This window comes from Lysinibacillus sp. BF-4 (assembly GCF_000743635.1).
Classification (GTDB): domain Bacteria; phylum Bacillota; class Bacilli; order Bacillales_A; family Planococcaceae; genus Metalysinibacillus; species Metalysinibacillus saudimassiliensis.
In genome coordinates this window covers 1-41397 of sequence record NZ_JPUW01000023.1, presented here as the reverse complement: position 1 = coordinate 41397, position 41397 = coordinate 1, and the positions used below count along the sequence as shown (strand labels likewise).

34 protein-coding genes, 1 pseudogene and 1 riboswitch are annotated in these 41397 nt (G+C 40.4%); of the genes and pseudogenes, 7 read left to right on the top strand and 28 right to left on the bottom strand.

The annotated features are described in order from the left end of the window. The first annotated feature begins 64 nt into the window (after positions 1-64). From CH76_RS13990 to CH76_RS08635, 5 genes are all read left to right on the top strand, one after another. A complete protein-coding gene (locus CH76_RS13990) occupies positions 65-214 on the top strand; it encodes a ribbon-helix-helix domain-containing protein (RefSeq protein WP_235190379.1) in 150 nt (49 codons plus the stop codon). A 274-nt stretch (positions 215-488) separates the two neighbouring features. Beyond that, positions 489-1814, top strand: coding sequence for an efflux RND transporter periplasmic adaptor subunit (locus CH76_RS08650; RefSeq protein WP_152553317.1), 1326 nt, complete (start codon positions 489-491; stop codon positions 1812-1814). Beyond that, positions 1801-2478, top strand: coding sequence for an ABC transporter ATP-binding protein (locus CH76_RS08645; protein WP_036145118.1), 678 nt, complete (start codon positions 1801-1803; stop codon positions 2476-2478). The genes CH76_RS08650 and CH76_RS08645 overlap by 14 nt, the downstream gene beginning before the upstream one ends. Then, positions 2475-3692, top strand: a complete 1218-nt coding sequence (locus CH76_RS08640; RefSeq protein WP_036145117.1) for an ABC transporter permease — start codon at positions 2475-2477, stop codon at positions 3690-3692. The genes CH76_RS08645 and CH76_RS08640 overlap by 4 nt, the downstream gene beginning before the upstream one ends. 176 nt (positions 3693-3868) lie before the next feature. Continuing rightward, positions 3869-5551: a methyl-accepting chemotaxis protein gene (locus CH76_RS08635; RefSeq protein WP_036145116.1), complete on the top strand. Its 1683-nt coding sequence runs from the start codon at positions 3869-3871 to the stop codon at positions 5549-5551. Positions 5552-5586: 35 nt separating this feature from the next. Here the strand turns inward: CH76_RS08635 and CH76_RS13510 are convergent, their stop codons facing one another. Beyond that, positions 5587-6309: a hypothetical protein gene (locus CH76_RS13510; RefSeq protein WP_051910295.1), complete on the bottom strand. Its 723-nt coding sequence runs from the start codon at positions 6307-6309 to the stop codon at positions 5587-5589. Positions 6310-6403: 94 nt separating this feature from the next. Here CH76_RS13510 and CH76_RS08625 point away from each other — a divergent pair, with 94 nt between their 5' ends. Further along, positions 6404-7030 (top strand): hypothetical protein, encoded by a 627-nt coding sequence (locus tag CH76_RS08625; protein ID WP_036145115.1) that lies wholly within the window; start codon positions 6404-6406, stop codon positions 7028-7030. A 52-nt stretch (positions 7031-7082) separates the two neighbouring features. Here the strand turns inward: CH76_RS08625 and rlmD are convergent, their stop codons facing one another. Continuing rightward, complete coding sequence (gene rlmD, locus CH76_RS08620; protein WP_036145114.1) at positions 7083-8447, bottom strand: 23S rRNA (uracil(1939)-C(5))-methyltransferase RlmD; 1365 nt, start codon at positions 8445-8447, stop codon at positions 7083-7085. Between the two features lie 276 nt (positions 8448-8723). On the opposite strand from rlmD, the gene CH76_RS08615 reads away from it, so the two are divergent. Beyond that, positions 8724-10757 (top strand): methyl-accepting chemotaxis protein, encoded by a 2034-nt coding sequence (locus tag CH76_RS08615; RefSeq protein ID WP_036145113.1) that lies wholly within the window; start codon positions 8724-8726, stop codon positions 10755-10757. 146 nt (positions 10758-10903) lie between these two features. Here CH76_RS08615 and CH76_RS08610 read toward each other — a convergent pair whose 3' ends face one another. From CH76_RS08610 to CH76_RS08485, 26 genes and pseudogenes are all read right to left on the bottom strand, one after another. After that, positions 10904-11929, bottom strand: coding sequence for a cytochrome d ubiquinol oxidase subunit II (locus CH76_RS08610; protein ID WP_036145112.1), 1026 nt, complete (start codon positions 11927-11929; stop codon positions 10904-10906). Further along, positions 11926-13269 (bottom strand): cytochrome ubiquinol oxidase subunit I, encoded by a 1344-nt coding sequence (locus CH76_RS08605; RefSeq protein WP_036145111.1) that lies wholly within the window; start codon positions 13267-13269, stop codon positions 11926-11928. Before CH76_RS08605 ends, CH76_RS08610 begins: the two co-directional genes overlap by 4 nt. A gap of 260 nt (positions 13270-13529) precedes the next feature. Continuing rightward, positions 13530-14465 (bottom strand): diacylglycerol kinase, encoded by a 936-nt coding sequence (locus CH76_RS08600; RefSeq protein WP_036145110.1) that lies wholly within the window; start codon positions 14463-14465, stop codon positions 13530-13532. A gap of 18 nt (positions 14466-14483) precedes the next feature. Further along, positions 14484-15044: a thioredoxin family protein gene (locus CH76_RS08595; protein WP_036145109.1), complete on the bottom strand. Its 561-nt coding sequence runs from the start codon at positions 15042-15044 to the stop codon at positions 14484-14486. Positions 15045-15144: 100 nt separating this feature from the next. After that, positions 15145-16572: an Asp-tRNA(Asn)/Glu-tRNA(Gln) amidotransferase subunit GatB gene (gene gatB / locus CH76_RS08590; RefSeq protein ID WP_036145108.1), complete on the bottom strand. Its 1428-nt coding sequence runs from the start codon at positions 16570-16572 to the stop codon at positions 15145-15147. Between the two features lies 1 nt (position 16573). Next, positions 16574-18036, bottom strand: a pseudogene (gene gatA / locus CH76_RS08585) (Asp-tRNA(Asn)/Glu-tRNA(Gln) amidotransferase subunit GatA). Positions 18037-18060: 24 nt separating this feature from the next. Then, positions 18061-18351, bottom strand: a complete 291-nt coding sequence (gene gatC, locus CH76_RS08580) for an Asp-tRNA(Asn)/Glu-tRNA(Gln) amidotransferase subunit GatC (protein WP_036145107.1) — start codon at positions 18349-18351, stop codon at positions 18061-18063. Positions 18352-18493: 142 nt separating this feature from the next. Beyond that, positions 18494-19633 carry a CamS family sex pheromone protein gene (locus CH76_RS08575; RefSeq protein ID WP_036145106.1) on the bottom strand — a complete coding sequence of 380 codons (1140 nt, stop codon included), beginning with the start codon at positions 19631-19633 and terminating at the stop codon, positions 18494-18496. Between the two features lie 17 nt (positions 19634-19650). Further along, on the bottom strand, positions 19651-21645 hold the full coding sequence (gene ligA / locus CH76_RS08570) for an NAD-dependent DNA ligase LigA (protein ID WP_036145105.1): 1995 nt from the start codon (positions 21643-21645) through the stop codon (positions 19651-19653). A 12-nt stretch (positions 21646-21657) separates the two neighbouring features. Beyond that, complete coding sequence (pcrA, locus tag CH76_RS08565; protein ID WP_036145104.1) at positions 21658-23886, bottom strand: DNA helicase PcrA; 2229 nt, start codon at positions 23884-23886, stop codon at positions 21658-21660. 32 nt (positions 23887-23918) lie between these two features. Continuing rightward, positions 23919-24611, bottom strand: a complete 693-nt coding sequence (locus CH76_RS08560) for a heptaprenylglyceryl phosphate synthase (protein WP_036145103.1) — start codon at positions 24609-24611, stop codon at positions 23919-23921. 70 nt (positions 24612-24681) lie between these two features. Then, the gene (locus tag CH76_RS08555; RefSeq protein WP_036145102.1) at positions 24682-24996 is read right to left on the bottom strand and encodes a YerC/YecD family TrpR-related protein; all 315 of its coding nucleotides are present in this window, start codon (positions 24994-24996) and stop codon (positions 24682-24684) included. 19 nt (positions 24997-25015) lie between these two features. Then, the gene (locus tag CH76_RS08550) at positions 25016-26044 is read right to left on the bottom strand and encodes a DUF3048 domain-containing protein (RefSeq protein ID WP_036145101.1); all 1029 of its coding nucleotides are present in this window, start codon (positions 26042-26044) and stop codon (positions 25016-25018) included. An 18-nt stretch (positions 26045-26062) separates the two neighbouring features. Further along, a complete protein-coding gene (locus CH76_RS08545) occupies positions 26063-27787 on the bottom strand; it encodes an adenine deaminase C-terminal domain-containing protein (protein WP_036145100.1) in 1725 nt (574 codons plus the stop codon). Positions 27788-27988: 201 nt separating this feature from the next. Beyond that, positions 27989-29245: a phosphoribosylamine--glycine ligase gene (gene purD / locus CH76_RS08540; protein ID WP_036145099.1), complete on the bottom strand. Its 1257-nt coding sequence runs from the start codon at positions 29243-29245 to the stop codon at positions 27989-27991. A gap of 82 nt (positions 29246-29327) precedes the next feature. Further along, positions 29328-30863: a bifunctional phosphoribosylaminoimidazolecarboxamide formyltransferase/IMP cyclohydrolase gene (gene purH, locus CH76_RS08535; RefSeq protein ID WP_036145098.1), complete on the bottom strand. Its 1536-nt coding sequence runs from the start codon at positions 30861-30863 to the stop codon at positions 29328-29330. Positions 30864-30883: 20 nt separating this feature from the next. Continuing rightward, the gene (gene purN, locus CH76_RS08530; protein ID WP_036145097.1) at positions 30884-31447 is read right to left on the bottom strand and encodes a phosphoribosylglycinamide formyltransferase; all 564 of its coding nucleotides are present in this window, start codon (positions 31445-31447) and stop codon (positions 30884-30886) included. Beyond that, positions 31447-32502, bottom strand: a complete 1056-nt coding sequence (purM, locus tag CH76_RS08525) for a phosphoribosylformylglycinamidine cyclo-ligase (RefSeq protein WP_036145096.1) — start codon at positions 32500-32502, stop codon at positions 31447-31449. Before purM ends, purN begins: the two co-directional genes overlap by 1 nt. A gap of 13 nt (positions 32503-32515) precedes the next feature. Next, positions 32516-33943: an amidophosphoribosyltransferase gene (gene purF / locus CH76_RS08520; RefSeq protein ID WP_036145095.1), complete on the bottom strand. Its 1428-nt coding sequence runs from the start codon at positions 33941-33943 to the stop codon at positions 32516-32518. Then, positions 33928-36132, bottom strand: a complete 2205-nt coding sequence (gene purL, locus CH76_RS08515; RefSeq protein ID WP_036145094.1) for a phosphoribosylformylglycinamidine synthase subunit PurL — start codon at positions 36130-36132, stop codon at positions 33928-33930. Before purL ends, purF begins: the two co-directional genes overlap by 16 nt. Continuing rightward, positions 36132-36797, bottom strand: coding sequence for a phosphoribosylformylglycinamidine synthase subunit PurQ (gene purQ / locus CH76_RS08510; RefSeq protein ID WP_036145093.1), 666 nt, complete (start codon positions 36795-36797; stop codon positions 36132-36134). Before purQ ends, purL begins: the two co-directional genes overlap by 1 nt. A 4-nt stretch (positions 36798-36801) precedes the next feature. Continuing rightward, positions 36802-37041, bottom strand: a complete 240-nt coding sequence (gene purS / locus CH76_RS08505) for a phosphoribosylformylglycinamidine synthase subunit PurS (protein WP_036145092.1) — start codon at positions 37039-37041, stop codon at positions 36802-36804. Between the two features lie 52 nt (positions 37042-37093). Continuing rightward, entirely contained in the window at positions 37094-38218 is a 1125-nt protein-coding gene (gene purK / locus CH76_RS08500) for a 5-(carboxyamino)imidazole ribonucleotide synthase (RefSeq protein WP_036145091.1), read from the bottom strand. Next, on the bottom strand, positions 38215-38703 hold the full coding sequence (gene purE, locus CH76_RS08495) for a 5-(carboxyamino)imidazole ribonucleotide mutase (RefSeq protein WP_036145090.1): 489 nt from the start codon (positions 38701-38703) through the stop codon (positions 38215-38217). The genes purK and purE overlap by 4 nt, the downstream gene beginning before the upstream one ends. A gap of 119 nt (positions 38704-38822) precedes the next feature. Further along, a riboswitch (purine riboswitch) is annotated at positions 38823-38920 on the bottom strand. 91 nt (positions 38921-39011) lie between these two features. Beyond that, a complete protein-coding gene (locus CH76_RS08490) occupies positions 39012-39191 on the bottom strand; it encodes an NETI motif-containing protein (protein WP_036145089.1) in 180 nt (59 codons plus the stop codon). Between the two features lie 5 nt (positions 39192-39196). Continuing rightward, positions 39197-41176: an acyltransferase family protein gene (locus tag CH76_RS08485; RefSeq protein ID WP_036145088.1), complete on the bottom strand. Its 1980-nt coding sequence runs from the start codon at positions 41174-41176 to the stop codon at positions 39197-39199. Positions 41177-41397: the final 221 nt, after the last annotated feature.

The window sequence follows — 41397 nt, the reverse complement described above, 5'->3', positions numbered from 1 at the left end:
TTTGTACGGAATAATATCGTATATATTGATTGTATCGTAGAAATACCGTACAATCAAGTAAGAGGTGATAGTTTTGAAAAATAATAAAGAACGAGTAGAAGTTCGTATGCCTAAACCAATTATCGAGAAATTAGATAAATACCAAGAAGAAAACGGAATAGCTACAAGAACAGCAACTATTCTCGAATTATTGAGAAAAGGCTTAGAAAAATAACGTTGGCTAAAGCCAACCGAAATTCATCTCCCACCTACTCACAGGGCTATACCCTTTACGTTCCTTGAGGTGGGAGACTTCTTTCGGAAAGCTGTTAAAAAAACACTGATTTTGTTTGCTAACACTTGCTTCATCAATTAGTATACTATGCTTTTCCGCGTAAGACTCAACTTTTCCCAATTCTCGCTCGTCTATTAAATTATGAAACATAATCCGTACTGTTTCGTACTACAGTATAGGCATTCGTTTGCACTAAATTAATTGGAGGTAAGCAATGAGTAAAACAAAAAAGATTGTACTCGGCATAATTATTGGGCTACTTGTTATTGCTGGTATTGTATTTGCTGTGCTAAAGCTAAAAGGCAATAATGAAGGGTTTGAAGATTTTGATGAGCCTTTAATGACTGAGCCAGTAGCAAAGCAAGAGCTTGGTGAAACCATTTTAGTAACAGGTAAAATTATCCCTACTGATGAGCAAAAAGTATTTGCAGAAGGTGAAAATGGTGAAATCAAAGAATTTTTAGTAAAAGAAAATCAACAAGTTAAGGCGGGCACTCCCCTCTTCGCTTATGATGCAACAAAGGTTAACAATGAATACACGAAAGCTGTTCGCGCACGTGATTTAACAACAAGCCGTTTAAACATTACAGTAAATGAGCTTGGCGCTGCACGTAAGCAACTGACAGATATGAAGAAGAACCCTGAATTATCTAAAGCTGAACTAAATGCAGCGGCTAAAGAAATTGTATCCCTTGAAATGGAAGTTGAAAACATTAAGGGCGAAATTTCCTCTGCGCAAGAAACAATTAATGACTTAGCTGCAACAAAAGAAAAAATGGTTGTAAAGAGTAAGATTGATGGCATCATCGTGAAAATTAATAAAAACGTTGAGCCAAGCGAAAATGGTAGTAGCGAGCCTATCGTACATATTATTTCAAGCGGACCATTTAAAGTCATTGGCTCGATGAGTGAATTTGATACGGTAAAAATCAAGCAGGACCAACCTGTTATCATTCGACCTAAAGTATTTAAAGACCGCACATGGAACGGCACAATTGAATCTGTCTCACACTTCCCAGGTGGCGAAGGTGGCGGCGATGAAATGGGTGGCGGCGGTGGCGGTAACGTTACAATGTACCCGTTCAAGGTAGCCATTACTGATGATACATCTGAACTGCGTCAAGGTTTCCACGTATCACTTGAAATCAATGTGTCGGACTTAGAGCAAAGCGAACAGCTAGCAATCCCACACATGGCAATTGATATTGACGAAAACGGCGAAGAGTTTGTTTATGTCCTAACAGCAGACAATATCATGGAAAAACGCTCAATCGTTTTAGGTGACTCTAGCGACGAGTTTGCAGGTATTGCAGAAGGCTTAGAAGAAGGCGAGCTAGTTGTTATTAACCCATACATCGTGGCACAAAAAAATCTTGAGGTAGGTAAAGAGGTTAAAGCAAAAGACCTTCCTTCTGTAGATGAGCCATTAATGGATGAAGATATGCTTGAAGAAGATGCACCAGTAGAAGAAGTAATTGAAGAAGAAATGGAGCCTCAAGAAGAACCAACAGAGGAGGCGACAAAAGATGAAGCTAAGTAACATCACAAAAGTATACGGCTCAGGCGAATTACGTGTGCCTGTACTACATGGTATTGATTTAACGATTGCTGATGGCGAATTTGTCGCTATTATGGGGCCTTCTGGCTCCGGTAAATCCACATTAATGAATATTATTGGCTTTTTGGACAAGCAAACCGAGGGTACGTATTTTTTACATGGAGATGATGTGGGCAGTGCTAAAGAAAAAGATTTAGCTAAACTGCGCAATGAACATATTGGCTTTGTCTTTCAGCAGTTCTTTTTATTACCAAGGCTTAACGCACAAAAAAATGTCGAAACACCACTCATTTATGCGGGAGTTTCAAAGAAAGAACGTGCAGAGCGCGCTAAAGATTTGTTAGTTAAAGTAGGTCTTGAGGAGCGTATGGGGCATTTGCCTAGTGAGCTATCTGGTGGTCAAAAACAACGTGTAGCTATTGCCCGCGCACTTGTAAATAATCCTTCAATCATTTTAGCAGATGAACCAACAGGCGCACTTGACTCTAAAACAGGTGTGCAAATTATGGAGCTATTAACTGAGCTTAACCGCGAAGGTAAAACCGTTATTATCGTTACCCATGAAGAAGAAATTGCAGCCTATACAGACCGCATCATTCTACTACGTGACGGCTTAATCGTGGAAGATAAGAAGGTGGTCAAGTGAATATTTGGGAAAGCTTTGTCCTTGCGCTCTCTTCTATTTGGAATCATAAAGTACGTTCCATCCTTACCATGCTCGGCATCATCATTGGTGTAGGTGCGGTTATTATCGTTGTTGCAATCGGTGAAGGTGCTAAAAAGCAAATGACTGACGATATGTTTAACGCTGATGATAATGCCATTTCACTTAACTTTGAGCAAACAACTTTTGACGAAACAGGTGAAATGGAATGGATTGAACCACCTGAAGTAACATCAGAACAGTTACTACAATTAAAAGAAGTACCTGGTGTTAAAACGGTGATTGGTACTAATAGTGGCTGGGGTAACCTTATCAACAATGACAAAACAGCTGAGATGCAAATTAAAGGGATTGATAATCAATACTTTATCGCAAAAGACATCCAACTACTTGAAGGTCGTCGTCTTAATACGCGCGATAATGACAGTTACTCTCGTGTAGCTATGATTGACTCTGTCACGCGTGAAAAATTATTTAAGCCTGACGAAGATGCCGTTGGCGCTATTGTTGATATTGATGATAATCCTTATAAAATCGTAGGTGTGTATAAATCAACACTACCTGAAGAGCTTTTACAATTTGATGGCTTCTCTAGTGGTGAAATGCTAATGCCTCGTACACTTATTGCCTTAATGTTTGGCAGTCGCGAGATTGAGGAAATTGAAGTAATCGCAGATAATCCAGAAACATTAAGTGAAACAGGTAATGCCGCAGCCGAAAAACTGACTGCTATTGTAGGTAGTGAAGATGGCTACTATCAAACAAATGATATGTCCGAGTTCTTAGAGGAGTTTGATAAGTTCTACTCAACTATTACATTATTCATTAGTAGTATTGCCGGCATCTCTCTACTTGTTGGCGGTATTGGTGTTATGAATATTATGCTAGTATCTGTTACAGAGCGTACACGTGAAATTGGTCTACGCAAAGCGCTAGGTGCTACTCGCGGGCAAATTTTATTACAATTTTTAATTGAATCTGTAACGCTAACTTCATTAGGTGGCTTGATTGGCATTGGCTTCGCTACAATTGTAACAACCATTGCCTCACAATTCTTACCATTCGCAGCTTCAATGAACCCTATCGTCATCTTAATTGGCGTAGCCTTTTCTTCATTGATTGGGATTGTATTTGGTATCTTACCTGCCAACAAAGCTTCTAAGCTTAGCCCTATCGAAGCATTACGTTACGAATAATGAACAATCGCGCTCCTTTTTCGGGGCGCTTTTTTATTTAACAACCACCTTTTCCGTTCTAACCTTGTGCTTTATTGTGTTTAATGACCAAAATTTCTTCTATTGCGTATCGAACTTGTTATCATAGTATACTATTGCTAAAATTATGAGTAATAGTAAAAAAGGAGGATTTTGGAATGAAATCGATTAAAATGAAATTGTTAAGTGCCTTTGCCATCATTGTTGTTTTCGTTGCTGTCTACAGTATTTATAGCTTTTCGGCTAATACTATAGTAGCGAATGAGAGTAAAACAATTGTGGATGAGGACTTACGCCTACTAATGGCTAACGACGAACTTGCTACATCTATCAATCTTCGTACAGCAGCAGTAGCAAATTATTTACTAACAGGTGACCCTATACATATTAAAACATTTGATCATTATATTGATGTAGCGGAAGAACAAGTAAAGGTATTAAATGAATTAACAGCACCAGAAGAAGCTGCCGCACTTAACACACTGGCAGATAAAGCACGAGACTGGCGCGAGCAAATCCAAACTGGTGTCTTTGCTGTATATAAAAAGGACCGTACAAAAGCTATTGCTAATGCCGAAAAAGCAGTAACGCTTGGCACAGAGGTGAGTAATGGCTATCAACAAATGGCTGAAGTAAGTAGTCAAAATATTACGAATCGCGGACAAAAAATGACGGCTGATGCCCAAAAGGCAAAAATTATTGGCCTAATTGTTGGCGTTTCTGTCATTATTGCCTCTATTATCATTGGCATTGTAACAGCCGATTTAATGACTAAGCCAATTCGACAAGTTGTAAACTATATGCAAAACCTTGCGAATGGTGATTTGCGTCAACCTCCACTTGTTGTAAAAACTAAAGATGAAATCAGTTTACTTGTAGATGCTACAAACAGTATGAATGAGCAACTACGTGGTACATTAACCGTAATTAATGACGTAGCGCAAACTGTAGCGGCTAACAGTGAGGAAATTGCACAATCTTCTAACGAAGTACGAACAGGTGCTGAACAAGTAGCGCGTACTATGCAAGAGCTAGCTGAAGGTGCTGAGCAACAAGCAAGTAGCGCAACTGATTTAGCACAAATTATGGAAAACTTTTCTTCAACAGTTGTTGTTGCTAGTCAAGAAGGTGAGGAGCTTATGACGCACTCTGATAACGTGCTTACCTTAACCTTAACAGGTCAACGTTATATGAATGACTCCACGAAGCAAATGAATGATATTGATGCAATCGTACAAGTAGCTGTACAAAAAGTCGAAGGGCTAAATGAACAATCAAAAGAAATTTCTGAGCTTGTACTTGTAATTGACTCTATCGCCGACCAAACTAACCTACTCGCATTAAATGCAGCCATTGAAGCAGCACGCGCTGGTGAGCAGGGTAAGGGCTTTGCTGTTGTAGCAGATGAAGTACGCAAATTAGCCGAGCAAGTTTCCTTGTCGGTTACTGATATCTCATCCATCGTAACGCGTATCCAAGACGAAACAGCAGACGTTACTAAATCACTGCACGCTGGTTATGAAGAAGTTAAAAAAGGTACAGCACAAATTACCGAAACAGACGCTACCTTCACACGTATCTCTGAAGCAGTGAACGGTATGTCAACTAACATTCAAACTATTACCACTAACCTTGAAGGAATTTCGGGTACAACATCACAAATTAATCATGCAATTGATGATATTGCGGCAATTTCCCAACAGGCTGCCGCTGGTGTAGAAGAAACAAGCGCAACTGTGCAAGAAACAGCTAGCACACTTGATGAGATGGCACGCGGCACTGACCAGCTCGCAACACGCGCCGAAGAATTAAATCACCAAGTCAATTACTTTAAGCTATAACCAAATAGAGACCGCCACCATGGCGGTCTCTATTTTTATTGGTTAGCACTTGTAGCTACTGCAAGTAACGTCATAATATCATTACCCTCTAGATGATAAAGTTGATGATCCATTTGCCATGTTATCACTTGATTATCGCCACCTTCTGCATCTGCATGCAGTGAACCAACTACAGGTGGTGGCAATAAATGAGTATCTAAATAATCTACAATTTCCTTCGCTAGTGCCACGCCTTTCTCTGGATTGGCTGTTAAGGCACGTACTGTCATTGCCCAGTTGCCCTCATTCCAGCTTGTAAATACAGAGCCCGCACCTGCATCTTGGTAGGCAGTAATCGCTTTATTTAATTGTACAGGCTGACCACCTGCTTGCGTATAATCTTGATGACCAACTAACTCAGTAACCTCTGCCTCACTCGCAAATGAAGTAACCTCCAAGCGCGCAAGTAATTTTGCCTCTGCAGGAATTGCATCATCATTAACTACATAAGGCGTACCACTTTCATAATACGTAATTTGCGCAGTATGCCCATTGTCACTTACCGTTGTTGCTAAATAATTACCTTTAGTAACTGTTGGATTTGGCAAAAGTATATCCTGTTGCAATTGACTTTTAATATGCTCACGCTGATCATGTATATCTTCCTGCGGCGATGTTACAGCTTCAGCCACTGGTTCTTCCTCTACTTCAGCAGCTTCATTACAGGCACTCAACAACAGCAAAGTTGCCACCCCTATACATGCATAAACTTTTTTCATCCCACTCACCTCTCACGCTACTTTTCCCAAATGCCGAAATTTGCAAACAACTATCATAATTTTGGTATATACTAACAGTAAAGGAGGTTATATCATGAAACAATTAGCAATTGTATTAGCTGTGTTAGTACTTACAGCTTGCAATGTCAAACCTGAAGCTGAAGCTCCTGTTGAAAACATAGAGCCCATCCGCGAACAAACAACAGTAGCACCTACTGAAAAGCCTATTGAAAAACCTGTTGAAAAAGAAGAACCTAAAGCACAACCTGTAGCAGTACAAACCGAACCTGTCGTTGAGGAAGAGCCACCGCCGCCCCCTCCTACAGCGCCACCTGCAACAAGTGGTCTATCACGTCAGGAAATGAGTATGTACTTAATCCCAATCTCACAAGAAATTATGCAAGTGCTTTATGTGAATGTCATTCAAGAAGAGGATGGATACAACTTCTTACCTTTCTCACATTTTGAGCACAGCATTTTGGAATTGGCTACACCAGAAATGACACAACAAGTGAGAGCTTTTTACGAGGACCCACAGTTCTGTATTAACTGTGACAGTAACTTCTTCCCGTATATTAATGAGTTTGAAATTACACAAGATACTGACGCATTTATTACACTGAGCGGTGTAGAAAGTTATTTTGGTGAGCGATACCCACTCAGCTTAACGTATAAAAATATAAATGGGCGCTTCAAACTTCATAGCTTTGAGTACCATTAAATAAAACAACAGCCACGATGCTTAAGCATCGTGGCTGTATTTACTTACATTTTTAATTTGCTAACGTCAGCCAAGCAACTGCCTCGCAGTGCGTAGTATGCGGGAACATATCTACTGGTTGCACTTCTTGCGTTTTATAGCCGCCGTCTTCAAGTAGGCGAAGATCACGCGCAAGTGTTGCGGGATTGCATGACACATAAACTACACGTTTTGGACGCTCGCTTAAAATAGTAGCGATTAGTTTTTCATCGCAACCTTTACGTGGTGGATCTACAACAAGTACGTCTGCTTCTTTGCCTTCCTTAAACCAACGTGGAATAACATCCTCTGCTGCACCCGCTTCAAATAACGTATTGATTAAACCGTTAAGTGCGGCATTCTTTTTAGCATCTTCAATGGCTTGCGGTACGATTTCTACACCCATTACAAATTTAGCTTGTTGTGCTAAAAATAATGAGATCGAACCAATACCACAATACGCATCAATTACTGCTTCGTTACCTGTGAGTTGTGCATAATCAAGCGCTTGCTTGTAAAGCACCTCTGTTTGTACAGGGTTAACTTGGTAAAATGAACGTGCTGAAATCGCAAAGCGCACATCACCAATAGTATCTTCTATCGCATCTTTACCCCACAACGTTTGTGTGTCATTGCCAAAAATAACATTGGTTTTGGCACTATTAATATTTTGCACAATTGAAGTAGCTGTTGGGATTGCCTTGCGTACTGCTTCAATTACAGCGTCACGCTGTGGTAATTTTTTTTGTGCTGTTACTAATACAACCATAGCTTCACCCGTCGCGCGTGCCGTACGCACTACGACATGACGCAGTACACCGCGGTGTTGTTGTTCATTGTAGGCTGTAACATCTAGACGAGCCAAATCATACTTTAACTGCGCTAATACGGCATCTGCTTCCTTACTTTGAATTAAGCAACGCTCCATATCTACCACATCATGTGATTGCGGGCGATAAAATCCTGCAGCTAATCCTGTTGCACTTTGCACAAAAGGAATTTGTGATTTATTGCGGTAGTGCCATGGCTCACTCATACCTTTTACTTCATGTACAGGGACATCAATTTTACCAATGCGTTTCATAACATTTTCAACCATCGAGCGCTTCCATTTTAGTTGACCCTCGTAAGACAAATGTTGTAGCTGACAGCCACCACATTGCTCAAAATATTCGCAAGGTGCTACTACCCGGTCAGGTGATGGTGTAATGACCTCAATTGTTTTAGCAAAGCCATATTTCTTTAATGTTTTTACTACATGAATTTTCACTTCTTCTTGTGGCAATGCATCGCGCACAAATAGTGGGTAGCCATCTACCTTAGCTACGCCATTGCCATCATGCGTAAGATCCTCTATATAAACTGTTAATTGCTCATTCTTTTTTACAGGTGTAGACATGCTTCGTTCCTCCATTTCAATCCTTATATTGTAACATAACTCTACGTATGGCTAACTATTATTGCGTGCACAACTTAAGTTGTTTGTAAATTAAAATAATTCTATTTAAAGTTATTTTATGGATGATACTTTTATGATGTATTTTATAATTTTATGTGTAATGTAGGTTGTTTTGCACAATTTCATTACTTAACGACTATTAATTATTGTTAATCATTCTCAACTCATGTAGTATTATTATCGTATGAATATTATACTAAAAGGAGACATTCAACAATGACTAAACAACCACGACGTCTTTCTATACGCGTTAAATGGAGCATCTTTATTAGTTTAGCTATTGTACTTGCATTACTAGCGACTACTATAATGACGCAGTTTACAACGGGTAAATTTTTTAAAGAAGATGCAATCGCTACTAACGAAGCCTATACAGCAAACGTAGCCAAGCATATTGACCTCTCTTTGCGTAATTACGAAAGCTCGCTTGATGTATTTAGTACACTTGCTGCTTCGTACGCTTCACAAAAGAATTTTGATGCCTCAATGAACAGCGCAATTAAATCAATTGCTACTGACAACGAGCGCCTCGCTGCTGTGTACTACATGAACTTTATTACAGGAGAACTATTGCTATCCTTCTCAGGTGATATTGGTATTGATACACGCGAATCTACTACATATAAAAAATTAAAAGCCAACCCTGAGCTACAATGGATTGGTGTTAACGAAGATAAAGTAACGGGAGCCATTTTAGCATCACTTGTAGCGCCTGTAATGAAAGATGGCAAAATGATTGGCTCTGTTGGCTATGATATTGATTTATCTCGCATTAGTGAAGTACGCAAAATGCTTGAACAAGACTCACCTAACTCCTTAATGATTTTGGATGATAAGGGTGTTATTGTATCGTCCTTCCTTGAGGGGATGGACGGTAAAAACATTCGCCCTTCAATTAGTGGCGAACACCCTGCAGTAGATGACATCCCAAACTTAGAAAACTATCAATGGGTGGATGCGGTTTATAAAGGTGAAACACGCCAAACTGTAACACAGGATGGTAAGAGCTATGATATTTATAGTAACGCTATCCCTAAATTAGATTGGCAAGTGATTGCCTACCATCCACAATCTATTTTCGTAGCCAAAATGAATGAGCTACGCTTAACTGCACTAGTTGCTATTATTATCGGCTTAATCATTGGGCTTGCTTGTGCAGGCTACTTAGCACAGCGCCTTACTAAAATGGTGCGTAACTTCCAGAGTGTACTACGTCGTACAGCCGCTGGTGATTTAACACATGAGTTTAAAGTGACTTCACAAGATGAGATTGGTGACTTAGCTAAGGAATATAATCAAATGCTTGCGAGCATACGCAACCTTGTGACACATGTAAAACATAATGTGCATACGGTGGACTCTTCTACTAAGGGGCTTAGCATTATTGCAGCAGACAATAATACTGCCGTTACTGAAGTATCTAAAGCAACGGAAACCATTGCACTGGGCGCACATCAACAATCTATGCAAATTGACCAAGGTGTAGCTACCATCCAACAATTAAGTGGCGAGATTGACGAGCTGTCACAGCATGCGTCTGCTATTGAAACTGAAGTGGATAATGTAATGGTGAATGTACAACATGGCACAGAGCAAGTACATCATCTTGAGCTGTCCTACACTAATCTTGAACAATCATTCCATAATGTAACGACCATGATTAAAAAGTTAGACGAAAAATCACAATCCATTTCGTTAGTGACCAATACAATTTCGCAAATCTCTGAGCAAACTAACTTACTATCGCTTAATGCTTCGATTGAAGCGGCACGTGCGGGTGAACACGGCAAAGGCTTTGCTGTTGTAGCTAATGAAGTACGTAGTCTAGCTGAAGAGTCAAAAGCATCCTCGACTCATATCCAACAAATTATTGCGAGTGTAATTACAGATACCGCAGAGCTTGTTGATGTTATGACCGAAACAAATCAAACGAGTGCTGAGCAAAAGCAGGCAGTTATTGCAGTAAGTGAATCTATTGTTAGCATGGCCCAGTCACTGCGTAGCATTTTAGCACGTGTTCAGCAGGAAACAGCCACTATCCGTTACATTGAGCAACGTAAAGACGGTGTATTACAAATGATTGAGGATATTGCAGCTGTCTCACAAGAAACAACAGCAACATCTGAAGAGATTTCTTCGGCAATGGAAGAGCAGGCAGCAGCTGCTACAGAAATTGCGAATTATACGCAACAACTTGATCAACTTGTCATTGAACTTGAACAAGCAATGCAAAGCTTTAAAGTTGTGTAATGAAAAAGCAGCAACCACATTGTGGTCGCTGCTTTTTATTTTACACGCTTATCTTTAGGTGCTACCCAAAAGGCCACCGCAATTGCGCCTGCAATTACAATAAAGGGTGCATAAAATATAAAGAAACTTGCCATACGAGCGCCTCCTTATGCGTGATGGTCTTCTTCACCACGTACATAGTCTTTATTAAATAAAAATAGTTTCATTAATAAATAAAGTGACGGAATTAAAAGTAACAGCCCTAGCACAAAAGCAACGACTAATGCGATTGCCATCGCTTTATTAGTAAAGCTATCGTAAATAGTTAGGTGTGGATAGAGTAAGTACGGGTAATGTGCAATACCATACGCAAAAAATGCGAGTGCAAATTGCGAGATTAACGTAATTACTGCTGCTCCGTAATACTTACCTTGCCATACAAGGTAAACCGTTGCTACAAATAAAATACCGGATGCTGCAAACATCGGCCACATCATAATCATGCGAGCAAATAGCTCCTTATTAAAGAAGTTGAGCTCATAAATAATGCCGCCTGCCGCAATCATTAAGGGCGCTGCCCACACAAGTGCGTATTTACGCATCAGCTTTGTCGCCTCTTTGTCACGCGCTTTATCAGCATACCAAGTTAAAAATACAGCCGAAATATAAAGCACGGCTACAATACTTAACACTACAATACTCCAAGCAAACGGACTTGTGTAAAGCTTCCAGTAGTCTAGTGTTGGTGCGCCGTCCTTCATTTCAATAAAAGAGCCTGACGAAATCGCAAACACTACCGAAAACGAAGCTGGTATTAATAGCCCTGCAATACCATACGTTAACGCATAGCTTGTATTTTTACCTGGTGAGTACGCACTAAATGCATAATACGAACCACGAATACATAATAAAACAATGGAAATACTAACGGGTACTAATAGCACCGTGCCAAAATAATACGCTGTTTGCGGAAAGAAGCCGACGATCCCCACAAAGAAAAACACAAGGAACACATTCGTTACTTCCCATACAGGTGAGAGATAGCGGCTAATAATGTCCGTAATAATATGGTTTTTACCATTTAGTAAACTATAGGCATTAAAGAAGCCTGCGCCGAAATCAATCGACGCAATAATCACATAGCCAAATAAAAATAACCATAATACTGAAATCCCGAGTACTTCTAATGTCATAAGATGTCACCGCCCTTTTCAGCTTGGCGCTCTGCAATCTCACGCTCAATTGGATTTTTCTTAAACATACGTACCAATACAACCATACTACCTACGCCGAGCACTAAATACACGCCGCAGAATAATAAAAACATTAAATCAACTTGACCACTTGTTGTTGCACCTTCAGCTGTACGCATAACACCGCGTAAAATCCACGGTTGACGACCAACCTCTGCTAACCACCAACCTACTTCAATACCTAGTAAGGATAGTGGGCCACCTGCAACAACGATCCAGTAAAACCATTTGCGGTAAATAAACTGCCAGCCACGCCATTTCGCTACAACATAAATGAGTGACACGAGCATCATCAACATACCAATGGACACCATAATATCAAATAAGTAATGAATATAGAGCGGCGGTACGTCTTCCTCAGCAAATTGGTCAAGCCCAATTACCTCAGCACGCGGATTATTATGCGCTAAAATGCTTAAGGCAAACGGAATTTTAATCGCATATTTTACCTCTCCGTCTTCTAACTTACCAAACAACACTAACGGCACGTCTTTACCGGTTTCGAAATGCCACTCAGCTGCAGCTAATTTTTCAGGTTGGTACTCAGCTAAATACTTACCTGAGAAATCACCAATTAATGCCGTTGCAATAGAGAAGATTAGCCCTAGCTTCATTAATAAATACAGCGCTTTTTTATGGTAAATATGTGTAGAGCCTCGTAAAATACGGAACCCTGCAATCGCCGCTAATACAAAGGCTGATGTCATGTAAGCTGTTGCTAATACGTGTGCAACCTTCGTTGGCATTGCTGGGTTAAACATAGCAAGCACAGGCTGGATATTTACTAGCTCTCCGTTGACCATATCAAACCCTTGTGGCGCATTCATAAACGAGTTAACAATCGTAATAAATACGGCTGACATTGATGCACCAATAGCTACTGGGATTAATAAAAGCATGTGTTTTTTCTGACTTTCAAATCGATCCCATGTATATAAGTAAATCCCTAAGAAAATTGCCTCAAAGAAGAAAGCAAAAGTTTCCATAAATAATGGTAGTGCAATAACTTGCCCTGCCAGTTGCATAAAGTTTGGCCATAGCAATGATAACTGTAGACCAATCGCCGTCCCTGTTACTACACCAACGGCTACGGTAATAACAAAGCCACGTGCCCAGCGTCGTGCTAATAAAATATAATGCTCATCGTTATTTTTATAACCTGTCCACTGCGCTATCATAATCATTAACGGCACACCTACACCAATCGTTGCATATAAAATATGAAAAGATAGTGTAAGCTCCGTTAACATTCGGCTCCAATATACTGCAGATTCGTTCATTTATTTTTCCTCCTATCCTGCGAAAATTCGTCCTACGATGGAAAGCATCATAATACTCGCTACCACAAAACAAACAATCATTAACCACTTTTCTTGCTTTTTGTACATCACGCTCGCCTCCCGCTTTGTTATTTTGCGCTTTTTTGGGCAAAAAAACCTCTACCGTGCTCAAAAAAATCAGCCAAGGGATAGAGGTTTCAAAAGTTGTTCAATTTTATTACGCGAAATCGCCACAATATTAGGTGACACCTTACTAAAAATTACAATGATTCACTGCTTGTATAGTTACGTTCTTCTTCGAGCATAAGATGCAATGGCACAAAGAACTCCACGTGTTGCTTTAAATTTACGAGCTTAGCAGGTGCATCGCCGCCATACTCGCCGTCCAAATTAAGGTGTACCTCTTCTAGTGAAGTTACATTAATACGGCTAGCCTTTGTATAAATCACACGCTCGTCTTGTAAATGCACACCACGTAGCGCCATCGTCGCAAGCTTCATAAAGTCTGCAATGCCACATTTTTTTAGGATGATTAGCGTAAACTTACCGTCATTTAAAATCGCATCAGGCGCAAGTTTTTCAAAGCCACCAACAGAGTTAGTCAGCCCACATAAAAACATCATGGTCTCACCTTCAAATACCTCGTCGTCATATTCAATACGCATATGTGATGCTTTAACTGTTGGCATCATCTCAATACCTTTTAAATAATACGCAAGTGGACCAAATACTGTTTTCATTTTACTTGGTACTTCATACGTTAGCTCTGTAATACGCCCACCCGCCGCAATATTAATAAAATAACGGTCATCGTTCATAACACCAACGTCAATTGGCATAGTATCGCCCTTAATAATAATATCAAGTGCCTCCTCAATCGTACGAGGAATATGTGTAGCGCGCGCAAAGTCATTGGTTGTACCCATAGGAATTAGCCCGATTTTTGGGCGCTCCTCAAATACACTTACCCCAGAAATGACTTCGTTTAACGTACCATCGCCACCAACAGCGATAATAATATCAAATTTACGGTGTACGGCCTCAATCGCAGCTTGTGTTGCATCGCCCTCGCATGTAGTAGCGTGACAAGATGTTTCGTAGCCTGCGATTTCAAGGCGCTCTAATACTTCAGGCAAATGACGCTTAAAAATTTCGCGGCCTGAAGTTGGATTATAAATAATTCGTGCTCGTTTCATGTTCGTCTCTCCTCGCACTCACTTAGTGAATGCTTTTTCTACTACGCGTTTAAAATCTTGGTATACATATTGCCATTTCATTGGTGTCGTTAGGTTTTCATTACGAATTGCAGTATACATCGCCAGCTGTGCTTCTTTAAATGTTGGGTCGTCTTGTGCTGGTAGCTCGGCACGCTTGTCCATGACCTCTTGCTGAAGCTCAGGCGCACGTGGGCCCCATGTAGCAACAACCTCGCCTGCTGCATTTAAAATAATATAAATCGGAATGGCGCGACCACCATTTGTTAAATAGCGGTCAATTAAATCGGTATCCGCATCACGTAGTACAGCACGCATTGGTAAACCTGCTGCCTCTGCTAGCTTACGAATCACAGGGTTATTTAGCATGGCGTCGCCACACCAATCCTCAGTAATTGCGAGAATGTGCCAGTCTTGTTCAGCTAAGCGTTCAATAAAGCCATCATGTGGTACGTCAAATTTTTCGTAGATGGCATGGCTATCATCTTTAAGCTCTGTCATCTCTTGCATATACGTTGCGATTGGTTTTGCTTCTTCAAAATACTGTTGTTCTGTTTTCAAAGTCAACGCCTCCTCAATCATTATCCTTTTATTGTGCATCAAAAAGCCAATTCATACAAATAAAAAAGCCGACAACGTAAGTTGTTGTCGGCTTGTCATTTTATCGTTTTGCGATTTCTTCTTGTAAAATTTTATTTACTAGAGGTGGGTTCGCTTGACCTTTTGTTGCCTTCATAATTTGTCCAACTAGGAAGCCAATCGCACGGTCTTTACCATTTTTAAAGTCTTCGATTGATTGTGGGTTGTTGTCTAGCACTTCTGTTACAGCTTGTAATAATACCGCTGGGTCAGAAATTTGGACTAAGCCTTTTGCTTTTACGATGTCTTCTGCTTTGCCACCGTTTTTCACAAGCTCTGTGAAAACTTTTTTAGCAATCTTAGAAGAAATTGTACCATCAGCAATTAGTTTAATCATACCCGCAAGGTTTTGTGGAGTTAATGCTGTATCTTTAAATTCTTTTTGCTCTGCGTTTAGGTACGCTGATACATCACCCATTAACCAGTTAGCCGCTAATTTAGCGTCTGCCTTTTCTTCAATCATTGCCTCGAAGAAGTCTGAAATATCCTTAGATACAACAAGCACGCCTGCGTCATATTCTGTTAAGCCAAGCTCGCTCACATAACGAGCTTTACGAGCGTCTGGTAATTCTGGAATAGAGGCACGTACTTCTTCAAGCCACTCATCACTAATTGATAGTTGTACTAAGTCTGGCTCTGGGAAGTAGCGGTAATCATCCGCGCCTTCTTTAACACGCATTAATAATGTTTTACCTGTTTTTTCGTCATAGCGACGTGTTTCTTGCTCAATTTCGCCACCTGAAGTTAATACTTCTTCTTGGCGTTTTTCTTCAAACTCAATACCACGACGTACGAAGTTAAATGAGTTTAAGTTTTTAAGCTCTGTTTTTGTACCAAACTCTTCTTGACCATAAGGACGAATCGAGATATTGGCATCACAGCGTAATGAACCTTCCTCCATACGCACGTCAGAAACGCCTGTATATTGGATGATTGATTTTACTTTCTCTAGGTATGCGTAAGCTTCGTCAGCTGTACGGATATCTGGCTCAGAAACGATTTCTACAAGTGGTGTACCTTGACGGTTAAAGTCTACAAGTGAGTGACCATCACCATGTGTTAGTTTACCCGCGTCTTCTTCCATGTGAAGGCGTGTAATACCAATACGTTTTGTTTCGCCGTTTACTTCGATATCTACCCAACCATTTTTACCGATTGGCTTATCAAATTGTGAAATTTGGTAGGCTTTCGGATTATCAGGGTAGAAATAGTTTTTACGGTCAAATTTTGTTTCTTGTTCGATTTCCATATTTAATGCAAGTGCTGCACGCATTGCATAGTTAACTACTTCTTCGTTTAACACAGGTAATACGCCAGGGTAACCAAGGTCGATTACTGTTGTGTTTGTGTTCGGCTCAGCACCAAAGTGCGCTGGCGCTGGTGAGAAGATTTTTGAATTTGTTTTTAACTCAACGTGTACTTCTAAACCGATAACTGTTTCAAAGTTCATGTTAGTTTCCCTCCCACATTTGAGGCTTTTGTTTATGGAATGCTGTCGCTTGCTCAAACGCGTGAGCTGTGCGGTAGATAGTTGCCTCGTCAAAATGTTTACCAATGATTTGTAAGCCTAATGGTAGACCAGCTTCAAAGCCACATGGGATTGAAATAGCAGGTACACCAGCTAAGTTCATTGGGATTGTTAAAATATCGTTAGCATACATTGTTAAAGGATCGTTTACGTTTTCGCCAATTTTGAATGCTGGTGTTGGTGTTGTTGGTCCAACAATTACATCAAAGTTTTCGAATACTTTATCGTAGTCTTGTTTAATTAATGTACGCGCTTGTTGTGCTTTTTTGTAGTAAGCATCATAAGAGCCTGCTGATAATGAGTACGTACCAAGCATAATGCGTAGTTTAACTTCATCACCAAAGCCTTCAGCACGAGAACGTGTGTAAAGCTCTAATAAGTTTTTCGCGTTCTCTGCACGGTAGCCATAACGGATACCATCAAAGCGTGAAAGGTTAGAAGACGCTTCTGAAGAAGATAAAATGTAGTAAGCTGCTAATGCATATTTTGAGTGTGGTAATGACACTTCTTCTACTGTAGCACCTAATGATTTTAATACTTCAATTGCTTCTTCTACTGATTTTTTAGCCGCTTCGCCAACACCTTCACCTAAGAACTCTTTAGGTACAGCTACACGTAAGCCTTTAATATCATTTGTTAAAGCCGCTGTGTAGTTAGCTACTTCAACGTTTGCTGATGTAGAGTCTTTAGCGTCAACACCTGCAATTACTTCAAGTAATGCTGCGTTGTCTGCAACATTATTTGTAATTGGACCAATTTGGTCAAGTGATGATGCAAAGGCAACTAAACCTGAGCGTGATACACGACCGTAAGTTGGTTTCATACCAACTACGCCACAATATGCCGCTGGTTGACGGATAGAGCCGCCTGTATCAGAGCCAAGTGCAAATGGTACTTCGCCTGCTGCTACTGCTGCTGCCGAACCACCTGAAGAGCCACCTGGTACATGCTCGCTATTCCATGGGTTTGTTGTTTTTTTGAATGCAGAGTTTTCGTTTGAAGAACCCATTGCAAATTCGTCCATGTTAATTTTACCGATAACTACCATGCCTGCTGCTTTAATTTTATCCATAACAGTTGCGTCATAGATTGGCATAAAGCCTCTAACATTTTAGAGGCACATGTTGTTTCGATACCTTCTGTTACGATATTATCTTTAATACCGATTGGTAAGCCAAATAATGGACCGCGGTCTGCCATTGGCACTTTGTCCATTTCTTCCGCTTGTGTAAGCGCAGCTTCTTTATTTAAAGTTAAAAATGCTTTTACGCTGTCGTCTAATTTCTCGATGCGCGCAAAGGCTTCTTTTGTTAATTCGACAATTGTTAGCTCGCCATTATGTATAGCAGCTTGCAACTCTTGTGCTGAACGTTTGAATAACGTCATGAGCGTGTAGCCTCCCTTTTATAATTAGTCCATGATTGCAGGAACTTTAACTTGTCCATTCTCGTGTTCTTTTACGTTTAATAGCATTTTTTCGCGGTCTAAGCCTTTTTCTGCTACGTCTTTACGCATTACGTTTACAAGTGGTAAAACGTGCGTTGTTGGCTCTACGTTAGTTGTGTCTAATTCGCTAAGTTGTTCTACGTACTCTGTAATTTTACCAAGTTGCTCCGCAAACTTTTCTGCTTCTGCATCTGTAATTGCTAAGCGTGCTAATGTCGCTACGTGCTTAACTTCTTGTGTCGTTAGTTTTGTCATTTTTCACACCTCCGAATTCAATAACCATGCCTTTTATAATACCATTTTTCGATTTAAAAATCAGTTAGTTGCGTAAAAATACAAAAATCTTTCATCTATAGCAAAAGTGTTGCCCAACGGTTTAGTTAGGCAACACTCACTTTTACTCATTATACATATGCACAAATGGTACTTTTTCGTCAGGCTTACGCACAATAAGTGCCTCAGGACCGTCCATCGAGTTAATGGAAATCTCCAGTAAAATATTATTTGGGAAGTGTTTAGCAATTTCACTCGCTACAAATTGTGTAAAGCCAACCGTTTCGGTTTCACCAAAAAATTGAATAGGGATTTCTAGGCTTAGCTTTTTAATCTCTTTATTTTGATAAAAGCCACGACCAATTACACTTGTTGTATTAGAGAAGTATTTATTAACGTCGCGCTTAAAATTATCAAAGCTCGTATTAATTGCTCGATGCTCGTCATTAACATCTGTCGCAGGGAATAATACATACTCCTCCTCAATATCCGTCCACTCACCTAAACCTTTAGCGTCTGCTTTGCCAACACTATAGCTCATATATGCGCCAGGAATAATATCATTATTTGCTTTTTGTTTATACAATCCAATAACGATTGGCACATTTTTTAACTCATCACGCCCACGTAAACGCTTATAAATTTCGTCAGCAATTTTACGTCCTTCTTCACGGAGCTTACTATCATCAATTGGTTGCTCATAATACTCACCGTACTGTTCCTTTTGGTAATAGTACACGCTGTTTAGTGCTAAGCCAATCGAAATACCACCTAATGTTACTTTGTCGTCTTTAGTTTTTGTTAAATAGTTTTGCTCTACAATATGAGCTAAATACATTGGTGCTTGCATAGCACGTTGCTCAGGCGTTAGCCCATCATCAGAAGGGTTAAGCCCCTCCTCTGTTTTATTGCTACGCCCTAACCAGTTTTGCACAGTACCTTTTGCTAAATATTGCCCCTCTTGAATAAAGTAATCACTTGTTGGGTACTCACGTTGCGATAGGCGCATTAAACCTGTCTCTACCTCACGCGTATCATACTTGGTATAAAGGTTTGTTACAACAAGCCCGCGACTTGCGCTCTCCTTAACAGGGATTAGCGTTTTGTAATACTCATCGCTTAACTGAATGCTGGGGATTTTAGTTGTTTCAACCTTTTTTTCAGCACCTTGCACTACCTCCTCATCACCTGGCTTTTGTGGTGATGCGCATGCGGTCATTAACATTGTTGCCGCTACGAGCGGCAAAAAGCGTGTCCATTTCATGCTTTTTTCTCCTTTACTTAAAGTTGCTCAAGCAGCTTTTGCTCTGTCCAAACTTCGATGCCGAGTTGCTCAGCCTTCGTTAATTTAGAGCCCGCATCTTCTCCTGCTACAACGATATCTGTTTTCTTGCTGACACTACCCGTAACTGTGCCACCTAATTCTTCTATTTTCGCCTTTGCTTCGCTTCGTGTCAATTGCGTTAATTTACCTGTTAATACAATTGTTTTATTTGCAAAGATGCCGTCTTGCTCACTCTCTTTAGCAAGTGGTCTTCCTGTATACACCATATTGACGCCAACTGCGCGTAAATGTTCGATAACTTCACGTGCACCCTCGTTCGCAAAATAAGCTACGAGTGACTCTGCCATCTTGTCACCAATCTCAAAAATCGTCACAAGTTGCTCTTCAGTCGCTTGCATTAAGCTATCCATTGTTTCAAAATTTGCGGCTAAAATTTGTGCCGCTTTTTCGCCAATATGACGAATGCCTAAACCTACAAGTAGGCGCTCTAAGGAATTTGTTTTAGAAGCCTCTACAGCGGCAAGTAATTTATCTGCTGATTTTTCACCAAAACGCTCAAGTGCCATAACATCTTCTTTATTTAATTCATATAAATCAGCCACATCATGAATTAAGCCAGCCGTTAATAATTGCTCAACAGCACGCTCGCCTAAGCTATCAATATTCATTGCATTGCGTGAGACAAAATGTTTAATACTCTCTGCAATTTGGGCAAAACATTTTGGATTAACACAGCGCAGCGCTACTTCATCCTCAATACGTACAAGCTCACTCTCACATACTGGACAATTTTTCGGCATCTCATACGGTACGCTATCTGCTGGTCGTTCAGCTACAATAACATCTACCACTTGCGGGATAATATCTCCTGCTTTGCGGATAATTACACGGTCACCAATACGAATGTCTTTTTCTTTAATTAAATCCTCGTTATGCAACGAAGCACGTTGTACAGTTGTCCCCGCTACTTGCACAGGCGCTAAAATAGCAGTTGGTGTGACAACACCTGTACGCCCGACGGTTAAATCAATTGCTAATAGCGTTGTTGTGACTTCTTCAGCAGGAAACTTATACGCAATAGCCCAGCGCGGACTTTTAGCGGTATAACCTAACTCCTCCTGCTGGTCATAGCGATCCACTTTAATAACAATGCCATCAATTTCATAAGCTAGGTCATTGCGTGATGCTGTCCATTGTGTGACAAAAGCAATGACTTCCTCAATCGTTTGGCATTTACGGTACTCAGGGTTAAGCGGTAAACCTTGCTCCCCTAAATATGACAGCATTGCACTATGTGAAGCAATACCGTAGCTTTCTCCGTCGCCACCAATGGCATATATAAAGGTAGAAAGGTGGCGCTTAGCAGCAATTTTGGGATCAAGCTGACGTAGCGAGCCTGCTGCCGCATTACGCGGGTTAGCAAATAGCTCCTCCTCATTCGCTTTACGCTGTGCATTTAAGCGCTCAAACGACACTTTAGGCATATATGCCTCGCCTCTCACCTCAAGCGTTAACTCATCTTTTAAGCGTAGCGGAATCGCATGAATAGTACGTAAGTTTTCGGTAATGAGCTCACCTGTCGTACCATCACCTCGGGTTGCACCTTGCACAAATAGCCCGTCTTTATATTTTAATGAAATAGCTAATCCATCAATTTTCAATTCACATACATAACTTACTGTGCCAACTTGTTCACGAACTTTACGGTCAAACTCACGCAAATCCTGTTCATTAAACGCATTGGATAAGCTAAGCATTGGTGTATCATGCGTGACCTTCGTAAAACGTGATAGCACCTCACCACCGACACGTTGCGTTGGCGAATCAGGAAAAATTAACGACGGATTATCCGCTTCAAGCGCAATTAGCTCTTGCATTAATTGGTCATACACACCATCTGCTACCATAGGTTGGTCAAGCACATAGTACGCATGACCATAAGTTTTTAATAATTTATTTAACTGCACAATGCGTGCTTCAATTTCATTCATTGCATAGCCTCCTTAGGCTTTCGTAATTGGCGCAAATTTTGCGAGTAGACGTTTAATGCCGTCATTTGGAAAGGCAATATCTAGCTCTGTGCTTTCACCTTCACCTTTTACACTCACAACCATACCAACGCCCCATTTTTTATGCGCGGCCTTATCCCCTACACGCCACTCTTCACTTGCAGCACCTGTTGAGGATAGACTGGATTTACGTGTCGTAACACTTGGGCCTGTATAAGTTGCACGGCGTGGTTTACCTGCTGGGCTAAACGGCGGTGGTGCAGCTTGCGATTTCGAGACGCTTTCAATAATATCAGGCGAAATTTCCTGTAAAAAGCGAGACGGTGGATTATAACTCGTGCGCCCAAAAATCGAGCGGGTTTGTGCATGCGTTAAATATAAACGTTGTTCAGCTCGCGTTAGGCCTACATAAGCTAAGCGGCGTTCCTCTTCTAATTCCTCGTCATCATCTAATGTGCGAGAGTGTGGGAAGATATTTTCTTCTAGCCCAATAATAAAGACAACAGGAAACTCTAATCCTTTAGCTGCATGCATTGTCATTAAAATGATTTCGCCCTGACTTTCTTCTTCGTCAAGCTTGTCAATATCTGCAATGAGTGCAAGGTCTGTTAAAAATGCAACTAGCGATTGCTCTTCGCTTTGCTGTTCAAATGCTTGCGTTACCGTTAAAAACTCATTGATATTTTCTAAGCGGCTCTGCGCCTCAATTGATTTATCACCTGTCAACATTTCACGGTAGCCTGTGCGCTTTAATACTTCTTGTACAAGCTCAGTTAAAGGCAACTCATGCTGAAGCTGTGTAAGGTCTTGCATCATATTATAAAAGCCATCAACAGCATTCGAAGCACGTGCAGTTAAGCCCATAAATAATGACTCACCTAAAGCTTGGTAAATCGGCATATCACGCTCAAACGCATAGCCTGCGATTTTATCAAAAGTAGTAGCACCAATCGAACGCTTTGGCTCGTTAATAATACGTGCTAGTGATAGGTCATCCGCATTGTTAGCAATCAAGCGTAAATAGGCAAGTAAATCTTTAATCTCTTTACGCTCATAGAAGCGTGTACCACCAACAATTTGATAGTTGAGGTTAGCCTTTACAAGCACTTCCTCCATTGCGCGTGACTGTGCGTTAGTACGATATAAAATCGCAAAGTCGCCCATTTTATATTGCTCGCGTTTCATTAAACTTTGAATGGTTTGTACAACGTAGCGTGCTTCTTCTTGCTCATTATAAGCACGATACAACACAATACGCTCTCCTTCGGCATTGTCAGTACGCAACGCTTTTGGGTAACGTGATGTATTATTTTCAATTACTTCATTAGCTGCACGTAAAATCGTTTTTGTCGAACGATAATTTTGTTCAAGCATAATGACCTTAGCATTTGGGTAATCCTGTTCAAACGACAAAATGTTTTTAATATCAGCGCCACGCCAGCGGTAAATGGATTGATCCGAGTCGCCCACCACACATAAATTTTTAAATTTAGCCGCAAGCATTGTTACTAATTGATACTGGGTATTATTGGTATCTTGATACTCGTCAACATGTATATAATGAAAACGATTTTGGTAATAGTCGAGTACATCAGGATGTTGTGTAAACAACTCAATGGTTTTCATAATTAAATCATCAAAGTCTAGGGACTCATTGAGTCTTAGGAGCTTTGTATAACCGTCATACACATCTGCTGCTACTAACTCAAATGGGTTATTTTCATTCATGTTAGCACGGAATTTTTTAGCAGAAATGCCCTCATTTTTAGCTGAGCTAATTACATTTAATAAACTGCGTGGCTCATAACGCTTCGCATCTAAATTAAGTTGTTTTAATACATTTTTAATCGCTGTAAGCTGGTCACTTGTATCCAAAATAGTAAAGCTTTTCACAAAGCCTAGCTCGTCAATATCACGGCGTAAAATACGCACACACATCGAGTGAAACGTAGATACCCACATACTTTGGCTTGTACCTTCACCTAAAATACCATCAATACGTTCGCGCATTTCGCGTGCTGCCTTATTGGTAAATGTAATCGCCAAAATTTTAGAAGGATACACTTGCTTCTCTACCATTAAATAAGCGATACGGTGAGTTAGCACACGCGTTTTACCTGATCCTGCACCAGCCATAATTAATAATGGACCTTCTGTTGTCATTACGGCTTCCTTTTGTTCGGGGTTCATCCCTGCTACTAAGTTGGCTGAAATATGCTCCATCTTTATCATCCTCTCTCGAATGTTTGTTCTTATTATAACGTATTTTTAATTTTCACGGTTGAGAGGGCTGCTCGTAAATCATCATAAATAATATTGCCAACCACAATCGTATCAGATACTGCTTTCATCTCCTGTGCTTGTGCAAGTGATGTAATACCACCACCATAAAATAAACGAGTATCTGTTAGTACGCCCTTAGCTGCGCGCACCTTGTCCACGTCGCCATACATGCCGCTATACTCCATATAAAAAATAGGTAATTTAAAAAACTGCTCAGCCATACGAGCATAAGCACGCACATCCTCTACATCTAGGTCTGTGTTAGCTTTCGTAAGCTGCGCTACTTTGCAATTAGGGTTTAGTACACAATAACCTTCTGCAATTAATTCTTCCCAAACTAAAATATCGCCGTATTCTTTAAGCGCTTGCTGGTGCATACCTGTAATCCATTTTGCATCTGTACTATTTAATACCACAGGAATGCCATACGAATCATAACCAGGTGTTACAGACTCAAGCGTCGATGCCTCTAACATAACAGGCACTGCAAAACGACGCACACGCACTAAAATATCAAGCACATTATCTAACGTAACGCCATCTGAGCCACCTACCATAATTGCGTCTGTACCTGATTCACATAGTAATGCTAAATCCTCATCCGAAATTTCCTTCGCTGGGTCTAATTTAAAAACATGTTGCCATGCATTATAGTCAAATTCCATTATGTTACCACCTTTATAATTAGTTACAAAAAAAATAGAAACGTTGAGGTTATTCAACGTTTCCATTATATCATTTTGCTTGGAACGGCTTCTCTTCGGGATAAAGGCGTCCTAGCATTTTATCATACGTATCATTACCATAATCAAAGCAACGTCGTACACGTGAAATTGTTGCTGTTGAAGCACCTGTTTCTTTTTTAATTGTTTCATATGTTTTTTTCAAGCGTAATAAATGTGCAACCTCAAAGCGCTGTGCTAAAGATTGAATTTCGCTAATCGTGCATAGATCATCAAAAAATTCGTAGCACTCTTCCATATTTTTAAGTTCTAGTACTGCCTTAAATAATTGGTCTGTTTGATGCCCTCTAATTTTTTCGATTTGCATAGTTTGTTCCTCCAATAAATTAATAGTTCGTTACAGCTGTTGCAAGCCCCGGTGTTGTCGAAACAAAATTAATCCATGTCTTCCCTGGTACGAGCTTTACATAAGAGCCATCTTGCTCTACCGCTACTGGAATACCGTTACGTAGCTTCCAGCGTACGTCACGCACCATCCCTTGCTGGTACACTCGTGCATTTCCGCCTGTGTGTAAATCTATTGCCTGACGCCCCTCACTATCAATGGTCGTGTGTTGCATTTCATAAACTAAAACATTAGCTAGCTCAACCGCTTCACCATCTAATAAATCTGTTGTGTTATAGCCGTTAGATGAACGAATATAGCTACCGCGTGTCTCGTCATAGCTATAGCTACTATTAAATGGTATGCCCCCACCAAAATTAATTGAAACATTCATAGCTGGTGTGCCCTCGAGTGCCTTTTCTTTTGGCTTATAAAACTCATGATACGTACGCCCGTCATAGGTTAAATCAGCGCCATTTATTGCCGCTGCCTTTTTAATATTGTCTTCCGTAATATAGGAGTTATGCGGGGCTACACGGTCGTAGGAGCGGTGAAATAATGTACCATCATGGTCCATACCATTCACATTGTCCACTACATTATCGCGTAACATTTGCTTGGCCTCTGGGCTAAATCCGTGCGCTATATAAAATGCGTTATACCCTTTTGCAAGGTCTACAAAATAAGCACGTGCGCTACGTACAGGCCCTACCTGCTTTGGCATTTCACTTTCAAATAGCGCAAGCAGACGTGTAGTATTACCCTCTGCTACCATTTCATAAATGATGTCTGCTGCATTTAAGCCAGACTGCGGGCGCGCATCAGGGTGATTATTAACCGTTACAATAATTGGGCGCAGTGTAGGCTTCTCCTCTACTGCCTCTCCCGAAAATGGTGCATAAGTTGATGCTGCTGTTGTTTCGACTTTCTTAATAGGTGGCGGGATACGATTTTTTTCTTCTTGACTACCGCAACCTGCTAATAGCGCAATACTTAACCCCAGCACTGCGGCTAATGTTCTTTTCTTCACGTAATTAACGCTCCTTCATTAACGCATTACTGCTGGCAGTAATACTTTGTCCTTCATTACATCATAAATCCCCTTAGGTGTAATGCGTACATAAGGTAAATGCGTAGACATTAAAAATAATAATGTGTAAATCGCATCGCCTTTTTCGTAGCCGCGTGTTGCTAATGCTTCACGCAATTTCTTTTCTCGTTCAATAATAACCTCAACCTTGTCACTTGAAAAGCTACCATTGACTTGTAATGGTAATGACGCAATAACATCGCCATCCTCTACAACAACAAGACCGCCTTTCATCGCCTTCATTTCATTAAAGGCATGCAACATGTCCTGCGCATTTTTACCAATAACAATAATGTCGCCTGTATTAGAGTAGGATGAGGCAAAGCCTTTAACAGCTGTTGCAAACCCCTTAATGACGGTATTTACACGCCATTTCCCTTTGCGATCAATTAATAAAAGATAGCTTTCATCATGTGTTGTTGCAAGCGCGCCGTCTGTTGCGAGTGTGACACTATATGGCTTCGTAATCACATCATTCACCATCATAATGCCAACAGGTGTCGAAAATTGAAAATCATCCATTGTCAGTGAAAAGTCAAGCGCATACTCACCAAACTCAGGATACGTAATACCACCGTCATAACAAGTTTCGCCGTCACGCTTCAGCCATTGCCCCTTTGAGAGTACGCTCACGGGTGTTGGGGTAAATTCGTCTTGCAAAATATTTAATGTGGCAAAGCGTCCTGTCGCAATTATGCCATGTAAGTTTGTCATATCGTAGTAGCGCGCAATATTGTAGGAGGCCATATGATAGGCATCAATTGGTGCAACTCCCGCATCAAGCACAATTTGAATACATTTATCCATAATACCTTGCTCATAAAAACCTGGCGTTGAGCCATCTGTTGTCATCATCAAATGATCAAAGACTTGTAGCTGCTTTGCTACGATACCCTCTACTAATTGTGGTAAATCTGGTCGAATAGACGAGTAACGCAATGTAACCCCGTAGCCTTGATGCAAACGATTTTCGACTTCTTCTGCCGTCATTGCCTCATGGTCACCGTCTGCGCCCATTAATTTTAAACGAGCTAGTGTCCGCGGTGAGCTACCAGGTAAATGCGCCTCGACTTTTTTATGCATACGCTTAGCTAACTGCAAGCGTGACAACATATGATCATCACCACGAATTAAACGTGTCCAGCCTGTTAGCTCACCACCAAGTAGTACATCATCACGTGATAACCAATCAATGATACGCGTACTCGAAAAAATTTCTTCTTCATTTGGCATTTCCGTTTGTGAATCAAAACGCGCCCACCAATAAAAACTGTACGGCATTTTATTTAAGCGATCTAAAATCGCAAAGGATTGTTCATTTTTTAAGCTCAGAAAAAAATTCAAGTTATCTGAAAGAAACGTCGTCGTACCACTCTGTCCTGCAAAGCGTGCAAAATTATCAGGTCCATATAATTGAAATGGATGAACATGTGGCTCAATATAGCCAGGCACAATCGTCTTGCCTGCACAGTCTACAAGCTCTACTTGCTCGCAGTCATTTGGCATCTTATCCCCAACATAAATAATACGGTCATGATAAATCCATATATTTGCAGTTAGCCACGTTTTAAAAATGCTGTGCAAATAACGAGCATTTGTTAAGACGAGCGTTGGCGCAACCTTACCATCTACTACTGCCACATGCTGTCTAATTTCATCAATTTTCCATAAAGGTGCTACCATTTACGTCTTCCTCCTCACAACCTCACAATGTTTTACTATGCTACTACAACATAATCGTTCTAGTTAATCGTATCATAGCGCTTTCATAATGCAAAGTGTTAAAGTTTTTAAAATTCTCAGTATTGTACTACTATATTTTATACATAAGCGAGCTTTTTTGCACACAAAAAAACGAGAGTGCATTTTACACTCTCGCATTATTTATTGAAATGTACGCCAGCCAATATCTTTACGGAAGAAGAACTTATCCCATTCATATTGTGCAATGCCTGCGTATACTTTTTGCTGTGCTTCTTGCAATGTTGCAGCCTTAGCGCCGACTAAAATAACACGTCCACCGTTTCCAACAAATGTTTCGCCTTCAAGCTTTGTGCCTGCATGGTAAACAGCAAGTGTTGATGATAGTTGAGTTAAGTCTGGTAATGAATTACCTTTTTGTAAATCACCAGGGTAGCCCTCCGCGGCAATCACAACACCTAGCATCGCTTCATCCGACCACGTTAGCTCAAAAGGTTGTTCCTTCATAAGCGCCATCATAAATGCACCAAAATCAGATGTCATGCGTGGTAGTACTACTTGTGTTTCAGGGTCACCAAAACGCGCATTAAACTCAATTACTTTTGGGCCACTGTTCGTTAAAATTAAGCCGGCATATAAAATCCCTGTAAACGAAGCACCTTCTGCCTCCATTGCTTTAACCGTTGGCACTACTACCGAACGATATGCTTCATCCACAATTGCTTGTGAAATTTGAGGTACGGGTGAATAAGCGCCCATCCCACCTGTATTCGGCCCTTTGTCACCGTCATACGCACGCTTATGATCTTGCGCGATAACCATAGGATAAATTTGTCCCTTATGCACAAAGGACATAAACGAAAATTCTTCGCCATCTAAAAACTCTTCAACAACAACGCGTGAAGATGAATCACCAAAACGTTGGTTACCAATCATATCCTCAACCGCTTCAATTGCCTCTTGCTCTGTCATAGCTACAATAACACCCTTACCTGCAGCTAAACCATCCGCCTTAATAACAATTGGTGCACCCTGTTCTTTGATATAAGTGACAGCCGAAGCTGCATCTGTAAAAGTTGCGTGTGCTGCTGTTGGGATACCATATTTATTCATAATATCCTTAGCATAAGATTTACTACCTTCAATTTGTGCGGCTACTTTTGTTGGTCCAAAAATAACAAGGTCACGCGCAGTAAAATAATCAACAATACCTTCAGCCAATGGTTGCTCTGGCCCTACAAATGTTAAATCAATGGCGTTGTCCTTAGCAAAGTCCGCAAGCGCCTCAAAATCCGTTGCACCAATCGCAACAAGCTTTGCATCTTGCTTCATACCGTCATTACCTGGTGCTACAAAAACACTTTCTACTGAGGGCGACTGTGCAAATTGCTTAGCAATCGCATGCTCGCGTCCTCCACTACCAATAACAAGAACCTTCATTGATAAGCCTCCTCTATGTTAAAAAATGCGCGATGCATAATACACCGCGCTACTATACTATTTGTTTAAACGTGCTCCCCTATTAGTGCTTAAAGTGACGAACGCCTGTAAATACCATTGCGATATTATACTTGTTTGCCATATCAATTGACTCTTGGTCTTTAATTGAGCCACCTGGTTGGATAATTGCTGTAATACCTGCTTTTGCTGCTGCCTCCACTGTATCGCCCATTGGGAAGAAAGCATCTGATGCTAATGCGGCACCTTGTGCTTTTTCGCCTGCTTGTTCGAAAGCAATTTTTGCTGCACCAACGCGGTTCATTTGACCAGCGCCAACACCTAGTGTCATTTGTGCGTCTGTTACTACAATCGCATTTGATTTAACATGCTTTACAACAGCCCAGCCTAATTTTAATGCTTCCCACTCAGCCTCTGTTGGTTCGCGGTCTGTTGCTACCTTAATACTTGCATCCGCAAAACCAAAACGGTCTGGCTCTTGTACTAATAAGCCACCCTCAACAGATACTACATTAAATGGATCTTGCTTTGCTTGCTCAAACGGGATTGTTAGTAAACGAATATTTTTCTTTTTCGTTAAAATGTCGAGTGCCTCTTGTGAAAATGCAGGGGCAATAATAATTTCTAAGAAAATTTCGCTAAGTTTTGCTGCTGTTGCACCATCTACCTCTTGGTTAAGCGCAATAATACCACCAAAAATAGAAGTTGGATCAGCCGCATATGCCTTATCAAATGCTGCCTCAATCGTTGTGCCTGTACCAACACCGCAAGGATTCATATGCTTTACAGCTACTGCTGCTGGCATTTCAAATTCCTTAACGATTTGCAGTGCTGCGTTACCATCTTGAATATTGTTATATGATAATTCCTTACCATGCAGTTGTGTTGCAGATGCTAATGAGAAATCTGAACCTAAATGCTTTTGATAGAACGCTGCTTGTTGGTGTGGGTTTTCGCCGTAGCGTAAATTTTGTTTTAACTCATACGTTACAGTTAAATTTTCTGGGTACATTTCGCCCGTTGCTTGCGTTAAATAATTTGAAATATACGAGTCATACGCTGCAGTATGACGGAATACTTTTGCTGCGAGCTTACGTCGTGTTTCTAAAGTTGTGGCACCTTCTGCTTGTAGCTCTTCAAGTACTGTAGCATAGTCATTATGGTCAACAACTACGGTTACGTATTGATGGTTTTTTGCAGATGCACGTAACATAGCAGGTCCACCAATGTCGATGTTTTCGATTGCATCGTCCATTGTTACGTTTGGTTTTGAAATTGTTTCAACAAATGGGTATAAGTTCACACAAACAACCTGAATTGGCTCAATACCATGTTCATTCATTTGTGCAACGTGCTCCGCGTCATCATGCTTCGCTAATAGACCACCATGAATCATTGGATTTAATGTTTTCACACGTCCACCTAAAATTTCAGGGAAATTTGTTACTTGATCAACTGCTGTAACTGTTACACCATTGTCGCTTAATAATTTATGTGTGCCCCCTGTTGATAATACCTCAAAACCTTGCTCTACTAATGCTTTAGCAAAGTCTACAACGCCTTCTTTGTTTGATACACTAATTAACGCACGTTTCGTCACGTCGCATTTCCTCCTCATACTTACTTTAAAATTTGGTTTAACGCCTCAGTATATAATGCGTGCTCTACTTGATGGATAGCTTGTGCTGTTGCTTCTACATCACCTTCAGTTACTAGTACGGCACGTTGTGCAATAATAGGTCCTGTATCCATGCCTTCGTCAACATAATGCACAGTAACACCCGTTACCTTGACACCATGTGCTACAGCCTGCTCAATGGCATCCTTGCCTGGAAAGGATGGCAATAAGGATGGGTGAATATTAACAATGCGGTTTGGATAAGCGTGCAGTAACACATCACTTACTAAGCGCATATAGCCCGCTAACACAAGCCATTCCACGCCTCTTTGTTGCAATGCTTCTACTACGGCTTGCTCGTACATCGCCTTTGTAGCAAATGTTTTAGGCGAGAAGGTCAGTGCCTCAACGCCTGCTTTATTTGCACGCTCTACTACAAATGCCTGTGGCTGATCCGTAACCATTACTACAAGTTCAGCTTGCAAATCCCCTGCTTGTATCGCATCATACAATGCCTGAAAATTACTGCCGCTACCTGAAGCGAACACTGCAATCTTTGGTGCCATTACACTAAACTCCCGTCATGCTCGCCATTGAAGATTACGCCTTCGCCCTTCACAACACGTCCGATTGTATACGCTTTTTCTCCGTGCTTCTCTGCAATTTCAATAATTTTGTCAGCTTCTTCTGATTTAACAGCAATTACAAAGCCAATCCCCATATTAAAGACATTGTATAAATCTTTGTCAGCGAGTTGTCCCTTTTCTTTTAAAAATTCAAAGATAGGTAGCACAGGCCATGTACCAAGGTCAACTTCTGCAGCTAAACCTTCTGGCATCATACGTGGTAAGTTTTCATAAAAGCCACCGCCTGTTACGTGTGCCATACCGTCAATATCTGTTTCTTTTAGCATTTCCATTACAGGTTTTGCATAAAGTTTTGTTGGTGTTAATAAAGCTTCACCAATTTTACCTAGTGTTTCATAACCTTCTACTACAGCATCAATAGCGTAGCCGTTGTCTTCAAACACAATCTTACGTACAAGTGAGTAGCCATTTGAATGCACACCGCTTGATGCGATACCTACTAATACATCGCCCTCAGCAATTTTTTCGCCTGTTACGATATTTGCTTTCTCACAAGCACCTACCGCAAAGCCAGCAAGGTCATACTCATCTTCATCATAAAGACCTGGCATCTCAGCTGTTTCGCCACCGATTAAAGCAGCTCCTGATTGTACACAACCATCCGCTACACCTTTAACAATTTGCTCGATTTTTGCAGGCTCAGCTTTACCAAGTGCTACATAATCTAAAAAGTATAATGGCTCTGCACCTTGAGCTACGATATCGTTTACACACATCGCTACGCAGTCAACACCAATTGTGTCATGCTTATCTACCATAAATGCCAATTTTAATTTTGTACCTACACCGTCAGTACCTGAAATCAGTACTGGCTCTTTTAAGTTAAGTTCAGATAAATCGAACATACCTCCAAAGCCACCAAACGTACCCATAATACCTTTTCGTGCTGTGCGCTCCACGTGTGACTTCATACGCTTCACCGCTTCATAACCCGCTTCAATATTAACGCCTGCTTGCTCATATGCTTTTGACATGCAGATTTCCTCCTTAACGTAACAGTTCTTTTTCGTGTGGTAAAATCGTATCTGGGAAAATTTCCGTTGGATAGTTTTTAGTGAAACACGCCATGCATAAGCCGCCGTTTTCATCTTCATACTCTCGTCCAATAGAGTCTACTGTCCCATCTACTGATAAAAAGGTTAATGAATCCGCACCAATTTTTTCACGGATTTGTTCTACTGTATTATTAGACGCAATCAATTCTTCATGCGTTGATGTATCAATTCCATAATAGCAAGGATCTGTCATTGGTGGTGAGCTAATTACTACATGCACCTCTGTAGCACCTGCTTCTTTTAACATCGTAACAATGCGTCGTGAAGTTGTACCACGAACGATTGAGTCATCTACCATAATTACTCGTTTACCCTTTACTACTTGAATAACTGGCGACAACTTCATTTTAACACCGCGTTCACGTAGCTCCTGTGTTGGTTGAATGAATGTACGTCCAACGTAGCGATTTTTAATTAAACCAAGCTCGTACGGGATACCGCTCTCCTCAGCAAAACCAATAGCTGCTGAAATACTAGAGTCAGGTACACCTGTCACTACATCTGCCTCAATATGTGCACACTCTCGTGCAAGGCGCTTGCCCATACGTTTACGTGCCATATGCACATTAATACCATCAATGTTTGAGTCTGGTCGCGCTAAATAGACGTACTCCATCGTGCACATTGCACGTTTTGTAACGTCTGCAAACTGCTCAGATTTAAGACCTGCGTCTGTAATAATTAACAACTCACCTGGCTCAATATCTCGTACAAACTCTGCACCAATTAAATCAAAGGCACATGTTTCAGAAGCTACAACATAAGCATCGCCTAGTTTGCCAAGTGCTAATGGACGTAAACCATGCGGATCACGTGCAACTAGCATCTCATCCTTTGTCATAACTAATAATGAATAAGCGCCTTTTAATAAACCTAAAGCATTTTTCACTTTAGCTCTAAAGGGTGAGTGTGAGCTCTTTTTAATTAGGTGTGCCAATACCTCTGCGTCTGAAGATGTATGAAAAATACTTCCTTGACGCTCTAAGTATTGTTTTAAATGCGAGGCATTCACAATATTGCCGTTATGTGCAATTGATAAGCTACCTGTAGATGAGTGGAATAATAAAGGTTGCACCCCTTCAATTCCTGATGCACCGCCATCTGTTGAATAGCGCGCATGTGCAATAGCACGGTCTCCTTCTACTGAACGTAATTTCTCTTCATTAAACACATCATTAACGAGTCCTTCACCTTTTACCGCGCGTAGGCGCTGGCCGTCAGATACAACAATACCAGCACCCTCCTGTCCGCGGTGTTGAAGCGCATGTAAGCCATAATAGCTTAAGTGAGCGGCATTTGGGTTTCCCCAAATACCGAACACACCACACTCTTCATTTAGGCCTCTTATTTCAGCAAGCATGCGATAGCCCCTTTCCAAGCGTCACGGAACTCAGCCGTCGTACCTTCTACAAGTACGCCATCCTCTCCGTTAATCGTAATCGTGTTGTCTGTTACAACGCCGACTTGTTTAGCATCTGTTACGATTGCTTCAAATGCTTGTGTATTTTCTTTCGCTACAGTTAATACAAAGCGAGATTGTGTTTCACTAAATAATGCCGTAACTGCTTCACCTGTAAGTGTTACGTCTAAGCCTAATTCATTACCAAATACTGCTTCACATAATGCTACAGCTAAGCCACCTTCTGATACGTCAGAAGCTGATTGTACTAAGCCTTTACGGATTGCAGCTAGCACGTCTTGTTGACGTTTTGCTTCTACAGCTAAATCTAATGCTGGTGCTTTACCTGCAATTTTTCCTTCTAACATTTGTTGAAGCTCACTACCACCAAACTCAGCTTGTGCTTCACCCACTACATACACTACGTCACCTGCTCGTTTTGCATCAGATGTTACAACATGATTTAAGTCTTGGATTAAACCAACCATGCCTAATGTCGGTGTTGGGTAAATAGGTTTGCCATTCACTTCGTTTGATAGCGATACGTTACCACTAATAATTGGTGCATTTAGTGCTACACATGCTTCAGAAATACCGTCTGCTGATTTTTCTAACTGCCAAAATACTTCAGGTTTATCAGGACTACCAAAGTTTAAGCAGTCTGTAACAGCGATTGGCTCTGCGCCAGAACAAATTAAATTACGAGCCGCTTCTGCTACTGCAATTTTACCGCCTGTTTCTGGATCAAGGTATACATAACGAGAGTTACAATCTGATGTCATAGCTAAGCCTTTGTTTGTACCTGCTACACGAATGACACCTGCTGATGAGCCTGGTGCGACTACTGTATTAGCACGCGCCTGCGTATCAAATTGATTATAAATCCATTCCTTAGAAGCAATAGTAGGGCGTTTAAGTAACGCAACTAATGTTTCTTTATAATCTGTTACTTGTGGTGCTTTATTTTCCATCGCTTGGAACTCAGCAAAGTAGGCTGGCTCTTGTGAAGGCTTGTTATACACAGGGTTATCTTCTGCTAACGCATCTACAGATACCTCTGCTACTACCTCACCTTTGTGTAGTAAGCGTAATAATTTATCATCTGTTACATGCCCTACTGCACACGCTTCAATACCATATTTATCAAAAATTGCGATGATTTCGTCTTCACTACCTTTTTGCACAACGATTAACATACGTTCTTGTGATTCAGATAACATCATTTCGTAAGGCGTCATACCTTCCTCACGTTGTGGGATTAAATCTAAGTTCATTTCAACACCAAAGCCTGCTTTAGCAGCCATTTCAGCTGATGATGAAGTTAAACCTGCTGCACCCATATCTTGAATACCAATTAATGCATCGTGGTGTACTAGCTCTAGACAAGCTTCCATTAGGAGCTTCTCTAAGTAAGGATCACCCGCCTGCATTACAGGTAGCTCATTATTTTCCTCTACTGCTACTTCTGAAGAAGACATCGTAGCACCATTAATACCATCACGACCTGTTTTAGCACCTGCGTATAATACTGTATTACCTACGCCTGAAGCTAATCCTTTTTGCATGTCTTCGTGGTTAAGTAACCCTACTGCCATTGCATTAACTAATGGACGCTTTGAGTAGCATTGGTCAAACTGAACTTCCCCAGCAATCGTTGGTACACCAATAATGTTACCGTAGCTTGCCATACCTGCTACTGCTTCTTTTAATAGGAAGCGGTCACGCGGCTCTGTTAAATCACCCAGACGTAATGAGTTAACTAATGCAACAGGACGTGCACCCATCGAAAACACATCACGTAATACACCACCTGCACCTGTTGCTGCACCAATAAATGGCTCAATAGCAGAAGGTGAGTTATGTGACTCCATTTTAAATACTGCCGCTTGGTTATCACCAATATCTACAATACCTGCACCCTCACCAGGGCCTTGTAGTACACGCTCGCCCTTTGTAGGGAAGCGACGTAGTACAGGTGTAGAGCTTTTATATGAGCAATGCTCAGACCACATAGCAGAGAATAAGCCGATTTCTGTATAGTTTGGAAGACGTCCGTGCATTTGCACAGCTAAATCGTATTCCTCTTCTGTCATACCTAACTGTAGATATAGTTTTTCGTCTTTTACTTGTTGCGCTGTAGGTTCAAGCATTATTGTTCACTCCAATTTTTTAAAGTAGATTCAAAGAATGGTAGACCATCAATACCACCGATAATTTCTTCCACTGCACGTTCAGGTAATGGCATTACACCTAATACATTACCCGCTTCATTTACTACACCAGCAATCCCTGCTGTACTGTTAAATGACTCACCTGTATATGTGAAGACAACTTGATTATTGTCTTGTAATTGTTTTGCTGTTACTTCATCCACATGATATGAACCAAATTGCTGTGCATACGGCAATGCAATCACAGCGTCTTGCTCATAAGCTGAAGTGAATTTCGTACGATTATTTACACGCACAGTCGCTTTACCTGTTTCGAATTTTAATGAAGGATTCATTAAAAATGCACCTGGTAATAAGCCAAGCTCTACTAATACATGGAAACCACTACCTACACCAATGACTGGTTTACCTGTAGCTGCAAAAGCTACTACTTGCTTTGCTAACTCTGTGCTTTTTGCTAGTGCACCTGGACGTAAGTAATCACCAAATGTTGCGCCAGTTGGAATAATGATACCATCGTAATCACTAATCACTGCATCCTTATGCCAAACGATTTCTGACGTGCCGCCAACTACTGTTGTTACAGCATGTTGCATATCGACTTCACAACTTGTCCCTGGAAATGTTAAAATTGCGAATTTCATTGTATTACTCCCCCTCGATTTCAAAGCGGTAGTCTTCAATAACCTTGTTGATTAATAGCTCATCACACATTTTAGTAACGTCTGCTTCAACTGTATTGCTTTCTACTTCTAGCTCGATTAGCTTACCGATACGAACATTTTTAACTGCGTCATGGCCCATTGCTTGAAGTGCCTCTTTCGCCGCTGTTCCTTGTGGGTCTACAACACTTTCACGAAGTGTTACATATACATTTACTTTCGTCATTTTAATTTCCTCCTAAGAAATTGGATATAGTGTAACTGCTAGTTAGCAGGTGTTACTTTGACCAAATACCTGATGCATCGATTTCATTTAGCGTGGCATTAATATCGTCAGTCATAATTGTGACATGACCCATTTTACGATTTTCCTTTGCCTCTGCTTTTCCATAAAAGTGAACCGACCAATGAGCATACTTTGCAATATCATTGGTTAAAGGCATCACATGTTGCCCTAAAACATTTACCATAATAGATGGGGCCCATAACTTTGGCTGACGTAATGGCCAGCCGCAAATTGCACGGATGTGCTGGTGAAACTGTGATACGTTACATGCTTCAATCGAGTAATGCCCCGAGTTATGTGGGCGCGGCGCTAATTCGTTAATTAAAATTTCACCGTCTTCGAGCACAAACATTTCTACTGCAAGTGTGCCCACTAAATCTACAGCATTAGCAATTTGGATTGCTGCTTGCTCCGCTTTTTGTGCTGTGCTTGACTCAATACGCGCTGGCACAATTGTTTCATGTAAAATATGATTCACATGAATATTTTCACCAATTGGTAAACAGTATGTTTCACCATCACGATTGCGTTGTACAATTACAGAAATCTCTTTCGTAAATGTAACAAATGCTTCAGCAACACAAGCTGAGTGTTCAAATAATGTTTTAGCTTGCGGTAAGTCTGACTCACTTAGTAATGTTTGCTGACCTTTACCGTCATAACCACCTCGTGCTGTCTTTACTACGCATGGGTAACCAATGGTAGCAATTTGAGTAACAAGCTCTTCATATGTTTGAGCAACAATATAAGGTGAAACTTTTACACCTGCTCCTACTAATGTAGCTTTTTCTATAATACGGTCTTGCGTAATACGCACAAGCTCTGCTCCCTGCGGAACATTAGCAATTTGGCTAAGACGCTTTAAACCTTCATAATCTATATTTTCAAATTCAAATGTAATAACATCACTTACTTCAGCTAATTCTTCTAAAGCCGACTCATCATCATAATTTGCTACGATACGAATATCAGCTACTTGACCACATGGTGAATCCATTGTTGGCTCAAGTACTGCAATCTTAAAGCCGCTTTCTTTTGCTGCGAGTGCCATCATCCGACCTAATTGTCCGCCGCCAATAATCCCAATTGTTTGACCTGGATAAATTACCTTTGTCACACTAAGTCACCTGAGCTTTCTATTACTTGTGCTTTTGTTCGTTCACGTCGTTGTTCTAAATTGGCTGCTATCATTTCATCAGTTGTCGCAAGGATTTGTGCTGCTAACAACCCTGCATTTGTTGCGCCTGCTTTACCAATAGCAACAGTTGCTACAGGTACACCACCTGGCATCTGCACAATAGATAGTAATGAATCTAAACCATTTAAAGCACGTGATTGTACAGGTACACCAATTACTGGAAGTGTCGTTTTAGCTGCTACCATCCCTGGTAAATGCGCTGCACCACCTGCACCAGCAATAATGACATGAATACCGCGTCCTCTTGCTGCTGTTGCATACTCAAACATTAAATCTGGCGTTCTATGCGCAGATACTACTTGCTTTTCATAAGCTACACCTAGTTCATCTAATACATCACACGCGTGCTTCATTGTTTCCCAATCACTTGTACTACCCATAATGACACCGATTTTCGGATTCATGAATAATTCGCTCCTTTGAACAATTCCTTTTCGTTACAAAAAAAATCCCCAAACAACAGTTTTCATCTACATGAGAAAACAGTTGCTTGAGGATTAAACACTAGCGTGTTCGTTTCAACTCAAAGACTGATTTTCCTCATAGTCTAGCATTAAGGTGCTAGGTAGATACTCCGAAGCCAATCCTTCAGATTATATGGGGCGTAACCTTTACCCTCATATTTTATCAACTATAAGAAACATCGTCAATGAATTAAACGAACATTTTATTTTAAACTTCAATAATCGTTCGTATTTTTAACACAAAATCTTTATTCTTCTATTGGAAGCGCTTTAAATTCGATTTTTTGGCGCAATAGCTGTGGTTCTCCCTCTACTAGATGAAATAGTGGTTCTTCTCTTCTTCCCATTGCCATATAGCCATCCGCTGCCATTCTCGCTAAGCATTCGTCAATTGTTTCGTCTTCTTTTACTTCATACCAAATCGCCATATCTTTTACTCCTTACTTTTTTTTAGTGCTTGTTCTAACGGATTTTTCAACGCAGGTGCTAATGTTTTCGCATAGGTTGCTGTTAAATGATTATTGTCACGATAAACAACCACATTACCAATAACAGCTGGACATGTTGTATCGTCACAAAAGTAATCCGTTAAATCTGCAAAAATCACATTACTAGGGATGCCTTCTGTTACTTCCCATGGTTTTTTTGCTGCAACCCCATCTTCTCTAGAAATAGCACAATCTGCAGGATTTTCTGTTTTGGCTAAACACTGTGCAATATTTTCTGCCATACGTGGATTATCACGAATTGCAAATATTGTCGTAATACCATCTAACTTCTTCCACTGATTAATATATCCTTGTGGTACATCAGGTCGTTTATTTAATGTTGCTGTAGTAAACACTAAATCAGGTGGTGATGCCTGCAATTCTTTAATTACATTTTCATTCCACTCTAAGCAAGTTTCCGTTAATTGCTTTTGTTTATCTTGATCAGTAAACCTACACCCATCATGATTGTAGGAGTCAATACGAAAATCCAACTCTTCAGCTAAAATCTCTAAAGCTGGGAACCAATGAACAGAATGTGAGCCACCTACCATAGCTACTACATATTTAGGGTTTTCTTGCTTACCAAATGAACATTTTTTCACTTCTGTGCTGTCTTTACCTAAGCATTCTTTATATTGATAAAATGTAGGGAAATCTTTTACAAGATCAATTTCTGAAGGCATATACTCCTCAACTTGCTTAGGCTCTATTCCATAAAATTTTGCAATAGCTCCTGGATAATCTTCCATATTCTCTGTAATTTGCAATGACTTTGCTTGTGTAGCTTCGACTTTTTTATTAATACCAAAGCCAATGATTAACGTGACAGCTAAAGAGATTGTTAAAATTGCTACTACTTTATTTTTATGCTCTTTAATAGAGAGTGGACGTACACTTGCCTCTACCACTCTAGTAGAAAACAACGACAACCCTAACGTTATAAAAAGTAGTATAATACCTTCAAATAATGTTAAACGAACTGTATCTGCATAGTGTTGATAAAATACAAGCAGAGGCCAATGCCATAAATAAATACCATAAGTTAACCCACCTAAATACATCAATGGCTTTAATGTTAAAAATCGCTGCACGCCATATTTTGGGCTATTATCTGTTGCAATAATAATTAGCAGTACACCACTGATTGGTACTAATGCTAAATAGCCTGGAAATACCGTAGATACAGGTAGTACTATACCAGTTAAACAAATGATTAATAATCCTACCCAACCTAGCACTGTATTTATATTTTTATTCCACTTTAAATAAGGTAATAATAAAGCTAGCATACCACCTATACTGAATTCCCATACTCGAGCAAAAGTATCAAAATATGCCCATGGTTGATTTATATTTGTTTTATAAATCGAATACGTTAATGATGTTATAAAGAGCAATACTAGGATTAGTAAAAATGTTTTTCTTACAGGTGTTTTACATATTTTTTTCGCCGCAAAATAACTTACCATAATTAATAGTGGCCATACTATGTAAAATTGACCTTGTATACCTAAGGACCAATAATGCTGAAATGGACTAGTATCATTACCTTGTGATAAATAGTCTACTGCATCAAAAGCCAAGCGCCAGTTTTCATAATAGAAAATCGAAGCTAGCATATGAGGTGTGAGGTTCTGCCACATATGACTTGGTAAAATAACCAACGAAAAGAGCAGTATTACTGATACTACTAATAACGCCTGTGGGAATAACCGCTTGGCTAAACCTAATAAAAAATCAAATACTTTAATTGTGCCATCTCTTTCTATTCTAGCTAGTAATGATGTAGTAATTAGGAATCCTGATAGCACAAAAAATACATCAATACCTCCCGATACACGTCCAAACCAAATATGATAGACAGCTACTAGCAAAGTTGCTATCGTACGTAAACCTTCAATTTCAGGACGATACCTTTTCATTGGTGTTTGTAAATCGCCACTAGTAATTTTTAGTCACTCCTCGTATATTATTATTAACTAGTTTTTCACTAATCTTTGTACCTTTGAGATACAATGTATTTAATCAGATAGAGGTTGTCGTCTCACTCCTTGAAGCTATATCTTCGTTGAAAAGACTGACACCTTTTCAGTCAAACCTTTATAAGTATAACATTTTTTAACATCACAAAAAAAGAGTAACT

Bases quoted from the DNA above. Each gene is read 5' to 3' on its own strand.
- purM (WP_036145096.1), bottom strand. From the start codon at position 32,502: ATGTCAAAAGCATATGAGCAAGCAGGCGTTAATATTGAAGCGGGTTAT.
- ligA (WP_036145105.1), bottom strand. From the start codon at position 21,645: ATGAATGAAATTGAAGCACGCATTGTGCAGTTAAATAAATTATTAAAA.
- CH76_RS08485 (WP_036145088.1), bottom strand. From the start codon at position 41,176: ATGAAAAGGTATCGTCCTGAAATTGAAGGTTTACGTACGATAGCAACT.
- gatC (WP_036145107.1), bottom strand. From the start codon at position 18,351: ATGACAAAACTAACGACACAAGAAGTTAAGCACGTAGCGACATTAGCA.
- purS (WP_036145092.1), bottom strand. From the start codon at position 37,041: ATGACGAAAGTAAATGTATATGTAACACTTCGTGAAAGTGTTGTAGAC.
- purE (WP_036145090.1), bottom strand. From the start codon at position 38,703: ATGAATCCGAAAATCGGTGTCATTATGGGTAGTACAAGTGATTGGGAA.
- purQ (WP_036145093.1), bottom strand. From the start codon at position 36,797: ATGAAATTCGCAATTTTAACATTTCCAGGGACAAGTTGTGAAGTCGAT.
- CH76_RS08605 (WP_036145111.1), bottom strand. From the start codon at position 13,269: ATGAACGAATCTGCAGTATATTGGAGCCGAATGTTAACGGAGCTTACA.
- CH76_RS13510 (WP_051910295.1), bottom strand. From the start codon at position 6,309: ATGAAAAAAGTTTATGCATGTATAGGGGTGGCAACTTTGCTGTTGTTG.
- purN (WP_036145097.1), bottom strand. From the start codon at position 31,447: ATGGCACCAAAGATTGCAGTGTTCGCTTCAGGTAGCGGCAGTAATTTT.
- purD (WP_036145099.1), bottom strand. From the start codon at position 29,245: ATGAAGGTTCTTGTTATTGGTAGTGGAGGACGCGAGCATGCGATTGCT.
- CH76_RS08645 (WP_036145118.1), top strand. From the start codon at position 1,801: ATGAAGCTAAGTAACATCACAAAAGTATACGGCTCAGGCGAATTACGT.
- pcrA (WP_036145104.1), bottom strand. From the start codon at position 23,886: ATGGAGCATATTTCAGCCAACTTAGTAGCAGGGATGAACCCCGAACAA.
- CH76_RS08490 (WP_036145089.1), bottom strand. From the start codon at position 39,191: ATGGCGATTTGGTATGAAGTAAAAGAAGACGAAACAATTGACGAATGC.
- gatB (WP_036145108.1), bottom strand. From the start codon at position 16,572: ATGAACTTTGAAACAGTTATCGGTTTAGAAGTACACGTTGAGTTAAAA.
- rlmD (WP_036145114.1), bottom strand. From the start codon at position 8,447: ATGTCTACACCTGTAAAAAAGAATGAGCAATTAACAGTTTATATAGAG.
- CH76_RS08650 (WP_152553317.1), top strand. From the start codon at position 489: ATGAGTAAAACAAAAAAGATTGTACTCGGCATAATTATTGGGCTACTT.
- CH76_RS08610 (WP_036145112.1), bottom strand. From the start codon at position 11,929: ATGACATTAGAAGTACTCGGGATTTCAGTATTATGGTTATTTTTATTT.
- CH76_RS08560 (WP_036145103.1), bottom strand. From the start codon at position 24,611: ATGGAATTTGACTATAATGCATGGCAACATGTTTTTAAATTAGACCCA.
- CH76_RS08635 (WP_036145116.1), top strand. From the start codon at position 3,869: ATGAAATCGATTAAAATGAAATTGTTAAGTGCCTTTGCCATCATTGTT.
- CH76_RS08545 (WP_036145100.1), bottom strand. From the start codon at position 27,787: ATGGTAGCACCTTTATGGAAAATTGATGAAATTAGACAGCATGTGGCA.
- purL (WP_036145094.1), bottom strand. From the start codon at position 36,132: ATGCTTGAACCTACAGCGCAACAAGTAAAAGACGAAAAACTATATCTA.
- CH76_RS08600 (WP_036145110.1), bottom strand. From the start codon at position 14,465: ATGAAACGAGCACGAATTATTTATAATCCAACTTCAGGCCGCGAAATT.
- CH76_RS08615 (WP_036145113.1), top strand. From the start codon at position 8,724: ATGACTAAACAACCACGACGTCTTTCTATACGCGTTAAATGGAGCATC.
- CH76_RS08555 (WP_036145102.1), bottom strand. From the start codon at position 24,996: ATGCAAATCGAAAAAATTAGAGGGCATCAAACAGACCAATTATTTAAG.
- CH76_RS08575 (WP_036145106.1), bottom strand. From the start codon at position 19,633: ATGAAATGGACACGCTTTTTGCCGCTCGTAGCGGCAACAATGTTAATG.
- purF (WP_036145095.1), bottom strand. From the start codon at position 33,943: ATGCTTGCTGAAATAAGAGGCCTAAATGAAGAGTGTGGTGTGTTCGGT.
- CH76_RS08625 (WP_036145115.1), top strand. From the start codon at position 6,404: ATGAAACAATTAGCAATTGTATTAGCTGTGTTAGTACTTACAGCTTGC.